The sequence below is a fragment of the Streptomyces sp. NPDC012637 genome (assembly GCF_042954805.1).
Lineage (GTDB): Bacteria > Actinomycetota > Actinomycetes > Streptomycetales > Streptomycetaceae > Streptomyces.
Window position 1 is genome coordinate 167,348 of the sequence record NZ_JBIBDS010000002.1, and the last position, 56,462, is coordinate 223,809.

Sequence of the window (56,462 nt, forward strand, 5' to 3'; positions counted from 1 at the left end):
GGGAGGGAGCCCGCGTGGCGTACACGCGTAAGAACCAGCGCGATCTGACCAGCGCCGAGCGGAAGCGCTTCGTCTCCGCCGTCCTCGAACTCAAGCGGACCGGGCAGTACGACGACTTCGTCCGCACCCACATCGACCACTACGTGGCCGACGGCGAGGGCAAGCTGCGCGTCGCGCACATGTGCCCGAGCTTCCTGCCCTGGCACCGCAAGTTCCTGCTCGAGTTCGAACGGGCACTGCGCCGGATCGACCCGTCGGTGACCGTGCCGTACTGGGACTGGACCCGGGACAACACCCCCGCGGCCTCGCTGTGGAGCGAGGACTTCATGGGCGGCAACGGGCGCCGCGGCGACTTCCAGGTCATGACCGGGCCCTTCGCGTACGCCGGCGGCCGCTGGACCGTTCGCCACGGCATGACCGAACAGGCCTTCCTGAGCCGCGACTTCGGGCGCCCGCGCGACCCGATCACGCTGCCGACCGCCGCGGACGTCGACGAGGCGCTGCGCGAGCGGACGTACGACACGGCGCCGTGGAACTCCACCAGCCGCTCGGGCTTCCGCAACCGCCTGGAGGGCTGGGCACAGGGCCAGGGCAACGACCGCTTCCGACTGCACAACCGGGTGCACCGCTGGGTCGGCGGGCTGATGCTCGGCGGCGGCTCGGTCAACGACCCGATCTTCTGGCTGCACCACGCCTACGTCGACCTCCTGTGGTCGCGCTGGCAGGCCCGCAACCCGTCCGCGGGCTACCTCCCGAAGGACCCGCCGCCGCTGGGCGATCCCCAGTACCGCAAGGTCGCCGCGCTGCACGAGCGGATGGGCCCGTGGAACGTGACGCCGGCGGAGCTGGCGGACCACAGCGCCGTCTACCGCTACGCGTGACGACGTCCCCCCGGCCCGTGGTGCGGGCCGGGGGGACGCAGGTGTGTCGTACTGCGGGAGGCGGAGGGTCAGCCGCCGTAGCCGCCGTTGTCGTGGCCGCCGTCGACGTTCGCGCACTGGTTGCCGAAGGCCGGGTTGATCAGGCCGATGACGTTGACGGTGTTGCCGCAGAGGTTGACCGGGATGTGGACCGGGACCTGCACGACGTTGCCGGAACCGACGCCGGGCGAGTGGGCGGCGACGGCCTCGGCGCCCGAGTCGGCGACGGCCATGCCGGCCCCGCTGAGGGCAACGGCACCGGTGCCGGCGAGAACAGCGGCAGCCTTCGCGATGCGAGACATCAAGAACTCCTTGAACGGGGAAAGCGACCGCGAGAATCACGGCCACACGTGTCCTTCAACGGCGAAAGCGCGCACGGGTCACGGGCATTGCGCCGAATGAGAGCGAAGAAAACGCAGAATCGGAAGAGATGGCCCGCGGATCATCCGTCCGTCCGCCGTCGGATACGACGGAACGGACCGTGAACCGCGGGCCGCGGCCATGCGACAAGCCTTCTGTTGCAACGAGCGGAGCCCCCTCGGGTGGCGGGAAGAATCGTGTCTTCACCCCGCCGGGCCGACGCTCGCGCACCAGAACCACCGGAGGACCGGAAGGCCGGCGGACCGGAGGATCGGAAGGGTCAGGGCGCGAGACCGAGCTGCGGGTCGAGGGCGCCGCTGAGCGCGGGGGTCAGGACACCGACCTCCGGGACGGCGAGCTCCGGCAGGCCGAGCCCGTTCCCCTTCGGCGCGAGCAGCGCGTTGCCGACGGTGGCCCCGGGAGTGACGGCCTTCATGTCGGAACGCGGACTGGTGACTGCGGCCGTGCCGGGCTCGCTGCCGCGCAGCACCTCCGGCAGCGGGGCCGCGATGTCGGTCTCCGAGAGGGTGCTCTCGAGCGGGATACGGGGCAGGGTGAGGTCCGGCAGCGCGCCGACGCCCTCGTGGAAGCCGGTGGGCGCGCCGGGGATCGGCGTGGGTACGCCGGAGGCGACCGTGGGAGCGTCCATCGGGAGCACCGGGTCAAGGCCCTGCAGCGGGACCACCACGGGCGCGTCGGCGGCGGCCGGGGACGCCAGGGCCGCCGAGGCGATGGCGGCGGCGAGGAGTCCCAGACCGGCGTGAGATCGCAGATTCATGTCCTGCAAACGAGTTGCGGGGCCGATTCGTGACGGGATTCCCCTGAGTGCAGCAACACGAGGCCCCCACCGGTGAGGGTGGGGGCCTGGGTTGACGCGTCGGCCGGGCGACGCGTCGGGGGCGGTGCTGCCGTCAGTCGCGGGCGCGGACCAGTCGTCCCCCGCGCAGGTACATCACCGTGCCGCCGATCAGGAGCGCGGCGCTGATCGCCGCGGCGCCCATGACGGTGGCGGAGTCACTGCCGGTGTCGGGCAGCTGCGGGTGCTCACCGGGCGTGCAGTCCGGACCGCTCTCACCCTCCTCGCACTCACCGGGCGGGTTCTCCCCAGGCGTGCAGTCCGGACCGCTCTCACCCTCCTCACACTCACCGGGCGGGTTCTCCCCAGGCGTGCAGTCAGGACCGCTCTCACCCTCCTCACACTCACCGGGCGGGTTGGTGGGCGGAGTGGTCGGCTTGTCGGGCGGGGTCGTCGGCTTGTCCGGCGGAGTCGTCGGCTTGTCCGGCGGGGTCGTCGGCTTGTCCGGCGGAGTCGTGGGGTGGTCCGGCGGGGTCGTCGGCTTGTCCGGCGGAGTCGTCGGCTTGTCCGGCGGAGTCGTGGGGTGGTCCGGCGGGGTCGTCGGCTTGTCCGGCGGAGTGGTCGGCTTGTCCGGCGGGGTCGTCGGCTTGTCCGGCGGAGTCGTCGGCTTGTCCGGCGGAGTCGTCGGCTTGTCCGGCGGAGTCGTCGGCTTGTCCGGCGGAGTCGTGGGGTGGTCCGGCGGAGTGGTCGGCTTGTCCGGCGGAGTGGTCGGCTTGTCCGGCGGAGTCGTCGGGTGGTCCGGGGGCGGGTTGTCGCCCTCGTCGTCGCCGTAGCCGTAGGGCTCGTCGTCATCGTCGCCGGCGGCGGACTTCACCGCCTGGTGGCAGATGTCGGCGACCGCCGCGGCGAACTCGCCCAGTGCCGCGTGATCCCCGCAGACGTTGCCCGCGACGGGGAGCGGCACGTGGTGCCCGGCCTCCGGGCCGGGCGAATCCCCGGTGGCGGCCATGGCGTTCGCGCTCAGAACGAATCCGCCGGTGAGCGACAGGATGCCCGTCGCCGCGGCGGTGGTGAGGATTTTTCTGCTGATGATGGATCGCATACCGCTCTTCCTCTGGGACAGGAGAACCGGCGAGGATCCCCCCTCGCTCCGTCCGGCCCGTGTTCCACGCCGTCCGAGTGCGTGGGAATGGCGCGAGCGTAGGGACGTGGACCCGGTGAAGACCCGGGGCAACACGGCACACAATCCGAAAATCATTCAATCGGACGTCGAACGGGAGCAAAGGGGCGGCCCTGGCGACGTCGCCAGGGCCGTTCATCGCAAGCGGGTCTGACCGGGCGTCAGCCGCCCAGTCCGTTCGCGCCCAGCGGCAGACCACCGAGCAGCTTGGAGCCGCTCTGGCCGGCCTGGTTCAGCTGGCCCGCGGTGTCCGTGACGGTCTGGACGGGCGATCCGTCCGTGGTGCTGCTGAGGGCATCCGTCGTCAGCCCGCCGCTCGTGAGCGAACCGAGTCCACCGTCCAGGCTGGTGGGCACCATCGACCCTGCGGCCATCGCGGGCGAGGCGACGCCCAGGGCCATCACAGAACCGGCGACGGCCGCGGCAACCTTGGTGGGCTTCATGAAGAGGATCCTTCCATCGGTTTTCAAGTCCCTTGCCGTACAGGCCTCTTGAGTGATTCCCGTACGTCGTTCCACCTTGGGTAACGAGACGTTCGCCGCCCGGAAACTCCGGGAGCCCGCTTTTCTCGACACTGCACCCGAAGGAATGGACCCGGTGTGATTGCCCGATGGAATGCGCGGGGCGGCGCACGACGGCGCGCGAACGCGGGCGTGCCCGCCCGGGGGTTCCCGGGCGGGCACGGGGTTCGCGGGCGCTTCCGCCCTGCCGTCGGCTAGCGCACCGGCAGCGGCGGCTTCACCGGAAGGGCGTCCGTGGAGACGGGCGGCTTGACCGGCACGGCATCCGTCGAGACGGGCGGCTTGACCGGCACGGCATCCGTGGAGACCGGCGGCTTCACCGGCACGGCGTCCGTCGGGAGGCCCGGCAAGGCGGGCAGGCCGGCCAGGTCCGGGGCCGGCAGGCCGCTGCCGAGCACGGTCGCCACGGCGAGGTTGACCAGCGAGGTCAGGGTCGCGGTGACCTGCGGGACGACACCGGCGACGTCGCCCGAGGTGACGGCGGCGAGCAGGCCGGCGACCGCCTTCTCGATCGAGGCGAGCGCGTCGCCGACCACGTCGGCGGGCGCCGCCGCCTTCGCACCGGCCGCCACGGGCAGCCCGGCGGGCGTGGTCACGGCCGACGTCACGGGAGACGTCGCAGGGGTCGCGGGGGTCGCGGGGGCCGCGGGGGCCGTCACGGCCGAGTCCGCAGCGGGCGGCCTGACGGCCGGAGCCTCTGCGGCCGGCGCGGTCACCGGAGTCTCGGCCGCGGGCGGGGTGACCGGAGTCTCGGCCGCGGGCGGGGTGACCGGAGTCTCGGCGGCAGGCGCGGTCACCGGGGTCTCGGCCGCGGGCGGTTCGACCGCCGGGGTCTCCGGGAGCGGGGCCGGGGCGGCTTCCTTCGCCGCGTCGACGGCGGTCTTGATCTTCGCCTTGAAGGCCTCGGCGTCGGCGGCGGGCAGCTGCCCGCCATCGGCCTTGAGCGCGGCGGTGATCAGCTCGGTCACCGGGGCGCTCACGGAGCCGAGCTCACCGAGCGCCTCCGCCTGCGCCAGCAGGGCGGCGGCGTCGGGGAGGGGTGCCCGGTCGCCGGTCTGGGCCGCCGGGCGGGAGGGGCTGAGTTCGTCGGCGAAGGCGGGTCCCGCCGTACCGAGGGTGATGGCGGCGGATATCGCCAGGGCGGTGAAGCGGCGTGAAGCGTGGGGACGCATGCGTGTTCCTTTTTCTTATGCGTCGGACAACAGCTCTGCCACCGTGCCTGCGGGTATAGCGCTGCGCAATCGGAGAACTACTGAGCGCCACGCCTCCGTTCGAGTGAATCCACCCTCCTGACCTGCCCCTCCCAGGGGCGTACGCCGTTGCACCGGACGGCGCACGGGGGTGCGTCCGAACGAGTCACCACTCGGCGAGCAGACGGCGAAGGCCGGCGCGCCGCCCCTGACGGGGCGCCGCGCCGGCCTCGGAAGGACCACGATCCGGCGTGCGAGATCAGGCGTTGATGCAGGTGTTGCCGAAGGCCGGGTTCAGCGCGCCGATGACGCTGACGGTGTTGCCGCAGACGTTGACCGGGATGTGGACCGGGACCTGCACGACGTTGCCGGACAGCACGCCGGGGGAGTGCACGGCCGCGCCGTGGGCGCCGGCGTCGGCGGCGGCGACACCGGCGGCACCGGCGACGGACGCGGCAGCACCGACGGACAGAGCGACAGCCTTGGCGATACGGGACATGGAGAACGTCTCCTCGATCGATTTTCAACTCGGACGGCGCGGACGGTTTTGCCCGGCTGCTTCAACAACGCCGCTGGATTTCATCGGTTGCTCTCCCGAACGGGTGACGTTCAACCGATCTTTGGGCCATAGGAGGGTCATTCGAGTGACTGGGCCCAGAAAGGCGCAACACGCTCAACGAGGAACGTGCCGTTTGGATACGGAAGTTAGCGTTTGTGAGCATCTAATGCTTACTATCGCCCGTCGCGGGGGTTATAACGTTCCCGAACGTTGCTTCCGGTCCCGTCGCGCGTTCATCCATTTCGCGCGGCCGACATCTCCCTCCCCTCCCCCGGTCTCCACGGGTCTTCCCTTCCTTCTCTCATCAAAGCGGAGAACCTGTATGCGGAATTCAGCGGTTCATGCCGTTCGTCGGGGTCTGGTGTGTGCCATGTCGTGCGCGGCGCTTTCCGCCGCGCTCCCGGCCGCTTCCGCCGTCGCGCCCGCGACCGCGCCCCGGCCCGTCGCGCCCCAGCCAACGGAAGCCGCCCGACTCCCCTTCACGCCGCGGTACGAGGCGACCTTGCACGGTGGGGTCGTGCGGGCCGCCAACACCTCGGCGACGGGCGCCACCGGCGCCGAGCCGGCCAACGACGGCGCCACCATCGCGTACGTCGACGTCGACAGCGATCCCAACACCTACAACTCCAGCCGGGCCGAGCTGCGTGTTCCCGCCGGGGCCCGGGTCAGCTGGGCCCGCCTGTACTGGGGCGGGAACCTGCGCGTGGGCGAGCAGAAGCCGCCCACGGACAACGGGCGCGTGCTGATCGCCGAGCCCGGCGGCCAGTACAAGGCGGTGCTCGCCGACAGCACGATCGGCCACCGCACCGCCGACGGCGCCGACGCCTTCCAGGCCTCCGCCGACGTCACCGAGCTGGTCCGATCGGCCCAGCCGGGACTCTGGACGGTCGCCCAGGTGAACGTCGCCATGGGCCGTTCGGCGGTCGGCGGCTGGGGCGGCTGGACGCTGGTCGCGGCCTACGAGAAGGCCGAGGAGCCGCTGCGCCGGATCACCGTGTGGGACGGGTTCGAGGCGCTCGGTCCGAAGAACCGGGAGGTCTCGGTCCCGCTCGCCCTGGGCGGGGACCGCGTTCCCCGGGGTGCGGACGGCCTGCTCGGAATCGTCGGCTACGACGGCGACCGGGGGACTTCCGGGGATTACCTGGCGGTGGAGACCGGCCGGGCCAAGAGCGTCACGCGCAGCGTGATCTCCGATTCCGCGAATTCCGCGGACGACGTGATGAACTCCAGCATCACGGAATCGGGAACAAGTCGGATGGAACGACTGCCCGCTCATCAGAACACCCTGGGGTACGACTCCGACGTCTTCGATCTGCGGGGGGCGCTGCGCCATGGGGCCGATCGTTTCCACATCCGCCTCGGGAGCCCGGAGGACGCCGTCTGGCTCGGCGCGCTCTTCCTCCAGGCCGACCTCGAACCGAGCCGCCGCGCCCTGGCGGACGCCCGGGACTGAACCGCGGCCGGACGTGCTGCACGCCGTGCAGCCGGGTGACGGCGGGGTCGCCAGGGTCGTCACCGATCTGGTCCGCGGCCAGCTCGCCGCGGGCCTGCGGGTGGCCGTGGCCTGTCCGCCCGGCACCGAACTCGCCGCCGCCGTACGGGCGGAGGGCGCCGACGCGTACGACTGGCGGGCCGGGCGCGATCCCGGCCCGCGGCTGGCCGGGGAGACCCGTGAGCTCGCCCGGCTGCTCCGTACCGTGCGGCCCGCCCTGGTCCACGCGCACAGCGCCAAGGCCGGGCTCTGCACCCGACTCGCCCTGCGCGGACGGATCCCGACGGTGTACCAGCCGCACGCGTGGTCCTTCGAGGCGGTCGAGGGCACGACCGCGGCGCTCGCCCGGCGCTGGGAGCGCTGGGCGGCCCGCTGGACCGACCGCGTGCTGTGCGTCAGCGAGGCCGAGCGCCGAACCGGCGAGAGTGCCGGGGTGCGCGCCGCCTGGTCGGTGATCCACAACGGTGTGGACGCCGCACGCTTCACGCCCGAGGGCGGTTCGGCCGCCCCCGGCCCGGGGCCCGCCGGTGCGACCGGCGGGCCGCTCGTCGTGTGCGTGGGCCGGCTGTGCCGGCAGAAGGGTCAGGACGTGCTGCTCGACGCCTGGCCGACGGTGCTCGCCGAGGTGCCGGACGCGCGGCTCGTGCTCGTCGGCGACGGCCCGGACGCGGCGCGGCTGCGGGCCGCCGCCGGGGCCTGGCCCTCGGTGCGGTTCACCGGGTCCGTCGCCGACCCCGCGCCCTGGTACCGGGCTGCCGACCTGGTCGTCCTGCCGTCCCGCTGGGAGGGCATGGCGCTCGCGCCGCTGGAGGCCATGGCGAGCGGCCGTCCGGTGGTCCTCGGCGACGTGGACGGGGCGCGGGAGAGCCTGCCGCCCGGTCAGGAGGCCCTGTGTCTGGTCCCGCCCGGGGACCCGGCCGCACTCGCCGCCGCGCTCGGCCGCCTTCTCGGCGCGCCCGGACTGCGGCACTCGCTGGGCCGGGAGGCCCGCGAGCACGTACTCAGCAGATTCGATGTGCGGCGCACCGGCGCGGCCGTCGCGGAGCTCTACCGCGAACTGGCCGGAGTGCGGTGCACGGAGCACAGAGAGCCGATCGCACAGTGACTACCGAAAGCACCAGCGTTCCTCCTTCGTCCGGTCCCTGGTCCTCGGCCGGCCAGTTCGCCGGTCTCACCTCCCTCGCGTCGCCGCGCGCGGGCTCCGACCGGCTCGCGCTGCCGGCCCGCCGGCCGGCCCGGACGCGGTTCGCCGTTGTGCCGCTGGTCGCGGCGGACGTGTTCGCCGTACTGCTCGCGACGGCCGTGCAGGCCGCGGCGCACCGGCGCTGGGAGCTCGCGCTGTTGGTCGCCGCTCTCGTGGTGCTGCTCGACGGCCGGGCCGGGCTGCACCGGCCGGCGGCCGTGCCCGTCGGCGTCCTGGACGAGGTGCCGGCGCTCGCCGCCCGGGCCGGCGTGGCCTGGAGCGTGACGGCCGCCGCGGTCGCCGCGTACGCTCCGGCGCTGGCGATGGGCCCGCTGCGGCTGGCCGCCGCGTACGCGACGCACGTCCTGGCCGTGGTCGTGCTGCGCGGGTTCGTGCACGGGCGCCGGCGGAAGGCGGCCCGGGCGCATCCGCGTTCGGCGCTCGTGGTGGGCGCGCCGGGCCCGGCGCGGCGGTTCGCCGCGGCGCTCGGCCAGCACCCGGAGTACGGCATCCGTCCGGTCGGGATCGTCGGTCCGCGTCAGGACGGCGAGCGGGGCCAGGACGGTGAGCGCGGTCTGCCGGTGCTGACGACCGCCGAGGAGATCCACCGGGCGGTCATCCAGAACACGGTGCGCGACGCGGTCCTGCTCACCGAGGACGAGGGCCTGGTGACGCTGTTCCAGCAGTACGGCTGCACCACCTGGCGGGTCGGCGGCGAGCCGTCCGGCGAGCCGATGGCCGACCACCTGTGGGGTTACGGCTGCCGCCGCCTGGTGCCGCTCGGCGAGCGGCGCGGGCTCACCGCGAAGCGGGCCCTGGACGTGGCGCTCGCCGCGCCCGCGCTCGCGCTGGCGCTGCCGGTGCTGCTGCTGTGCGCGCTGGCGGTGCGGATCGCGGACGGACCGGGGGTGCTGTTCCGGCAGGAGCGGGTGGGTCAGCACGGCCGCCTCTTCACCCTGCTGAAGTTCCGTACGCTCAAGCCGGCCGACGAGACGGAATCGGCGACCCGGTGGAGCGTCGCCGACGACCACCGGATGAGCGCGGCCGGGCACTTCCTGCGGAAGACCTCGCTCGACGAGCTGCCGCAGCTCTGGAACGTGCTGCGCGGCGACATGAGCCTGGTCGGGCCGCGGCCCGAACGTCCGTACTTCGTCGCGCAGTTCAGCCGGGTCCACGCCGGTTACGCGGCCCGGCACCGGATGCCGGTGGGGCTCACCGGACTCGCCCAGGTGCACGGGCTGCGCGGCGACACGTCGATCGAGGACCGCTGCCGCTTCGACAACCACTACATCGACCACTGGTCGCTCTGGCAGGACGTGTGCATCCTGCTGCGCACGGCGGCCGGGCTCGTGCGACCGACGGGAAGCTGACGATGACCACGGCGACGGGAACGGCCGTGACGGTGCCGGCCACCACCACCGCTCCGGACGTGCGGGACTGGGCGCGCCGCGCCGGGGCGCTGTCCCCGGTGCTCGCGGTGATCGCCCTGCTGCTCGTACCGGGCGGCGGCGGTGGCGCGCAGGGCGGAACGGGCGGCTCGGGCACGGTCGCCGACGCGGCGTCAGGCCTGCTCGTGCTGATCTGTCTGGTGCGGGTGGTACGGAGCGGGGCCAGGCCGCTGAGCCGGGTGGCGGCCGTCGTGTTCGGCCTGCCGGTGTTCGGCGTCTGCCTGGCCGCGATCACCTCGCACGACCCGGGAGCCAGCCTGCCGGGCGTGGCCCGCTACCTGCAGATCTTCGTGCTCGTGCCCGCGGCCGTCCTCCTGACCATCCGCGACCGGCGCGACTTCGCCGTCGTCGCCTGGGCGCTGGTGGGCCTCGCGCTGCTCGAGGGCGGGGTGGGTGTGCTGCAGTACCTCACCGGCACCGGCGCCTCGTACCAGGGCGAGGACATCCGGGCGGTCGGCACCTTCGGCGCCACCGACGTCATGGGCATGGCCACCGTCGTCTCGTACGGCCTGGTCGTCGCCACCGGCCTGGCGCTGGGCGGCCGTGCGGGCCGGACCCGCACGGCGGCCCTGGTCTGCGCGGGCCTCCTCTTCCTCCCGCTGGTGCTGTCCTTCAGCCGGGGCGCGTGGATCGCGACCGTCCTGACCTGCGGCATCCAGCTGGTCCTCTCGGGCCTGCTGCGGGCCGGGCGGGTCGCGCTGGCCGCGGCCGCGCTCGGGGTCGTCCTGGTGGGCGGCTTCGGCGTCGGCGGGGACATGGTCAAGGAACGGGTCAGCAGCATCACCCAGGTCGCCGCCGCACCCGACCAGTCGGTGACGGACCGGTACACGATGTGGGCGGCGGCCGGCCGGATGTGGAGCGGCGAGCCGCTGACGGGCGTGGGCCTCAAGGGCTTCCCGGCGTACCGGGACTCCAACGCCTCGCTGGCGCTGTCCTCCGGCAGCGACACGGCCGGCGCGGGCGCGGCCTTCGCGCGCCAGCCGCTGCTCTCCCCGCACAACATGTACCTGCTGATCCTCAGCGAGCAGGGCCTCGTCGGCCTCCTGGCCCTCGCCGGCGGCTGGGTCGCCCTCCTGGTCGCGGCCCTGCGCCGGCGCCGCCTCGGCCCGGACTGCGCCCTGGTCGCGGCGGGGCTGCTGTCCTGGCAGCTCATCGACTTCTTCTACGCGGACATCGGCGGCCCCTCGACGGTCCTGATGTCCGTCGTGTTCGGCCTGGCGGCCTGGTGGTCCCTGGCGGAGGTGGACCGTGCGTGACCCCTGGGGCACTTCCCAGGACCCGACGGACGCCGCGGACGCGGCGGACGGCGGGCGCGCGCGGGGGCCGGCGGGCGCCGAAGGAGGGGCTCACCGGCCGGGGTTCGGCCCGTCGGGCGCGGGCGCCGGACACGGCCGCGGCGCGGACGGCCTCGACACCACGCCTTCCCCGCACGGGAACCGCCCCGCCACCGGGGACGGCACGCCGACCGGAGGCGGGGCGCCGACGCGAGGCGGGGCGGGTCACACGCCGTGGGATGCGACGCCGCCCACGGCCGGGCACGAGTCCGCCGCGTGGCGCCACGCCGTGCCCGGCGACGGCCCGCGGCCGTACGGCTCCGCCGACTCCCCGGACGGGCGCGTGCCGCACGGCCCCGCCGGTGCCGCGGGCGGCAGCCCGGCGCCCTCCCCGTGGGGCCGCGCCGTGCCCGGCGACGGGCCGGAGCCGCCGCGCGCGGCCCGCAGGCGCGACAGCGGCGGGGTGCCCGCAGAGGGGCGCGGGGCCTGGGGCGTCGGGCGGGCGGAAGGCGCGGATCCGTGGGCGGATCTCGCGACCGGGGACCCGTTGTGTGATCTGCCGCCGCTCCCGACGCCGGCACCCGTGCCGGGGGGCGTCGAGGTCGGGGCGGGTGGCGTGACGGGGGATCCGTGGGCGGCGGGAAGTACGGCGGACGCGCTGTGCGGGCTGCCCGCGCACGGCGTGGCGGCGGCCGAGGCGCCGCCCGTGGAACTCGCCCGCGGGCTGCGGGCAGGCGGCGGCGCGGATCCGTGGGCGGCGGCACCGACCGACGGGCGGTGCGAGTCGCCCGCGCACGCGGGCGCCGTCCGGCGGCCCGCGGGGACGCGGGCGGTACGGCACCGGACGGCCGGTCACCGGACCGTCGTGCTCGGCACCCGGCCCATCACCAGTCACTCGGTGCCGGACGAGGCGGCCCGCCCGCCGCTGCTCGGCGGACGTCCCCTGGGCCACGGCGCGCAGCCGGTCGCGCCCGAGCGGGGCCGGCACGCCCGTCGCCGGACGAAGTGGTCGCCGTCGGGGCGGTTCCTGCTGCGGGCCGCGGCCGTCACGGCCGCGCTGACCGCCGTCGGCGCGGTGCTCGGGCTGGTCAGGGACCAGATCCTGGCCGGGTACTTCGGCGCCGGCGCGGAGACCGACGCGTTCCTCGTGGCCTGGACCGTCCCGGAGTTCGCCTCGACGCTCCTCATCGAGGACGCGATGGCGCTGATCCTGGTGCCGGCGTTCTCGCGGGCCCTCGCGCGCCGGGCCGGCACGCTGTTCGGTGACCCGGTCCGCAACCTCGTACGGGCCACCCTGCCCCGGATCGTCCTCGCCGTCGCCGCCGTCTCCGCCCTGCTCGTGGTCCTCGCGCCGCTGCTGGTCGCCGCGCTCGCGCCGGGCCTGCCCGACCCGCAGCTCGCGGTGGACTGCACCCGGCTCACGGCCACCTGCGTGCTGTCCTTCGCCCTCGCCGGCTACTGCTCGGCCGCGCTGCGCGCGCACGGCTCGTTCCTGCCGCCGGCCGCGATCTACGTCGCGTACAACGTCGGCATCATCGGCACCACACTGCTCCTGCGGGAGCCGCTCGGCGTGCGCTCGGCCGCCGCCGGAGTCGCGGTCGGCGGCGTCCTGATGGTCCTCGTCCAGGCGCCCTCGCTCCTGCGGGAGCTGCGGACCCGGCCCGTGCCGAAGGAGGAGCCCAAGGCGCTCCCGGCCGGCGACGGGCGCCTCCTCGTGATCGGGATGATCGCTCCGGTCGTCGTCTTCGCGCTGACCCGCCAGTCGCAGATCCTGATCGAGCGCTTCCTCGCCTCGCCGCTCCCGGCCGGTGCCATCTCGCATCTGAACTACGCGCAGAAGGTCGCGCAGATGCCGATGATCCTCTCCCTGATGCTGTGCACGGTCAGCTTCCCCGTCGTCGCCCGCGCGCTCGCCTCGGGCGACAAGGAGGCGGCCCGCCGGCGGGTCGAGCGGGATCTGCTGCTCGCCGCAGTCGTCGTCCTGATCGGCGCGTCGACGGTGATCGCCGCCGCGCCGCAGATCGTCGAGCTGCTCTTCCAGCGCGGCGCGTTCGACGCCGGCGACACCGCGGCGACCGCGGCCGTGATGCGGGTGTACGCGCTCGGGCTGCTCGGCCAGACCGTCGTGGGCGCCCTGGTCCGCTGCTACTTCTCCGCCGCCCGCCCGCTCTGGTACCCCGCCGCCGCGATGGGCGCCGGGCTCGCCGCGACGGCCGTGACCGGCGCGGCCGCCGCCCGCCTCTGGGGCGCCTCGGGCATCGCCGGCGCCAACGCCTTCGGCATCACCCTCACCGCCGTGATGCTGCTGCTCGGTGCCCACCGCCAGTCCGTCCCCGTCGACGTCCGCCGGCTCGGCGAGGGCCTGCTGCGGCTGGCGACGGCCGGCGCCTGGGCCACCGGCGCGGGCTGGCTGTGCTCGGTCCTGATCGGCCCGCCCGTGCTCTCCCTCACCGTCGCGGCCCTGGTCGTCCTCGGTGTCTTCCTGCTCTTCGTCGCGTGCGCCGCCAAGGCGCCCGAGATCCCGCCCCTGCCCCGCTCCCCCCGCCGAAGGACCCCCCATGCCCGCCCCCGCCGTGCTGCGTCGTCTGCTGCCGAAGCCTCCCCTGTGGGTGGCGATGTACCACTCGATCGCGGAAGCGCCCGCTGACCCGTACAAGGTGACGGTCTCCCCCGTGCGCTTCGCCCGCCAGCTGCACTGGCTCGGCGACCGCGGCCTGCGCGGCGTGTCCGTGCGCGAGCTGCTCGCGGCGACCGCCGAGGGACGGGAACGCGGCCTGGTGGGGCTGACCTTCGACGACGGGTACGCGGACTTCCTGGAGTCGGCGGTGCCGCTGCTGCGCCGGCACGGCTTCACCGCGACCGTGTACGTGCTGCCCGGGCGGCTCGGCGGCGACAACGCCTGGGACGCGGAGGGCCCGCGCAAAGCGCTGCTCGACGAGGACGGCATCCGCCGGGCCGCCGCGGCGGGCATGGAGATCGGCTCGCACGGACTGCACCACGTGTCGCTCGTGGACGCCGACGACACCACCCTGGCCGCCGAGACCCGGCACAGCCGTGAACTGATCGAGGAGATCACCGGCGATCCGGTGGAGGGCTTCTGCTATCCGTACGGGACGGTCGACGCCCGGGTCGTACGGGCGGTCCGCAAGGCGGGCTACTCCTACGGCTGCGCGATCGACCCGGGGCCGCTGTCCGGCGCGTACGCCCTGCCCCGGATCCACATCGGCGAGGACGACACGTCCTGGCGGCTGACCGCGAAGCGCGTGCTGCACCCGCTGCGGCGGCGCCGGCCCGCCGACCTGGTCCCGGCGCGGAGCGGCCCGGCGAGGTCGGTCCTGTCATGACGGCGGACATGAAGGTGCTGCACGTCATCACCGGGCTCGGCATCGGCGGCGCCGAGCAGCAGCTCCGCCTGATGCTGCGCCATCTCCCGTTGCGGAGCGCCGTGGTGACCCTGACGAACCCCGGCGCCGTCGCCGACGGCATCGAGGCGGACGGCACCCCGGTCACCCACCTCGGGATGACCGGCAACCGTGACGCCGGCGCACTGCCCCGGCTCACCCGGCTGATCCGGCAGGGCGGTTACGACCTGGTCCACACCCACCTGTACCGGGCGTGCGTGTACGGCAGGCCCGCCGCGCGGCTCGCCGGCGTGCGGTCCGTCATCGCGACCGAGCACTCCCTCGGCGAGGCGCAGATCGAGGGCCGGCCGCTGTCCGCGGGCACCCGGGCGCTGTACCTGGCGACCGAACGCCTCGGCACGTCCACGGTCGCCGTCTCCCCGAGCGTCGCCCGCCGGCTCACCCGCTGGGGCGTGGCCCCGTCCCGCATCAGCGTGGTGCCGAACGGCATCGAGACGAACCGCTTCGCCTTCGACCCGCGGGCCCGCGCCTCCGCCCGGGCGGCGCTCGGCCTGCCCCCGAACGCGTTCGTGGTCGGCGGGGTCGGGCGACTGGCCCCCGGAAAGCGCTTCGACCGCCTGGTACGGGCGGTGGCGGCGGTACCGGAGGCCCGGCTGCTGCTCGTCGGCGAGGGCGACCAGCGGGAACAGCTGCTGCGCGTCGCCGAGGAGTGCGGGGCGAAGGACCGGGTACTGCTGGCGGGCGCGTGCGAGGACCCGCCGGCCGGCCCGTCGGGCCCGACCGCCCGGGAGACCGGCGCGCACGCGGCGGGCCCGGCCGGCCCGGAGGGCTCAGCCGGCCCGGCGGACCTGGCCGGCCCGGTGGGTCCGGAGGGCCTGGGAGGCCTCCCGGCCTCGGCGGGTCCGGTGGGTCCGGAGGGCCTGGCGGGCATCCCGGCCTCGGCGCGTCCGGAGGGCCCGGTGGACCTGGCGGCCTCGGCGGCCCTCTCGGATTCGGCGGCCTCCTCCGGGCGGGCCGGCGCGACCGGCGGGCGGCCCGGTCTTCCGGCGATGCTCGCCGCCATGGACGTGTTCGTGTCCACCTCCCCGGACGAGACCTTCGGGCTCGCCGTCGTCGAGGCGCTGGCGGCCGGGCTTCCCGCGCTCTACGTGGCCTGTCCGGCGATCGACGACCTGCCGGCCGAGGCCGCGCCCGGTGCGCGGCGGATCGGTGAGTCGGTGCCCGAGCTGATCTCGGCACTGCTCGCGCTGCGGGACTCCGGTCACGGTCGGCTGGCGCCGCCGGAGGCCGTCCGCCGCTACGACATCGCGCAGAGCGCCCGGAAGTTGATGTCCCTCTACCACCAGGCCGTCCACGGCCCCACCCCCGTGAAGTGAGAGCTGCGTCATGACCACCAACCCACCACGTCACACCCTGCTCACCCCCGCCCGCTGGATGGTGCTGCCCGCCGCCGTGCTCGCCGGAGCGGTCCTCGGCGGCGGTTACGGCGCCCTGAAGTCCCCCGAATACGCGGCGACCAGCTACGTCATCGTCGTCCCCGGGGAGAAGTCCGACCCGTCGGCCGCGCTCGGCTTCGCCCAGGCGTACGGGCGGGTCGCCACGGACATCGCGGTGACCGGTGACGCCCAGGTGTGGGCGGGCGTCTCGGCCGACACGCTGCGGTCGAGCGTGCAGGCCGCGACCTCGCCCGACGCGCCGATGATCTCGATCACCGCCCGCTCGGCGAAGCCGTCGACGGCGGTGTCGATGGCCGACGGCGTGGCACGCTCGCTGGTCCTCAACAGCTCGCACGTGGCCGCGAACACCGGCGTGAAGGTGGTCCAGTTCTCGCGGGCGACCAAGCCGGTCGAGCCGGTCTCGCCGTCGGCCTCGCTGTCGGCGCTGGTCGGCGCCTGTGCCGGCGGGCTGCTCGGCGGTCTGGTGCTGCTGGTCCGGCCCAAGCGGTCCGCCAGGGCCGAGGCACGGCACTCGCGCCAGGGCGCGAACCCGGCCGGGGCCCAGACCTCGGCCCCGGCGTCGGTTCCGGGCCCGGCGGGCGCCGCGCAGCAGCCGGAACCGGAGGCGGTGTGAACGGCAGACCCCTCTACCCGGAAGTCTGCCGGGACGCGGCCTCGTTCGGGCGGCTCGGCCCGGAGTGGACGGCGCTGTACGGGCGCTGCTCGACGGCCACGCCCTTCCAGTCCCACTCGTGGCTCCACTCCTGGTGGCTGTCGTACGGCCGGCCCGGCGCCCTGCGGATCGTCCTGGTCCGGCGCGCGGACGGCACGCCCGTCGCGGCGGCGCCGCTGATGCGGACCTCGGCCGGCCCGCTGCCGGTGCTCACCCAGCTCGGCGGCGCCATCACCGACTTCACCGACGTGCTGCTGGACGACGACTGCCCGGAGGCCGCGCCCGCACTCGCCGGCGCCCTGGCCCGGGCGGCGCGCGGCGCGGTGATCGATCTGCGCGAGGTACGTCCCGGGGCGGCGGCCGAGCGCGTCTACGAGGCCTGGCGCGGGCCCCGGCGGCGGCTCGCCGACTCGCTGTGCCTCGAGCTGCCCGCCGTACCGATGGAGGCCCTGCTCGAACGCATCCCCTCCGGGAAGGCGCAGCGGGTGCGCGCGAAGCTGCGGAAGATGGACGCGCTCGGCATCGACGAGCGCATCGTGCCCGCGGCGGAGGTGCCGGTGGCCCTCGAGCGGCTCCTCAAGCTCCATCAACTGCAGTGGCAGGGCCGCGGCGTGACCGCCGAGCACACCAGCGAGCGCTTCGCGCAGCACCTGGCGCGGGCGGTGCTGCCCATGGTCGAGCGCGGCGACGCGATGGTCACCGAGTTCCGGCTCGGCGGCGACGTCGTCTGCGCGGACCTGACGCTGATGTCGCCGCGGCTGGCGGGCGGCTATCTGTACGGGGCGGACCCGGAGCTGCGCGCGCGCAAGGTGGACGTCGCGGCGATGCTGCTGCGGCACGGGGCGCGCGAGACCAGTGCGAGCGGCCGGGCCACGCTGAGCATGCTGCGCGGCACCGAGTCGTACAAGCACCACTGGCGGCCCGAGACCGTGCCCAACCAGCGGCTCATGCTCGCGGGCCGGAGCACGGCACCGCTGCTGTGGCTGCGCGCGGGCGCGGCGAACGGGCGGCGCTGGGCGGCCCGGCAGGCGCGGGAACGGGAGTGGGTCGGACGGGCGGTCGGTCGGCTGCCGGGCCGGGCCGGAACGCCGAGCGGCGGCGGAGGATGAGTTCCTCCGCCGCCGTGGGGGGCCGTCACCTACCGGTCGGACCGGTCAGAAGGGCCAGACCCCGTTCAGCGCGCCCTTCCAGTCGATCTTCAGACCGTCCTGCCAGCCGACCACCGGCGTGGCGGGCTTGGCCGGCTCGACGGGCTTGGCCGGGACGGCGGGGACGGCGGGCATCTCGGGCCTGGCGGGAGCCGCAGGAACCGCGGGAGCCGCAGGAACCGCGGGGGTTGCCGGCTGCTTCCAGGAGTCCTTCCAGGAGTTCGTCGGTACGCAGATCGGTCCGCCGATCCAGCTCTCCACCCATGAGCCGAGGTTCAGCTTCCAGCAGTCGGGCTCGGGCTTCGGTTCCGGCTTGGGCTCGGGCTTGGGCTCGGGCTTCGGCTCGGGCTTCGGTTCAGGCTTGGGCTCGGGCTTCGGCTCCGGCTTCGGCTCGGGCTTCGGCTCCGGCTTGGGCTCGGGCTTCGGCTCCGGCTTGGGCTCAGGCTTCGGCTCCGGCTTGGGCTCAGGCTTCGGCTCCGGCTTGGGCTCAGGCTTCGGCTCCGGCTTCGGCTCAGGCTTCGGCTCCGGCTTCGGCTCAGGCCTCGGCTCAGGCCTCGGCTCAGGCCTCGGCACCGGCACCGTCGGGTCCACCGGGTCCGTCGGGTCCGTCGGCTCAACCGGGTCCGTCGGATCCGTCGGCTCAACCGGGTCCGTCGGGTCCACCGGGTCCGTCGGATCCGTCGGCTCAACCGGGTCCGTCGGATCCGTCGGCTCAACCGGGTCCGTCGGGTCCGTCGGCTCGACCGGGTCCGTGGGCTCGGTCGGCTCTGTCGGCTCGGTCGGGTCGACCGGGTCCGTCGGATCCACGCCGTACAGCATCTGCCGGAACACCTGCGAGGACTCCGGGTTGGCCTCGCACTGCCAGACGCCGTGCGGGCAGTAATCGGTGATCGTGTGATACAGCGGCTTGTGCTGCTTCATCCATTCCAGCATGCGCCGCATGTACTCCGGGTTGTCCCCGTTCCGGAACAGTCCCCATTCCGGGTAGGAGATCTGCTTCCCGTGCTGGGCCGCGAAATCGACCTGCGCCTGGAGTCCGTACGGCTCGCTGACGTGCCGGTCGAAATCGGCGCCAGGCGGCTGGTCGTAGGAATCCATGCCGATGATGTCGACGACGTCGTCCCCGGGATAGCACTCGGTCCACGGAACGGCGTCCAGACCCCGGCTCGGGTTGAAGTCGAACCGGAACTTCTGCCCCGGCACGGACCGCATCACGGTCACGATCCGGGTCCAGTACTTCTTCCACGCCGTCGGGTCCGGCGCGCACCGGTGGGTGTACGTCGTGCCGTTCATCTCCCAGCCGAGGACCACGACGGTGTCGTCGGCCTTCAGGTCGACCAGGCGCTGGGCGAGCGTGCGGAAGTGGTGGTCGAAGTACCCGGCGGCACCGAGCTGGAGCTGGCGGCGGACCTCGTAGTCGGAGACGCCCGCCTCGTTCCGCTCCAGCATGGGCACGTTGAGGACGAACAGGCGGTCGGCCCGCTCGTTGCGCCAGTTCGCCCAGGCGTCGAGGAAGCCGGGTGGGCCCTCGATGTTCGACCAGCGGTCGCCCGGCAGGTAGGTGTGACCGACGCGCAGCTCGCGGCCTCCGAGCCAGCGCTCCAGCTGGGAGATCCGGGCGACCCCGAGCGGGCCCGAGTCCAGGAACGCTCCCATGGCACTGGACAGAGTCGGTCGGGGGTCCCGGGTCGTTACGAGTTCGGATTCGGATTCGGCGGCGTGAGCGGGGGCGTGGGCATGAGCGGGAGACGACAGCACGACAGAACCTGATGCAAGGAGACCGGCGGTGAACACCCCCAGCCACATCCTCGAAGTTCTCTTCTTTCGGTTGATCATGACAGCACTCCTTCTCTCTCGCGCCGCTTGATGGTCCGTCAGTCTGATCTTCCGAAAGTATTCCTAATGCACCGACCGAGAACTCCGGTCCGCTCCCATCAATAGTCCGTAAGAGGATTCTTCATCGCCCAATTGGGGCACCCGAGACGAAGGACATGCCGTGCCGAGTTTTGACACCCGCGTCCCCGCGGTCCTTGTGCGGCTCGACCCGAACCCCTTTCACCACGGCACGCTCGGCGCGGCGCGGTCCCTGGGGCGGGCGGGCATCGCGGTCCACGCGGTCGTCGAGTCGCCGGCCAGTCCGGTCGTACGCTCCCGCTACCTGCGGCGCGCCCACCAGCGCCCCGCCGAGCCGTCGCCCGCCGAACTCACGCGGCTGCTGCACCGGATCGCCGACGAGATCGAAGAGCGGGAGGAGCGGGACGACGGACGCACGCGGCCCGCCCTGGTCGTCCCGCTCGACGACATCACCGCCCTCTCCCTCGCCGAGTGCCGCCCCGAACTGGGCGGTCGTTTCGTGCTGCCCGACCAGTCGCCCGAGCAGCTCGCCCGGGTCGCCGACAAGGCCCAGCTCGCCGAGACCTGCCGGGCCCTCGCCCTCCCCCACCCCCGTACCGAACTCCCCGCCAGCACCGACGAGGCCGCCGCCATGGCCTGGTCGCTCGGCCTTCCGGTGATCGCGAAGTGGAGCCGGCCCTGGCTGCTGCCGGTCGGCGGCGGGCTGCGCAGCACCACGATCGTCGGCTCGCTCGCCGAGGTCCGCGAGCTGTACGCGCGCGCCCCGCAGGCCGGCAGCCGGCTGCTGCTCCAGGAGCTGCTGCCCGCGGGGCGGGGCCTGGACTGGTTCTTCCACGGTTACGTGGACTCCGCCGGCGGCTGCTCGACCGGGGCCACCGGGATCAAGGAGCGCTCCTGGCCCGACGGCGCCGGGCTCACGGCGGTGGGCCGCTGGACGGCCAATCCCGTGGTGGACGCGACGGCCCGGGAGCTGCTCTCGGCGCTCGGCTACCGGGGCGTCTGCGACCTGGACTTCCGGCTCGACCGGACGACCGGCGCCTACCACCTGCTCGACTTCAACCCGCGGCCCGGCGCCCAGTTCCGGCTGTTCGCGGACCGGGACGGGCTCGACGTGGTCCGGGCCATGCACCTGGACCTCACCGGCCGTCCGGTGCCCGCGTACCACCCTTCCTACGGGCGGCGCTTCGTCGTCGAGAACTACGCGACGCTCTCGTACCTGACCTCGCCGGGCCGTCGTTACGTGCCCGTCCGGCGGGGTCCCGGCGGCGACACCGGCGGCGGCGAGGCGGCCTGGTTCGCCACCGACGACCTGCGGCCGGCGCTCGCGATGCTGCGGACCTGGTTCGCCCACCTCCTGCGCAAGGGCCTGCTGACACTCCGTCGGCTGACGCGCCGGCTGACCCGCCGGCTGCTGCGCGGCGCCGGCAGGCCGCGGCCGGTGGCGGCCGTGCCCGGGCCGCAGCCCCCGGCCCGTACCTCCAACGACCGGATGACCCAACGATGAGACCGACGACCTCGAAGGCGGAACGCGCGATGTACGACCTGGTGATTGTGGGAGCGGGGCCCTACGGCCTGTCCGTCGCCGCCCACGCGGCGGCGCACGGGCTGGACCTGCGCGTCTTCGGCAGACCCATGGAGATGTGGCACGCCATGCCTTCGGCGATGTTCCTCAAGTCCGAGCCGTGGGCCTCGCACCTCTCCGACCCCGCGGGCGCGTACGGGCTCGACGCCTACGCGGCCACCCGTGGGGTCCGCGCCGAGCACGGGGTGCCGCTGCCGGTCGGCTTCTTCGCCGCGTACGGCGACTGGTTCGCCCGCCAGGCGGTGCCGGCGCTCGACGAGCGGCTCGTCACCGCCGTGGCGCCGGCCGCCGACGGCGGGTTCGCGGTGACGGCGGAGGACGGCGGGACCGTCCGCGCCCGTACGGTCGCGCTCGCGGTGGGCGTGCTGCCGTTCCTGGAGGTCCCCGGCCCGCTGCGCGGGCTGTCCCGGCGCCATGTCACCCACTCGAGCCACCACGGCGAGCTCGACGGCTTCGCCGGCCGGGACGTCACGGTGATCGGCGCCGGTCAGGCCGCCCTGGAGACCGCGGCCATCCTCACCGAGCAGGGCGCCACGGTGCGGATCCTGGCCCGCTCCGGCCGGCTGAACTGGAACACCGTGCCGCCGGCCCTCGACAGGGGCCCGTGGCGGTCGCTGCGCGCCCCGCACACCGGGCTCGGCTGCGGCTGGCAGAACAAGCTGTACGCGGACACGCCCGGTGTCTTCCGGCGGCTGCCCGCCGCGACCCGGGAGCGGGTCTTCGACTCGGCGCTCGGTCCGGCGGGCGCCTGGTGGCTGCGCGAGCGGTTCGCGAAGGTCGGGGACGTACGGCTCGGGCAGCGGGTCACGCGTGCGACGGTGACCGCGGACGAGCGGCTGCGGCTCGACGTGGCCGGCCCCGGCGGGGCGACGGACGTGGTGGAGACCGACCATGTCGTCGCCGCGACGGGATTCGTGCCGAGCCTGGACCGCGCGGACGTGCTCGCGCCGGAACTGCGCGCCGGACTGCGGCGGGTGGGCGTGGGCGGGGCGCCGGAGGTGGGCGGGCTCTTCGAGTCCTCGTGGCCGGGGCTCTTCCTCGCGGGGCTGCTCACGGCGCCTTCGTACGGGCCCTCGATGCGCTTCGTGTTCGGCGCGGGCTACACGGCCGGGCGGCTCGTGAAGGGGGTGCGGCAGCGGCTGCGGTCGGCGGCCGGGCGCGGCGGTGTGGTGGGCCGTCCGCGGTCGGGCGAGGAGCGGGTGGCCGCCGGCGCCTCCTAGGACGACGGAAGGCCGGCCCCGGGGAGCGTGGTGGACGCTCCCCGGGGCCGGCCGGGTCCTGCGGGAACCGCTTCAGGACGACAACGTCAGGCGTTGGTCCTCAGGGCGACGTCAGGCGTTGATGCAGACGTTGCCCGCGGCCGGGTTGAGCGCGCCGATGATGTTCACGCTGTTGCCGCAGACGTTGATCGGGATGTGGATCGGGACCTGCACCACGTTGCCCGACAGGACACCCGGCGAACCGACGGCGAAGCCCTCGGCGTACGAGTCGGCCATCGCGGGAGCGGCGGCACCCAGGGCCATGAGCAGACCGGCGACGGCGACCGCAGCCTTCTTGCACTTCATTTCGTCTGGATCCTTTCTGCGGCGGAAGAGAATTCACGGCTTTCGTGACGAGCGGGACAACTCGCGTCCCGCCTTCCGCTGCACGATTGACAACGACCCTGCCATGGAAAGGAAACCATCCGGCGGTGCGCCCGGCACTGTTCACCCCATTGCCGTGCCCGGAATCGTTCAACGGGGCCAGATAGGTGTCCTCATGAGCCGCTCCCACTCCCGGTCCGGCACTCCGGGAACCGCCCGACCAGCCAGCATCCACTGGCGGGCCAGCGAGGAATAGACCGGGAAGGGTTCCTGGTCGGCCTGCGGCGGATCGGGAACATAGCGGCTCTTCGGAATGAAGGCCATGCGCTCCCATTTCCCCGGATCGGGCGCCATATTCGCTCCTTCCGCTGAGGTTCCGAATCATGACACAGCCGCCGCAGGAGAGTGATTCGAACTGCCCATGTCGCGTCGCGTACCTGTGTGCGACTCTGACCGATTTAACGTTCCTGCATGAATTTCCCCCACTCCCCCCGAAGGACGCGCCACCGCCTCCGCCGGAGACGTACGCTGCTCCTGTCCACGGCCCTGGCCGCGCTCGGCACGGGTGCCCTCGCCTGGGCCCCGGCGGAACTGCCCGCGCCGAAGAAGGGCCTCAACCTGCTCGTGGTCGGCATCGACAGCCGCGAGGGCGTCACCGCCGCCGAGAAGAAGAAGTACCGGCTCGGCAGCCGCGAGTGCTCCTGCACGGACGTGATGATGCTGGTGCACGTGTCGGAGAAGAACGACCGGGTGAGCGTGGTGAGCCTGCCGCGCGACTCCCTCACCGAGTTCCACGAAGGACACGTCGACCGGCGTACGGGCGAGAAGCACAAGGCCCACCCCGCGAAGATCAACAGCGCCTGGGCGGAGGGCGGCTCGTCCTTCACGGTCGAGACCGTCGAGGCGATGACCGGCCTGCCGGTCCACCGCTACCTGGAGATCGACTTCCGGCGCTTCATGGACACCGTCGACGTCTTCGACAAGGGCGTGCCCGTCTGCACCAAGGTCCCGCTCAAGGACTCCGTCACCGGGCTCGACCTGAAGGCCGGCTCGAAGTCGGTGAAGGGCGGGGAGGCGCTGCAGTACGTCCGCTCCCGCCGCGCGGACGGCAAGATGGACTTCGGCCGCATCCAGAAGCAGCAGCTGTTCCTGGCCAACCTGCACCGCAACCTCCGGGACGGCCTGCTGAAGAGCCCGACGGGCCTGAGGGCCTTCGCCTCGACGCTGCGCGGCACCGACAAGGGCGAGCGCGCGATCTCCGTCACGGAACTCGTCGGGCTGGCCGGCCGGCTGAAGAAGCTCGGCCCGGCCGGGACCCAGTTCGCGACCGTGCCCATCGCGGGTTTCAACGCGAACATCGCGGGCGTCGGCTCGACCCTCGCCTGGGACAAGAAGTACGCCGCCGAGGTCTTCGCGGCCCTGCGCGCGGACAAGCCCCTGCCGAAGCCGCACCCGAAGCCGAGCAGCGAGATCCCGCAGGGGCTCGGCGAGTACAGGCCGACCGGGGGCGGCAGGCTGCTGTGCGCCTAGGGCGCGGCTTCCGGGTCAGGCCGGGCGTCGGGACGCCGGCGAGATCCGGAAGCCACGCCCCGGGGATCGGCTCCTGAAGACGCCTCGGGCCGCCCCCGTCGGTCAGGGGGCGAGCTTGCGGGACAGCGCGGCCGGGTCCGTCGTCGGTGCGTCGCAGACGAAGTGGCGGCAGACGTAGGCGGTGGCCATGCCGTCGACCAGCGGCCGGTCCCTCAGCAGCGGGAACTCCTCGCCGCCGGGCAGTCCGGTGGCGAGGACCGCGCCGGGCGTGCCGGCACGCAGGGCGGTGCGGCGCAGGGCGCGGAAGCCCTCGTCGTCGGGGGCGCCCACCACGGCGATCTCGCGCGGTCCGTCGAGCAGCGCCTCGGCGACGGCGAGGCCCCACCCGATGAACCGGGGCGCGCGCGGTCCGAGCGCCTTGACCACGCCGAGCGCGCGCTCCGCGGCGGTCCGGTGGGCCTCGGAGCCGGTGTGCGCCGCGTACGAGAGGAGCGCGCCGGCGGCCGCGGTCCAGCCCGAGGGCGTGGCGTTGTCGGTGGGGTCCTGGGGGCGGCGGATCAGCCGTTCGGCGTCGTGCGCGGTGTCGTAGAGCGCCCCGCCCTCGGCCGTGAACTGGTCGAGGACGACGTCGAGGAGGAAGCCGGCGAACTCCAGCCACACGCCTTCCCCGGTGACCGACGCGAGCGCGAGGAAGCCCTCGGCGACGTCCGCGTAGTCCTCCAGGACGCCCGCGTTGCCGCCCGCGTGTCCGTCCTTGGAGGTACGGGTGAGGCGGGCGCCGTCGTCGAGGTGCAGCCGGACCAGGAGGTCGGCCGTCTCGGTGGCCCGCTCGACCAGGTCGGGGCGGTCGAAGAGGGCGCCGGTCTCGGCGAGGGCGGCGACGGCGAGTCCGTTCCAGGCGGCGACGATCTTGTCGTCGCGGCCGGGGCGCGGGCGCTGCTCGCGGGCGGCGAGCAGCCGGGCCCTGATGGAGGCGATCCGGTCGGCGTCGGCGACGCCCGCGTCCTGCGGCAGCTGGAGCACGGACGAGCCGTGCTCGAAGGTGCCGTCCTCGGTGACGCCGAAGTAGCGGGCCGCGTAGCCGGCGTCGTCCTCGCCGAGGACGGCGGTGAGCTGCCCGGGCGTCCACACGTAGTAGGCGCCCTCGACGTGCTTCCCCGTGCCGTCGTCGGAGTCGGCGTCGAGCGCCGAGGCGAACCCGCCCTCGGGAGTGCGCAGTTCGCGGACCATGAAGTCGGCGGTCTCCAGGGCGACCCGGCGGGCCAGGTCGCTGCCGGTGGTCCGCCACAGGTGCGTGTACACCCGGCAGAGCAGGGCGTTGTCGTACAGCATCTTCTCGAAGTGCGGCACGACCCACTCGCGGTCCACGGCGTAGCGCGCGAAGCCGCCGCCGAGCTGGTCGTAGATCCCGCCGCGGGCCATCGCCTCGCAGCTGTCCGCGGCCATCTGGAGGGCGCCCTCGGAGCCCGTACGGGCGTGGTGGCGCAGCAGGAACTCCAGCGCCATCGACGGCGGGAACTTGGGCGCCCCGCCGAAGCCGCCGGCCTTGGCGTCGTACTCGCGGGTGAGGCCGAGCAGCGCCTGGGCGAGCTCCTCCTCGCCGGGGACGCCGTCGCCGCCGAAGGCGAGCGAGCGGGCCGAGAGGTCCCTGACGATCTTGCCGGCGACCTCTCCGACCTCGCCGCGGCGCTCGGCCCAGGCGTGCGCGACGCCGTCGAGGACGTCGGAGAAGGACGGCATGCCGTGGCGCGGCTCGGGCGGGAAGTAGGTGCCGAAGTAGAAGGGCTCGGCGTCCGGCGTGAGGAAGACGGTCATCGGCCAGCCGCCCTGGCCGGTGGCGGCCTGCACGGCCTCCATGTAGACGGCGTCGACGTCGGGCCGCTCCTCGCGGTCGACCTTGACGGCGACGAACCGCTCGTTGACCAGGGCCGCCGTGGCCTCGTCCTCGAAGGACTCGTGGGCCATCACGTGGCACCAGTGGCACGCAGAGTATCCGACCGACAACAGAACGGGTACATCACGCCGTTTTGCTTCCTCGAACGCCTCGGGTCCCCACGGCCACCAGTCGACCGGATTGTCGGCGTGCTGAAGCAGATAAGGCGAGGTCATACCAGCCAACCGGTTCATACGACCCAGCCTCTCACAACGGCTGACGCGACCGGTGAATCACCGACGAGCCCGCCTCACTTGGCCGCATTGCACTTGTGAGCCATCACGTGGTGGGCGACTCCTCGCCCCTGAGTGTCGGGCGACCCGGCATCTCGGAACAGTAGGCTGGGCGCAGCAGAACCGGACCTGACGAGGCTCCTCGAAGGAGGTACACCATGTCCGCCGAGATGGTGGCGCCCGCGTGGATGCACTCGCAGATCAGCGCGGAGCAGTACGACTCCTGGTCCGAGGAGCAGTGCGCCGGCATCGAGATCGTGGACGGGATGGTCGTCGTGAGCCCGAGCGCCTCGAAGCGGCTGGGCCGGCTGGCCCGGATCCTGGCCAATGCGCTGGACGCCGCCGCGGGCCCGGACTGGAACGCCGACACGGACTTCGACGTCCGCCTGCAGGACGTTCCGCTCACCAACCGCCGTCCGGACGTCATCGTCTACCGGGCGGAGACCATCGACCTCACGCCCACCCGCCCCGAGCACGTGCTCCTGGTCGTCGAGGTCGTGTCGCCCGGCTCGGAGACCACCGACCGGATCGTGAAGGTGGACCAGTACGCCAAGGCCGGTATCCCCTTCTACTGGCGGGTCGAGCAGGCCGCCACCGGGGTCCCGATCGTCTATACGTACGTCCTCGATCCCGCCACCAGGGCTTACAGGGACGGCGAGATGTTCACCGGCACGGTGAAGCCCACCGCACCTTTCTCCCTCACGGTCGATCTTGGGGTCATGTAAGGAACGGAGAAGCCTCCGCTTTCGACGTTCGACCGGCAGCGCCCGCATCGTGGTTCTCCGCGGGCCGATCAGGACATCTGCCCGTTTCGCCATCGCTGCCACTGTCGCGCCGGCCGGGGCTGGAACCGCGGCGCTGCAGGCAGGTGCGAGCTGACGCGTTTCGACCACCAGCCGACCCTCCATGCGGACGTCGCCGCCGACGGCGAGACAGGAAGGCACGGGGAGGCGAGGCCGATCCCCGCCGAGTCGAGCACGGAGGCTCGTGTGGTGATCCTGGCCGTCACGCCGCCGGGCCTCCTCGAACGCCTCGGCCGACCAGGGCCACCAGTCGACGGGGTTGTCGGCGTGCTGGAGGAGGCAGGGGGGAGTCTGTTCGGCGTGACCCCATCCTTGCGCACACGATGAAAGACCGCCCGTACGCCACGGGTGGACGGGACGCGGGCGGGGCACTCATACACGGGAAGCGGCCCCGCTCCTCGCACTGGCTCTGCGAGGAACGGGGCCGCTTCAGCGGGGCCGCGGAAATCAGCCGCCGACGTTGCCGTTCTGGGAGAGGACCTCGCCCAGGATGTGCGACAGCGCGTCGTCGCCCTTCTGCTGCACGGAGTTCTGGGTGCAGGTCTGGTTCGACATCGGGTTGCCGAGGACGTCCTGAACGGCGATCGGAACGCCGATGAGGGCACCGATCGGCACCTGGGCCTGGACCTTCTGGATGTCGAAGCAGTGCAGGACGCCACCGTTGACGAGACCGAAGTTCGGGCTCATGTAGCCGCCGGTGGAGTTGCTGCCGATCGACTGCTTCGACTGGTTGCCGATGATGTTGGCGCTGCCGCCGTCGTTGCCGGCCGCCATCGCCGTGGTCGCGGACATGCCGGCGACGGTGGCCGCGACAGCAGCGGTAGCAAGAACCTTCTTGATCACGAGTCTTCCTTCTTGAGCTCGATGGCCCGGAGCTCGATGGCCCGGAACTGCTCCGTTGACCGAAGCGTCCTGATCAACTGCCCGGGGAAGGATTGGTTCCGGCGCGTCACCCGGACGCGGTATTCGGCACATGAACGCCATCGGACGCGAGGTCGACGCTCTGCCGTTCGGTCAGTTCCCTTATGGAACAGGCCCCTTGGGAACACCGGGATGCGGCGCCGGTCACTCGCGCCGACGCGCGCCACGCAGGACACTGGGGACCGGACTGTTCGATGCGGAACGCGCCGGAGGCTTCCGGCGCGGGCGGAGGGGGACGCGGATGCGGGACAGCCATCGGGCCGAGGCCGAGGGGCTGTTGGCACGGGCCGTGGAGGAAGAGGCACGGCGCTCGGGAGGCCGCCTCGACGAGCAGGCGCTGCTCGCGCGCGGCCGGGCCGGCCTGGACGGCATGGCGGCGCAGGCGGCGGAGGAGTACGCGGTCTATCTGCGGGCCGTGGAGGCGGCGGAGGCGGAGCCCGCCGGGTCCGCCGGGTTCGCGGCCCCGGCCCTGGTGACGGCCGTCGCCGCGGCCGCGGCGGTCGGCGGCGACCTGGCCCTCGGTACGGCGGCGGGCACGGCGCTCGGCGCGGGCGCCGTGGTCGCGGTGGCCGGGGCTGCGACCACCGCCCTGAGGGCCGGCGCGGAACGCCGGGCGGCCGCGCACCGCAGGGCCGGGGCGGCGGGCCGGCCGGGCGGGGTGGAACAGCTGCGGCTGCAGTGGCTGACGGCCCTGGAGGTGCGCGGGGTGCGGCCGTTCCTGGAGCAGCAGCGGGTGCTGGCGCAGACGGCGGCGCAGCCCGCGCAGAAGGCGGTCGAGCGGCTGCGGGGCGCGGACCGCAGCGCGGCGGCCCGCCGGCGGGCCGTACTGGAGCAGTCCTTCGGGCACCTGCCGGACGCGGAGGGCCCGTTCGCCGGGCGGCGGGCCGAGCTGGCGCGGATCACCCGGTGGGTGCAGGCCGGGCGGGCGGCGGCGACGACCCGGCCGACGGTGGTGATGCTGCCCGGCGCGCCCGGCGCGGGCCGTACGACCCTCGCGGTGCGGGCGGCGCACGCGCTGAAGGACCAGTTCCGCGGGGCGTGCGTGGTGGACCTGCGGGGCGCGGCGACGCGTGGGCAGCAGCCGCTGACGACGCGGGAGGCGCTGCTGCACCTGCTCAACCGGCTGGGTGCGCCGCGCGAGCAGCTGCTGTTCCGGGAGCGGTCCTCGCCGGAGCAGCAGGTGCGGCGGCTCGCGGAGCTGTACCACCAGCATCTGACCGGGCTGGCCGTGACGGTGATCCTGGACGACGCGGTCGACGCGGCGCAGGTGCGGACGCTGTTGCCGGAGCGCTCGGACAGTCTGGTCCTGGTGACCTGCCGGGAGCCGCTGGACCTGGGCGCGGACGTGCCGGCCGCGGTGCACGTGCTGCCGGTGGCGGAGCTGGACGCGGCGGGCGCGGAGGAGCTCCTCGGCGCGACGGCCGGCGCGGGGCCGTACGACGCGGAGGGCTTCGAGCGGGCGCGGGAGTTGTGCGGCGGGCTGCCGCTGGCGCTGCGCACGGCGGGCGCCCTGCTCGACGGGCGCCCCGCGGAGGAGGTGGCGCGACTGCTCGCGGCGGCGGGACCGGACGCCGGCCCGGTGGAGCGGGCGCTCGCCGCCGGCTACGCGACGGGCCTGGACGAGGACGGGCGGCGGCTGCTGCGCCGGCTGGCCCTGGCCGGCCGGGCCTCGCTGGGCGCGGCGGCCGCGGCGGCGCTGCTCGGCGGGACGCCCGCGGACGGGGCGCGGCTGCTCGGGGAGCTGGCCCGGGCGGGGCTGCTCGACCATGTGCGCGGGAAGCGCTACCGGCTGCACGACGCGGTGCGCGGCTTCGCGGCGGCGCGGCTGGTCGAGGAGGAGGATCAGGCGGAGATCGCTGCGGCGCAGGAGCGGCTGATCCGCAACTACGCGGAGCTGGCGGACGCGGTGATCCGGATGGTCGACGGCAAGATGTCGACGCGCGCGGATCGCTTCGACGGGCACGGCTTCGGTTCCCTGGACGCGGCGCTGCGCTGGCTGGACGAGGAGTCCAGCTTCATCACGGCGACGCTGCGGCACGCCGAGGGCGTGGACCAGCAGACGGTGCTCGACCTGCTGGGCGCGCTGTGCGACTACTGCCTGCTGCGCGGCGACCTGTACCGGCTCGGTGAGATCAACGAGCTGACGGAGGCCGTGGGGCAGGGGCAGCTCTCGCGGTCGGTGCAGTGGCGTACGGGCATCGCGGCCCGGCAGCTGGGCGAGCTGGACAAGGCGCGGACGACGCTGACCTCGGTGGTGTCGCTGTACCAGGAGGCGCACCAGGACGCGGGCGCGGCGCTCGCGCTGTGCTCGCTCGGGATCACCCTGCACCACCAGGGCAACCTGCCGGAGGCCGCGGCGCGGCTGCGGGAGGCGCTCGCGCTCCAGGAGCCGGAGTCGCTGGCGGCCGACCGGGGCTGGACGCTGCACGCGCTGGCCGCCGTCGAGCGGGACCGGGCCGGTCTCGCGGAGGCGCTGACATTGCTCGACCGGGCCCTCGCGCTGCACCGGGAGCACGAGTCGCTGCACGGCGAGGCGTGGGCGCACTTCCAGCTGGGCCAGGTGTTCCTGCGGACGGGCGAGGTGGCGCGGGCGGAGGAGGAGCTGCGGCTCGCGCTCGACCGGTACGGCCGCACCCACGACGGGCGCGGCGAGGCGTGGGCACTGACCCAGCTGGCCCGGGCGCGGCTGGTCGCCGGGGACACGGCCGCTGCGGTGGACGGGCTGCGGCAGGCGCTCTCCCGGCACCGGGAGCAGGAGGACGCCCGGGGCGAGGCGTGGACGCTCTACTACCTGGGGCACGCGCTCGAGGAGGGGGGCGACCGGGACCAGGCGGTGCGGGCGCTGGAGCGGGCGCGGACGATGTTCTCGCGCATGCGGGACGTGTACGGCTTGGCATGCGCCCGCCACCATTCGGGCCGGGTCACCCGGGACCAGCGGGCGGCGCAGACCGGGAACCTGCGCAACTCCGGTTTCGCGCGGCAGCTCCTGATGGACGCCCGGGCCGACTTCCGCCGGATCGGCGTGGCCCACGGGGAGGCCTGGACCTGCCTGGAGCTGGCCGTGATCGACGCCGGCAACGGCCGCACGTCCCAGGCGCTGGACCTCTGCGAGGAGGCCTCACGGCTCTTCCTCTCGTACGAGGACCGGCGCGGCGCCGACTGGGCCCGCTTCCTGCGCTGCACCCTGCTGCCCGTCGGGGCTGCCGCCCGCGAGGAGCTCGCGGCCCTGGCGGAGGCCCGGCATCCGGCCCGCGACCCGCGCCTGGAGGACTACGCCGAGGCCTACTCCCTGATCCTGGACCGCCCCGCCGCGCCGGAGTCCGGCTGGCAGGCGTGGGACCTGGGGATGATTCCGGGGAGGCAGGCGCGGGAGGTGATGGGGGTGCCGTTGGCGTGAAGCGCTCCTTGTCGGCTCGGCAAGAGGGCTGGGACCCTGGGTGGTTGACGGGGAAAGGGCACGGCGGGAGGGGGCGGGTGTGACCGCACACGAATCGCCCCTGCCGGCGGACCCCGTGCCGTTCGTGCGGCAGGAGGAGTCCGCCCGGCTGAGCACGCTGTTGCTGCTTCGGCCCGGCAGCCCGCGCGTCCTGGTGCTCCACGGCCCGGCCGGGGTGGGGAAGACGACCCTCGCACTGCGGGTCGCCCGGAACCTGGCCGAGCCCCGTTCCATGAGCATTCACCGGCAGCACTGGTCGGGGTGGGCCCACGTCACCCTGGTCCGGCTGTACGGCCGGCTCGGCGCTTCCCGGCGGACCCTGGTCGAACTGATGGCACTGGAGGACGGCGCGTACCCGAACGTGCGGGACGCCGTCCGTCGCCGGCTGCGCGGACTTCCCGGCAGTGTCGTGGTGTTCGACGACGTACCGTCGCCGTACGCGGCCGAGGAGTTGCTCGGTGCGTTCGGAGGAACGGAGGCCACCGTCCTCGTCACCTCGCGCGCCGCCGAGGGATGGGACGCGCTTCGGGGTTGCCACGCCCACGCCGTGGCTCCACTGGACGCCGATACCAGCGCGCTGCTGGCGGACCGGCCACTGGGACAGGCGAGGAAGGTCCGGGGCGTCACGGGAGGCCTGCCCGCCCTGTTACGGCTCGCGTCGAGGAGGAAGGGCCGGCTCCCGCGCCACCCCGGTGGACTGGTGCTCGCGGCTGTGGACGACATCTCGCCCGCGGCCTCGCAGGCCCTGAGCTGCCTCGACCACTGGGGACTGGAGCGGTTCTCGACGGAGACCGTCGCCCGGTTCGGCGCGTCGGTCCTCGCCGAGCTCGTCTCGGCCGGGCTCGTCACCGCCGCGGGCGACGACATGTACGTCCTGCCCTCGCTCGTGCGCGACGCACTGCAGACGACGGGCCCGGCGGAGTCGCCCGCTCCCCTGGCGGAGTGGCTCTCGCGCAGGGAACGCCCCGAGCGGGCGCTCGACGCGCGGCATCGGGCACGGCGGGCCGACGAGTACCTGGATCTGGTCCGTCAGCGTGGTGAGCTCCTCGGTGACACCGAGCTCGGCAGGCTGTTCGTCACACGCCTCCGCCACGACCACGTGGTCGCGCTCAAATGGATCGCCGCCCACCAGCCGTCGAACGCCCGCGCCGGCACGGGGCTCGTGGCGACGGCGTGTGCGAGCGCGGCTCGCGAAGCAGGGCGCATGCGGCACGCCCGAAGGGAACTCGCCGAGATCCTCCCGGGAGCGGAGCACGTCCTGCTGGATCACCAGACAGGGCGTCTGGACCGCGCCCTGGACAGCATGGCCCGTGCCGAGCGGGCCGGCGGGGGCGACGGCTACCGGCTGACGACCGTCCACGCCGCCGTGTTGAACGACCAGGGGTACCCCGCCGAGGCGGCCCGGCTCCTGGTGGAAGAGGCCGGCTCAGACGACAACAGCCCCGGCATCTACGTCTGGCGCCTGATCGAGCGTGCGCGGGCGCACCTGCTCCTCGGTGAGCTGGAGGCGGCCGGCACCACGCTCGCCCTCGCCCGGCACGACATCGACGGTCTCGACCGGGACCGTGCCGCAGCGTGGATCACCCTCCAGGAGGGTCGCCTCCTGCTCCAGCAGACGCGCTTCGACCAGGCGCTCGCACGTTTCCGCGAGGCCCTGGACGGACATCGCGTCACGGAGGACGTCCGCGGCGAGGCGTGGACCCACTACTACACCGGAGTCGCCCTGACCCGGACCAGGTTGCCGGGACAGGCCCGATCCGAGATGTCCACGGCGCTCGCGCTCTTCCGCGACCTTCCCGACGACCTCGGCCAGGGGTGGGCCCTCCATCGGCTCGGGCTTCTGGCCCGGCAGGCGGGCGACTACGCCGAAGCGGTACTCCGTCTCCGCGACGCGGCCGAGGTCTTCGTGCGGATCGGGTGCCGGCACGGCAGCGCCTGGACGGAGCTGGAGTTGGCGGAGCTGAGGCCGGAGCATGCGGCGGCGCACATCTCCACCGCGACGGAGGTGTTCAGGCGTCTCCAGGACGGGGCGGGCCTGCTGTGGTGCGCCTATCTCCGCGCGGCGCTGGTGGAACGACGGCCTTCGGCCCCGGACGACGTCCTCGAGGCCCTGCGGGAGTGCGGGCTCGTCTCCCCGGCCGAAGTCGTCGTCCGCGCCCGGTACTGGACCCGGAGGAGGGATCCGGCCCTGCACCTCGCCGTCCCGCACGGCAGTCGCGACACGATCCTCCCTCTCGACGCGGCCGCCGGCGCCCGTCTTCTGGGCAAGGGCTGCCACGTACGCCTCACCCTGCTCGACGAGCCCGGCACCGTCGTGCGGCTGCGGGTCGTCCCCGCCGCCGACCACCCGTGGGCCACCGGGCAAGCCGCCCGCCCGCCGTGGCTCTCCGTCGTCGCCACGCCCCTCACCGGCTGCTCCGTGGAGCCGGCCTCCTCGCTCGTCCGGCCGTCGGCGGACCCCGAGCCGGGCGCGGAGTTCCGCTTCTCCCCCTATCGCCCCGGGCTGCACCGGATCCGGTTCACGATCGCGGAGGAGGCGACCGGGACCGTCCTGCAGCAGGTGGAGACCGAGTTCGACATCCTCGACTCCGAGGACGAGGCCCTGACGGCCGCTCCGCATCCCGCGCACGTGCGGAGGGCGTGACCGTTGCCCACCGAGCTGCCCGTGCGCATCGTTCAGGATCCGAGCCGCCACTTCACCCTGCTCCGAGACCTCGCCACACCCGGTCCCGACGTGACCGTCGCCTTCGACATCTGCGGGGGCGACAGGATCAGGGCACGGCTGTACGGGCGGGGCGTGCCCGCCTTGAAGGGGACGGAGCACAAGGCCGACCTGCAGGTGCGCCCCGTGGACGTGAGGGCCGCTGCCACCAGGCTCGCCCGGAGGTGGAAGGAGGTGTTCGTCGAGTACCGGCCGCCCACCGCGGACGGCCGCCCGGCCCTTGGGCGGCCTGAGCAGCCGTACGCGACGCTCACCGACCTGAGCACGGAGCCGTTGGACGAACTCACTTACGCCCTGGATGAGTTGGTCATCAGCGGTTGTGACCTTCTGTACGGGACGCTGCTGGGCGGGGAGGGGCGCCAGGTCGCCATGTTCCGGGAGTTCCTGTCCGGGGCGCTGGCCGGCGAGGGGCTGCGGATCCGCTTCGACTCCGACCTCTTCCTCCCCTGGACCCTGATGTGCCTGCGTCCGGAGGAACTGCCCGCCCCCACCGCCGGCCTGGCGGGGCTCTTCGAGCGGTTCCTCGGCTACCGGCACCAGATCGAGCAGACCGGAGGCTCGTACCTCTGGCAGGGCGACCGGCCCACGCCGACCGCGCTGCCGGTCGTCAGCCTCAATCACGACACCGGCATCGACCGGCACAGGAACACCCGGGCCGCCGAAGTGGCCGCGCTCCTGTCGCAGGACACCACGTTCGTGGAGCGAACCCGGCACCGCGAGCTGGCCGCCGCCCTGTCGGATCCCGCACTCCGCGACCAGCTGATGTACTTCTGGTGTCACGGCGCGTTCCACTCCGACGGGCCGGAGCCCCCCGCGCTCGCCGTGCGCCTGAGCGACGCGCGGATCGTCGACGCCCATCTCGTGCGCGAGCGCAGGCGTGACGTCGGCGAGCAGACTCCCTTCCAGCCGTTCGTGCTGCTCAACGCCTGCCACGCCGGGGTTCCGTCAGGAGAGTCCGACCGTGCCTTCCTCGGGCGGGCGCTGATCGAGCACGGCGCGCGCGGGGTCCTGGGGCCGCAGATCGAGATGCCGCAGGTGTTCGCCGCCGAGTACGCGTACGCCTTCCTCGACCGCTACCTCGGCGGGCGGGAGACGGCCGGGCAGATAGCCCACTCCCTCGCCCGCCGTTTCGCGGACACGCACCGCAATCCGCTCGGCCTGGCCTACGCGCTGCACTGCGGCATGGACGCGCGGCTCGACCGGGTGCCGACGGCCACGAACGACCAGGAGCAGGAGGCCACGGTATGAGCACGCTGGACGGCCGCACCGGAGACGTCCGCGTCGTCGACCTCGACGAGACCGGATGGCTCCTCGACGCCGGCCTGCCCGTGCCGGCGGAGCGGATCGCCGAGCACTTCGCCGAGGTCCTCACCCCGCCCGACGGGACGACGGACATCGTCGTCTACGTGCACGGCTGGAAGACCAGGCCTCGCTCGGCGCTCACCGCGGCCGGGCGGCTGGCCGGACTCGTCGGCGCGCAGTACGCGCGGTACGGCGACCTCTACCCGCGGCTGCGGGCGGGCGGTTTCGCACCCTGGACGGTGCTGGTCCGCTGGCCCTCGCAGGAGGGCTACCGCGTCACGCGGGACCGCGCGCACAGCATCGGCCGGGTGCCGGACGGGCACGCCGCCCGGGTCGTCGGGCAGCTCCTCGGCTATCTGGACGGGCTGCGCGGCGACCCCGCCGCCGCGCCCGTGCTGGCCACCCGGGGCGGGCAGGCCCTGCACCTGGTCGGGCACTCCTTCGGCTGCCGGTTCCTCTGCGAGGCCGTGCAGTGGGCCGCCGACGAGGCCGGCGGCAGGAGTCTGGGCTGGTCCCGGCCCGCGCCGCCGGGCCGGCCGTTCACGGTCGACAGCATGCTGCTGTTCCAGATGGCCGCGCCCCGCGACGCCTTCGAGACGACGTTCACGGCGCTGCCCGGAGCACCGCTGAGCGGACCGGTGGTGGCCACGTACGCGGAGCGGGACTGGGCGACCGGGTTCTGGCACCGGCTCGCCGAGAAGCGCCGTGGCATCGGGGCGCAGGGCATCGGCACGGCACCGCGGCCGGTGTCGTCGGTGCGGATGCGCGGCGTCGACGAGGCGTACCCGCACGACGTGCTCGACCACTGGTTCGTGAGCGTGGACGCGGGCGGGGTGTTCGTCGACGGGAGGGGTCCCTCAGGGGCCCACTCCGACCACCTCAGGGCGGAGTCGGCCCATCTGCTGCTCTCGCTCGCCGACCACTGCCGGCCGTGACCGGAAGCGGGTACGGCTCGGGGCGCGACGGCACCGGCTGGTGTCGTCGCGCCCCGGTCGTGCCGCTACTTCTTCGCCGGGCCCTCGGCCGCCGGGGCGGCCGTGGCGGCGGCCGGGTCCGGGGACTCGACGAAGTCGATCTTGTGCATGTGGCGGTTCATCGACTTCATCAGCATCCAGACGGCCAGCGCCAGGACGGCGAAGACGACGAAGCCGAGGACGCCGGGGGTCACCTTGTTCTCGTCCAGCTCCTTCGCGGCGAAGGGGACGAGCTCGGTCAGTGCCAGGTGTGCGCTCATGCTAGGCATTGTCCCGGATGCCCGCGAAGAGGTCGCTCTCGGGGAGGGAGGTGTCCACCAGGGACTTGCTGAGCTCGTACTCCTCCGTCGGCCAGACCTCCTTCTGGATCTCCATCGGCACCCGGAACCAGCCGCCGTCGGGGTCGATCTGGGTGCGGTGGGCGATCAGGGCCTTGTCGCGGGTCTCGAAGTACTCCGAGCACGGCACGAAGGTCGTGAGGGTGCGCTCCTTGCGCTCGAACTCGTCCCAGCGCTTGAGCCAGTCCCCGTACGGCGACTCCAGGCCCCGGTCGAGGAGGGCCTGGTGCAGGGCCTCGGTGCGCGGGCGGTTGAAGCCCTGGTTGTAGTAGAGCTTCTGCGGCTGGAAGGCCGGGCCGAACTCGGCCTCCGGGTACTTCTCGGTGTCGGTCGCGCCGTCGAAGGCCACCATCGTGATCTTGTGGGTCATGATGTGGTCGGGGTGCGGGTACCCGCCGTTCTCGTCGTAGGTCGTGATGACCTGCGGACGGAAGGCGCGGATCTTGCGGACCAGCTCGCCCGCGGCGACGTCCACGTCCTCCAGGGCGAAGCAGCCCTCGGGCAGCGGAGGCAGCGGGTCGCCCTCGGGCAGGCCCGAGTCGACGAAGCCCAGCCACTCCTGCCGGACGCCGAGGATGTCGCGGGCCTCGTCCATCTCCTTGCGGCGCACCTCGTGGATGTTCGCCTCGATGTACGGGTCGCCCTGGAGCTTCGGGTTGAGGATGGAGCCGCGCTCGCCGCCCGTGCAGGTCACGACCAGGACCTCCACCCCCTCGGACACATACTTGGCCATCGTCGCCGCGCCCTTGCTCGACTCGTCGTCGGGGTGGGCGTGAACGGCCATCAGTCGCAGCTGCTCAGTCAAGACTCGATCCTCAGTGATTCGTCGCCTAGGGAGGTCTCTATAGTGACGGAATCGGGGGTGGGAAAAATTCCGGCACCCCTGCGGCGAAAGGAACGATCATGAGCGCGGTGCGCGAGGGCCTGCCCGAGGGGCGCTACGGCCGCTCCGCGGACGAGCGCGCCGATCGCACGCTGAAGATCGTCGGGGCCGTTCTCGGCACGCTCCTCCTCGCCGTGACGGGCTGGTTCGGCTGGTACTACGTCGTCGACAGCAAGATCAGCGCCGAGCTGATCAAGTTCGACGTGGTCAGTGACAACGAGGTCCAGGTGCACCTGGAGATCCGCAAGGACGCCGACGTCCGCGGCGTCTGCACCCTGCGCTCCCGCTCCGAGGACGGCGCCGAGGTGGGCCGCAAGGACGTCGCGGTCGACGAGGCCGGCGGCCGCGTCGACGAGGTCTACTCGATCCGCACCACCGCGAGGGCCACCAGCGCCGAGCTGATCGGGTGTACGGCGCGGTAGCGGTGGGTAGGGAGCCGGGGTAGCGCCCCCGGAAGGCCACGCCGGTGACCTGGGGTGACGTAAAGCGCGCGTTTATGTCCTCCCGCTTTTCGCCACTCATTGTTAGGCTCGTGGTTTCGCCCGTTCGGAAGGCGCATGCTGAAAAAGCGGCCTTCCGTGCAGGGCGAGCTTTGTATTCCCAGTACCTACGAGGAGCACCTGTGACCCAGACCAGCGACAACGTCACCTGGCTCACCCAGGAGGCGTACAACAAGCTCAAGGAAGAGCTTGAGTACCTGTCTGGTCCCGCGCGTACCGAGATCGCAGCCAAGATCGCCGCAGCGCGCGAGGAGGGCGACCTGCGCGAGAACGGCGGGTACCACGCGGCCAAGGAGGAGCAGGGCAAGCAGGAGCTCCGGGTCCGCCAGCTCACCCAGCTCCTGCAGAACGCCAAGGTCGGCGAGGCCCCGGAGGACACCGGTGTGGTCGGCCCGGGCATGGTCGTGACGATCGCGTTCGACGGCGACGAGAGCGACACCCTGGAGTTCCTGCTCGCGTCGCGCGAGTACGCGAGCGACACCATCGAGACGTACTCGCCGCAGTCCCCGCTCGGCGTGGGCGTCATCGGCCACTCCGTCGGTGACGAGGCCGAGTACGAGCTGCCGAACGGCAAGAAGGCCATGGTGAAGATCCTGAGCGCCAAGCCGTACACCGGCTGACGTCCTTCCGCGTTCCGCACGAAGGGCCGGACCCCGCGGAAAGGGTCCGGCCCTTCGTCATGCCCATGCAATGATTTTCGGTTGTCGGTCATGAACGGGGGACGGGGCAGATGCTGGGACCGCTGCGCGAGGGCGCGCCACGACGGATCGGGCCGTACGAGGTGCTGGCCCGGCTCGGCGCCGGTGGCATGGGCGAGGTCTATCTCGCCCGCCTGGACGGCCCCGGCGCCCCGGACGCTGCAGGCACTCCGGACGGCCCCGGCGCCCGGGCCGGCGAGTACGTCGCCGTCAAGACCGTACGGCGTGACGTCGCCGGCGACCCCGCCTTCCGCGAGCGCTTCCGCCGCGAGATCCGGGTCGCGGGCCTGGTCCGCAGCGCCCACGCCGCCGCGCCCGTCGGGGGCGACGCCGACGCCGAGGTGCCCTGGCTGGCCACCGCCTACGTGCCGGGCCCCAGCCTCTCGCAGGCCGTGCGGCGCGGCGGCCCGCTGCCCGTCGCGACCGTCCGTGCCCTCGGCGCGCGGGTCGCCCGTGCCCTCGCCGATCTGCACGGGGCCGGAGTGCTGCACCGCGACCTCAAGCCCGGCAACGTCATGCTCGCCGTCGACGGGCCGCGCCTGATCGACTTCGGCATCGCACGGGCGAGCGGCGCCACGACCATGACGGCGACCGGTCTGATGGTCGGCACGCCCTCCTTCATGTCGCCCGAGCACGTGGCCGGCGCCCGGCACGTCACCGGGGCCTCGGACGTCTTCTGCCTCGGCTCGCTGCTCTGCTACGCGGCGACCGGCGAGGACCCGTTCGGCGACGGGCCGGTGGCCGCCGTCCTCTACCGCGTCTCGCAGGCCGAGGCGGACCTCGCGCGGGTGCCCGAGGAGCTGCGCGGAGTGGTCGCCGCCTGTCTGTCCCGCGACCCGGCGGACCGGCCCACGCCCGAGGCGCTGGTGGAGCTCCTCGGCGGCGACGGCGGCCGGGCGCCCGCGTGGCCGGAGGCCGTACGGGAGCACATCGGCGAGTACGGGCGGGAGCTGGCCCGGCTCGTCGCGGCGGGCGGCCCGCTCGTCGAGGTCCCGGCGGCCCCCGTGGAGGCTCGGGGCCCGGATCCGTTGCACGCGGCGGCCACGCAGGCGGCCGGGGCCGGGGCCGGCCCCGCAGGCGGTCCCGGCGCGGCTCCGAAGCGGCGCCGCCGTGGGCTCGTGGCCGGCGTGGTGGCCCTCGCGGTCCTGGGCGGCGGCGGCGCGTACCTGCTGTGGCCGGAGCGGGCCCCGGATCCGAAGAAGCCGGTCACGGCCGGGCCGCCCGCCGCCTCCGGCCCGCGCGTCCCCGGCGTCGACGACCGCGGTCTGGCCGACGCCTCCGGGGTCGTCCCGCAGAACGCCGCCCAGCGCCCGGCCGGCTGGAAGCCGTGGCGGGCGAAGCTGTCGGCACCGGCCTTCGGCTGCTCGGGCAACGAGAAGGCACTGGTGTGCCGGACGACGGACGGCTGGTACGAGGCGCTGGACCCGGCGAACGGGAAGAAGCTGTGGGAGGCGGGCGGGCAGGACGGCGCCACGCGGAACCCCGAGGGCCGCGGCAGCTACATGACCGACCACGGCCTTCCGTGGATCGCCGGCAAGGCCACGCGCCCGACCGTCCACGACTCGGCCGTCGTCCTCGCCTGGGAAGGGAAGCTCCAGGTCCGCGACGTGCGCAGCGGCGCGGTGCGCTGGGAGAGCACCGCGGCGATCAAGGGCACCCAGAACGTGCCGACCCGGCCGATCGTCGCCGACGGCAAGGTCTTCGCCGCCACGTCGGGAAACACCTCGTCGGATTCCGTCAACGAGCCCGTCGCCATGACCGCGTTCTCCCTCGCCGACGGACGGCGGCTCTGGTCGAAGACGCTCACCAACGACGAGATCGCGTACTCCGAGCGCCGCGGCTTCGAGCCGGTCGCGTACGCCAGGGGGCAGGTGTACGCCCTCAGCGACGGCGGGCTCGTCGCCTACGACGCCGCCACGGGCGAGCTGCGCGGACAGGTCGCCCGGGAGGCCGTCGACTGCGAGACGGTGAAGGTCCTCGGCGGATCGGCGTACTGCGTCAGCACCCCGCACGTCGTCGACGCGCAGGATCAGCTGCACGTGCTGGACGCGGCCACCCTCGCCTCGAAGGGCACGGTGCCCGCCCCGGTCCGGCACCTGAGCGCGGAGGTCCTCAGCCCCAAGGCGTTCGTCGGCTTCGAGAAGGACAAGGGGCTCCAGGTGTACGACCCCGCGAGCGGCACCCGGCTCGCCTCGTACCCGCGGAAGGACCGCACGCCCGCCGGACTGTCCCAGGCCCTGTCCACGGCCCTGCTCGCGGGCGACCAGCTGGTGTACGCCGACTACTCCTCGCTCTACACCGTGCGCCTGGGTGCGGACGGCCGGCCCGGCGGCCTGAAGGTCACGCCGGTGCCGGGCGCGCCGGGACCGCGGGCCGAGGAGGACACCCGCGACCCGAACTACGGGATCGTCTACGAGCGGATGATCCGGCAGCCCGAGGTCCTGCCGGTCGGCGGAATCGCCTTCCTTGTGTACGACAAGGGCACCGTCGTCTCCGTGGAACTTCCCGGATAGTCCCGCCGGACCGTCCCGTCAGAAAGGTGTGTGACCCGTGCTGGAAGCACTGCCCGCCGGACCGCCGCGGCTCGTCGGCCCCTATCGGCTGCTCGCCCGGCTCGGCGCGGGCGGCATGGGCGAGGTCCACCTGGCCTGCCGGACGGACGAGCCGACGGCCGATCCGCACCGCATGGTCGCCGTGAAGACCGTACGGGAGGACCTGGAGGTCGACGGGGACTTCCGGACCCGGTTCCGGCGCGAGATCACGGCGGCGCGGGCGGTGCGCAGCCCGTACGCGGCGCGTCTCGTGGACGCGGACGCCGACGCGCCGGCGCCGTGGCTGGCGACCGAGTACGTGCCGGGGCCCTCGCTCGCGGAGGCGGTCGTGCGGTGCGGGAGACTGCCGGTCGCCGCCGTGCGGAAGCTGGGCGTCACGCTGGCCCGGGCGCTGGAGGCGGTGCACGCGGCGAAGGTGCTGCACCGGGACCTCAAGCCGGCGAACGTGCTGCTCGGCGCGGACGGGCCGAAGCTGATCGACTTCGGCATCGCGCAGGCCTTCGAGGCGACGGCGCTGACCTCGACGGGTCTGGTGGTCGGCTCGCCCGGTTTCATGTCGCCGGAGCACCTGACCGGCGGCCGGGCGGTCGTGCCCGCGTCGGACGTGTTCTGCCTGGGCGCGGTGCTCGCGTTCGCGGCGAGCGGCCGGGGGCCGTTCCACGACGACGAGATGGCGGCGGTCGTCTACCGGATCAGCCGGGCCGAGGCCGAACTGACCGGTGTGCCGGAGGAGTTGCGTCCGGCCGTGGAGCGGTGCCTGCGGCTCGACCCGGCGGAGCGGCCGACGGCGGCGGAGCTGGTGGGGCTGCTGGAGGGCGAGGACGCGCCGGAGGACGGGGCGCCGGAGAACGGGAACGCGCCGGAAAACGGGGCGCCGGAGAACGGGAACGCGCCCGAGGTCTTTCCGTGGCCGGGCGGGGTGCTGTCGCTGCTCGCCGAGTACGGGGACGCGGCCCGGGAGGCCGGTGAGGCCGCGGCGTCGGGCGCGGGCGTGGCGGACCTGCCGACGCTGGCGCCGGTGGTGCCGTACTCCCCCACGGCGGTGGGCGAGCGGCCGGGGGCCGGGCCGGCCGCTCGGCCTGAGGCCGGGCCGGCCGGGTCGGAGCCCCGGCGCCGCCCGTGGGCACGGATCGCCGCCGCGGCGCTCGCAGTGGCGGTCGTGGCGACGGTGGGCGTCGTGGTGCTCGACCGGGCGGGCGGACAAGGCGGTTCGGACGCGAGGGGGCCCTCCGGTTCGGCGTCGCCCTCCGCGTCGGCCTCGGGGTCTCCGGCCGGTCCGGGCGCGGCGAAGACGCTGAGCCAGGTCGTCCAGCCGTACGGCGGCGAAGGGCATCCCGGCGACTTCGGGGAGACGGGTGCGGCCAGCACGTCCAGGCCCGCGGGCTGGTCGCCGTGGATCAGCCGGTTCGACGGGGACGTCGACAGCTGCTCCCTGGCACCGAAGGTGCTGCTGTGCGTCGGGAGCGGGGGCGCGGCGCTGGGACTGAACGCCGCCGACGGCAAGACGCTGTGGTCGGTTGCCGGGCGGGAATCGCCCGAGGACTTCGGGCTGGCGTCGTCGCCCGGCTATCCGGCGGTCATCGGCGACACCGCCTACGTCCACGGCCGTGACGGGCTGACGGCGTACGGGCTCGCGGACGGCACGGTGCGCGGGAAGGTCCCGGGACCGGGTGCGGACTGGGCGCTGAAGGGCTCCGACCTGGTCGGCGACGTGCTGTACTCCGGCTACCTCAGCCGGACCGCCGAGGCCAGCGGCCTCGTCACGGCCGTGCGCCTGGACGGCAAGGGCGGCGGCGGCGAGCTGTGGAGAGCCGACCTCGACGGCATCCCGGAGCAGCTGGTCGCGTCGGGGAGCCGGGTGTTCGTGGCGAACGGGGTCGTGCCCGTGGCGCTCGACGCGAGGACCGGCAAGGAGACGGCCCGGGGCGACGGCGAAGTGCAGTGCGCCACCATGGTGGTGCACCGGGAGTCCGTGCTCTGCCACACCTCGCAGGACGGCGGCATCCCCGTGCTCGACGCCGGGACACTGCGGCCGGAGCGCACGCTCGCCGAGGACCTGACGGTCGTCACCGCCCCGGCGGTGAGCAGGGCCGGAACGGTGGCCGTCGTCCACAAGGAGACCGGAGGGCCCTTCTCGTTGGTCACGGTCGACCTGGACAGCGGGCGCGAGCTGCGCCGCACCCGCCTGGAGTCCTTCGAATACGGCGATCCGAACCTGGTCTACTTCGCGGGAGACCGGGTGCTGGTCACGGGCAAGCACCACGTGCAGTCCCTGCCCGCGACCGGCGCGGTGGGCGACCGCGACATCAAGCGGCGCGAAGCCGTGGTCCCGGACGGCATCGACGAGAAGTCGCTGACCGCGCGCGAGGGGCTGGTCGCCGGAGGGGCGGTGTTCCTGCCCTTCGACGGCCTGGTCCTCTCCGGCTACATGCCCTGACCGGCGGCTGCCGGTCAGGCCGTCGCCGACCGGTACTTGCGTACCGAGAGCGTCCGGAACACCACGATGATGATCACCGAGTAGATCAGCGAGGCCCACACCGGGTGCTGCATCGGCCAGGCGTCGGACTGGGACAGACCCGGGTCGCCGAACAGCTTGCGACAGGCCTGGACCGTGGCGCTGAACGGGTTCCAGTCGGCGACGTGCTGGAGCCAGGGGGTCATCTGGCTGGAGTCCACGAACGCGTTGGAGATGAACGTGACCGGGAAGAGCCAGATCAGGCCGCCGGAGGTGGCCGCCTCCGGGGTGCGGACGGACAGGCCGATCAGCGCGCCGATCCAGGTGAAGGCGTAGCCGAGGAGGAGCAGCAGGCCGAAGCCGGCCAGGATCCGGACGGCGTTGGTGGGTTCGGCCGTGCCGGGGCGCCAGCCCACGAGGAGCGCGACGACCGCGAGGACCAGGAGCGTCAGCGCGGTCTGCACGAGGTCGGCGAGGGTGCGGCCGGTGAGGACCGCGCCGCGGGCCATGGGCAGGGAGCGGAAGCGGTCGATGAGGCCCTTGTGCATGTCGTCGGCGATGCCCGCGCCCGCGCCGGCCGTGGCGAAGGTGACGGTCTGGGCGAAGATGCCGGCCATCAGGAAGTTCTTGTAGACGTTCGGGTCGGTGGTGTCGCCGATCTTCATCGAGCCGCCGAAGACGTACGTGAAGAGGATCACGAACATCACGGGCTGGATGAGGCCGAAGATCACCATCTCCGGGATGCGGGTCATTCGGATCAGATTGCGCTTGGTGACGACCAGCGAGTCGCTGATCGACTGGGCGACGGCGCCGCGCCTCGCCGGCTTCGCCAAGGTGTCGGGCACCGCGGTCACTTGACGGCCTCCTTCCTGCTCTCCGTCTGCTCGCCCGGTTCCGTTCCGCCCGGTTCCGTTCCGCCCGGCGTCCTTCCGCCTGGCGTCTTCCCGTCCTTCGCCCTGCCCGCCTTGCCTCCGCCGCTCTCCTCCTCCGCCTGCTCGGCCACGTGGCCGGTGAGCGAGAGGAAGACGTCGTCGAGGGTGGGGCGGCGCAGGCCGATGTCGTCGATCTCGACGCCGACGGCGTCCAGGTCGCGGATGACCTCGGCGAGGATCTTGGCGCCGCCGGTGACCGGGACGGTCAGCTTGCGGGTGTGGTCCTCGACGCTGATGTCGCCGCGACCGATGCCCGCCAGGCCGTAGCGGGCGAGGATCTCGCGGGCGGACGGGATCATCTCCCGCTCGTGGACGACGACCTCGACGCGCTCGCCGCCGGTCTGGGCCTTGAGCTGGTCGGAGGTGCCGCGCGCGATGACCTTGCCGTGGTCGACGACACAGATGTCGTGGGCCAGGTGGTCGGCCTCCTCCAGGTACTGCGTGGTGAGGAGCAGGGTGGTGCCGCCGGCGACGAGTTCCTGGATGACCTCCCACAGGGCCTGGCGGTTGCGGGGGTCGAGGCCGGTGGTGGGCTCGTCCATGAACATCACGGGCGGGGAGACGACCAGGGCGGCCGCCAGGTCGAGGCGGCGGCGCATGCCGCCGGAGTAGGTCTTGGCGGTCCGGTCGGCGGCGTCGGCGAGGTTGAACCGCTCCAGGAGCTCGTCGGCCCGGGCCTTCGCGGCCCTCGCGTTCATGTGGTAGAGCTGCCCGACCATCTGGAGGTTCTCGCGTCCCGTCAGGTACTCGTCGACGGCGGCGAACTGGCCGGAGAGGCCGATGGAGCGCCGCACCTCGTTGGGGTGCTTGAGCACGTCTATCCCGGCGACGACGGCCCGGCCGCTGTCGGGTCTCAGGAGTGTGGTGAGGACGCGCACGGTGGTCGTCTTGCCCGCGCCGTTCGGGCCGAGCAGGCCCAGGACGGTGCCCTCGGGGACGTCGAGGTCCACGCCGTCCAGAGCTCGTACGTCGCCGAAGGTCTTCACCAGACCTTCGGCGTGGATCGCGCCTGCCATGTGGGGTCTCCCAGCAGATTCGGCGGGATTTGAGCAATTCTGTCCAAGTCTAGGTATGCCGGACCGAGAGCGCCCGGCAGTCCCGTGACCCACACCACAAGCTAACGCGATACATCGCGACACACAACCGGTTTTCGACAGGCGACACCCGACCGGATCGCCCGCGCGGCCCGGCTCGGCATCGGGCCCGGCTCGGCCCCAGGCCCGGCCCGAGCCGGCCCCAAGGCGGCCCGGCTCGGCCCGACCCGGGCCCGGGTCGCCCGCGCGCCCCGGCTCAACCCTGGGCGGCCCGGCTCAGCCGAGGATCGTGTACCCCGCCTCCCGCAGCGACGCCGCGACCTCCTCGCAGTGCTCCGGCCCCTTCGTCTCCAGGTGCAGCTCCACCTCCGCCTCCGTGAGGCCGAGCCGCGGATCGGTCCGCACGTGGCTCACGTCCAGGACGTTCGCGTCCACCACCGTCAGCACGGCGAGCAGCGTCGCCAGGGCGCCCGGGCGGTCGGTCACCTTCAGGCGCAGGCTCAGATAGCGGCCGCCGGCCGCCATGCCGTGCCGCAGGATCCGCTGCATCAGGAGCGGGTCGACGTTCCCGCCGGACAGCACCGCGACCACCGGCCCGCCGCCCCGGAACGCCCCGGGGTCGGCCAGCAGCGCCGCCACCGGGCTCGCCCCGGCCGGCTCCACCACCAGCTTGGCCCGCTCCAGGCACAGCAGCAGCGCCGACGACAGCGCGTCCTCCGAGACGGTGCGGACCTCGTCCACGTACTCCTGGACCAGGGCGAACGGCACGTCGCCCGGGCGCCCGACCTTGATGCCGTCGGCCATCGTCACCGGCGACTCGACCGCCACCGGGTGGCCCGCCGCGAGCGAGGGCGGATAGGCCGCCGCGCCCTCCGCCTGCACGCCGACGATCCGCACGTCGGGCCGTACCGACTTCACCGCGAGGCCGATGCCCGCCACCAGACCGCCGCCGCCGACGCCCACGACGATCGTCCGCACCTCCGGGCACTGCTCCAGGATCTCCAGGCCCACCGTGCCCTGCCCCGCGATGATGTCCGGGTGGTCGAAGGGATGGATGAAGACCGCGCCGGTCTCCCGCGCGTACTCCTCCGCCGCCGCCAGCGTCTCGTCCACCACGTGACCGTGCAGCCGCACCTCCGCCCCGTACTCGCGGGTCGCCGCCACCTTCGGCAGCGGGGCTCCCACCGGCATGAAGACCGTCGCGTGCACGCCGAGCAGCGCCGAGGCCAGCGCCACGCCCTGCGCGTGGTTGCCCGCCGAGGCGGCGACCACCCCGGCCGCCCGCTGCTCGGGCCGCAGCCCCGCGATCCGCACGTACGCGCCGCGCAGCTTGAACGAGCCGGTGCGCTGGAGGTTCTCGCACTTGAGGTGCACCGGCGAGCCGACCAGCGAGGACAGGTGACGGCTGCCCTCCATCGGGGTCGCCCGGGCCACCCCGGCGAGCATCTTCTGCGCCCCGCGCACGTCGTCGAGCATCAGCCGATGCAAGGGGTCTGGCCTACGGAAGCTCATGACAGCAAGTCTCGCAGCATATCCGGATCGTGCAGCGCCGGTACGGACCCCGGAAACGCCGCGTACTCTGTCCCCCACCAACCGACCACCGCACGAGAGAGCCACCACAGCCATGCCCACGTCTCAGGACATGACGACTGAGCTCGACCCCGGTCTCCTCGACGCCCTCCAGCACCAGGTGGCCGTCTTCGCCCGGCGGGCCGAGCAGACCCGGCTCGGCGGCACCGGGCAGCTGCGCAACTCCATGGACCGCGCCGCATACCTGCTGCTCAACCGGCTCGACCAGGAAGGCCCGATGGGCGTCAAGGCGCTCGCCGCGGGCATGGGCATCGACTCGTCCACGGTCACCCGCCAGGTGGCGCCGCTCGTCGACACCGGCCTCGTCAAGCGCACCTCGCACCCCGAGGACGGCAGGGCCGTCGTGCTCCAGCTCTCCCCGCGCGGCCAGGCCCGCCTGGAGGAGGTCCGGGCCTCGCGGCGGCAGCTGATGGCGGAGGTCACCGAGGGCTGGACGCCCGCCGAGCGGGAGTCCTTCTGCTCGCTCCTCACCCGCTTCAACTCCGCCCTCTCGGCACGCCAGTCGGGCCTGCCGGCCACGCCCGAAGACACCGCGCCGAAGTCGTGACCTCGCGCCCCGACCACGGGGCTTGACCACGGCCGCGCGCTGCCCTCAACTGAGGACGTGCGAGAGACCGGAAACGGCCGCAGCGGCGAAGAAGCCCACCGCACCCGGGAGTTCACCGCGTTCACGGCGGGGGCCTCGGGCCGGCTGCTGCACGTCGCGACGCTGCTCACCACCGAGCCCGCGCACCGCAACCCGCTCGCCCAGGACCTGCTGACCGCCTCCCTCGCGCACACCTACGCCCAGTGGGACCGGCTGCGCGGCGAGGACCCGTACGAGGTCACCCGCTCCGACCTCGCCGCCCGCTTCGCCCGCACCGCCTGGCGGTACCACCGCGGCCGGGGCGGAGTGCTCTCCTCCCTCACTCCGCAGGAACGTCTCGTCGTCGTGCTCCGGCTGTACGAGGACGTCGCCGAGGAGCAGACCGCCGCGCTGCTCGGGGTGCCCGAGGACCGGATCCGGGCGGTCTGCGCCCGGGCCGTGAGCGCGCTTCGGGCGGCGGCCTCGTGAGCCGCCACGAACGCAAGGAGGACGCGGTCCGCCGGATGATGGAGGCCGGCCACCCGCACGTCCCCGGCGACCTCACCGCCCGGGCCGTCGCCCGCGGCACCCGGCTGCGGCGCCGGGACCGGGCGCTGCGCCGGATCTGGTGGACGCTGCTCGCCGCGACCGCCGTCGCCTTCGTGGTCTGGGCGTCGGTGGCCCGCCCCTGGGAGGTCCCGCCGGCCGGCACGACCCCGCCGCTGGAGGGCTGGTAGGACCGGGCCCGGCCCGTGGATCCGGCGCGCGGCTCGTACGTGACGCGGCTCGTGCGCGCGCGGGCCGGGTCCCGTGGAGGGACCCGGCCCGCGTGCCGGACGACGGAGGGGCGGCGGCTAGCCGAGCGCCTCGCGCAGGTCCGCGAGCAGGTCGTCGACGTTCTCGATGCCGACCGAGAGGCGGACCAGGTCCGCCGGGACCTCCAGGGCCGAGCCCGCGACGCTCGCGTGCGTCATCCGGCCCGGGTGCTCGATCAGCGACTCGACGCCGCCCAGGGACTCGCCCAGGGTGAACAGCTTGGCGCGGTTGCAGACCTCGACGGCCGCCTCCTCGCCGCCCTGCACGCGGAACGAGATCATGCCGCCGAAGGCGCGCATCTGCTTGGCCGCGACCTCGTGGCCCGGGTGCTCCGGCAGGCCCGGGTAGAGGACCTGGGTGACCTTCGGGTGCTGGGTCAGCATCTCGACGATCTTGCCGGCGTTCTCGCTGTGCCGGTCCATGCGGACGGCGAGCGTCTTGATGCCGCGCAGCACGATCCACGAGTCGAACGGACCGGCGACCGCGCCCATCGCGTTCTGGTGGTAGGCCAGTTCCTCGCCGAGCTCCGCGTCGGCCGCCACCAGGGCGCCGCCGACGACGTCGGAGTGGCCGCCCATGTACTTGGTGAGCGAGTGCACGACGACGTCCGCGCCCAGCGACAGCGGCTGCTGGAGGTACGGGGAGGCGAAGGTGTTGTCGACGACCAGCTTCACACCGGCCTGCCGGGCGACGCCCGCGACGGCCTCGATGTCGGTGATGCCGAGCAGCGGGTTCGAGGGCGTCTCGACCCAGATCAGCTTCGTACGGTCGTTGATCGCGCCGCGCACCGACTCGACGTCGGAGGTGTTCGCCACGGAGAAGTCGACGCCCCAGCGCTGGACGACCTTCGCGAAGAGGCGGAAGGTGCCGCCGTAGGCGTCGTTGGGGATGACGACGTGGTCGCCGGGGACGAGCAGGGTGCGCAGAAGGCAGTCCTCGGCGGCGAGGCCGGAGGCGAAGGCGAGGCCGCGGCGGCCGCCTTCCAGGGCCGCGAGGTTCTCCTCCAGCGCGGTCCGGGTCGGGTTGGCGCTGCGGCTGTACTCGTAGCCGCCGCGCAGCCCGCCCACACCGTCCTGCTTGTAGGTGGACACCTGGTAGATGGGCGGGACGACCGCGCCGGTCAGCGGGTCGGCGGTGTTGCCCGCGTGGATGGCGCGGGTCTCGAAGCTCTGGTGGGAGTGCTGGTCGCTCATGAGGCAGGAGCGTAGTCCCGCGCCCGCGCCGCCGCCCGGTGTCTCAGCAGGTGTGCCGGAGCGTCCTGGACAATGGACGCATGGAGATTCTGTGGTTCCTGATCGCGCTGGGCATGCTCTTCGGCGTCCTGGCTCCCTTCGTGTGGCGCGGCAGGCGTGGTGCCATCCGCACCGTGACGCCCGGCTCGCCCGACGCGGCGGACCCCGAGGCGTACGGGTTCCTGCGCCAGGAGGAGCAGGACGTGCGGCTGCCGGGGCCGGACCGCGATCTCCTCGACGTGCTCGACGTGGTGCAGGCGACGCAGGACTGGCGGGCCGCGTCGCAGCTGTTGAAGGGCACCGAGAAGGAGGGCGAGACCCGCTGGCAGCGCGTCCAGGCCTTCGCGGGCGCGGCCTCCCTCGAACTGGCCGAGCGGCCCGGCGTCGGCGGCGCGTGGCTGCGCTCCTGGCGGGCCGAGGCGCCCAAGGACCCGGGCGGCGCGCAGGTGTACGCGGAGTTCCTGGTGCAGCAGGCGTGGCGCACCTCGACGGCGGGGACGCAGGACTTCCGGGTCATCCTGGAGGAGGCGAGGGCGGCCTGCGAGCAGGCCGCGCTGCTCGCGCCGGGCGACCCCGTCCCGTACATCTCGCAGCTGGCCGTGGCCCGTGGACTGGGTTACGCCCACGAGGAGTTCGACCTGGTCTGGGCGAAGGTCATCGACCGGGCGCCGGAGCACATGGGCGCGCATCTGGCGGCGCTGCACTACTGGTGCGAGAAGTGGCACGGCTCGCGCGAGGAGGCGGACCACTTCGCGACGACGGCCGCGGCGCGCGCGCCGCGCGGTTCGCTGCTCGCGGCACTGCCGCTGTTCGCGGTCTTCGAGAACCGGCCCGAGTTCGTCGTCGGTGTGGACTTCCACCGCACGGCGGTGGTGACGAAGGCCGTGGAAGGCGCCATGTACGCGGTGCACTCGGCCCGGGCCGACGACCCGATGCTGGCGCACGTACGGCACCTGCTCGTGGAGTTCCTGCTGGGCGCGGAGCGTTGGAGCGAGGCCATGCAGCTCCTGGTGAAGGTGGACGGTTTCGTGGGCGCGCTGCCCTGGACGCTGGACGCGGACCCGGCGGCGGCGTACACGCTGCGGCGGAACCTGGTGGTGGCGGCGTACGAGGCGAACGGCGGTAGCCCGGCGACGCTGCCGCGGTAAGCGGTACGGGGGCGGTACGCGGGCTGCTGCGGGGCGCGGTACGACGAGGGCCGCGCGGGCCGGTCCGGTGAGGGCCGGGCGGGGGCGGGCTCGCGCCCGTCCGGGCCGGGGTGGGTCCTGGCGTGCGCGGCCGGGCGGGGGCGGGCTCGCGCCCGTCCGGGCGGGGGTGGGTCCTGGCGTGCGCGGCCGGGCGGGGGCGGGCTCGCGCCCGTCCGGGCGGGGGTGGGTCCTGGCGTGCGCGGCCGACGGATGACGGCCCCTGTGGCGGCCCGTGGGTCGGGCTCCCCCGGGGCGGGAGGAATCGGCTGGACGTCCTACCCGCGGGTAGGCGATACTCCGCTCTCCCCCCACATGCTCGTCGTTTCCGCTTTTCCCGTGGGGGGACTCTGCCCGATGGGCGCGACTCTGCGTGCCGTGCGCGCGTTCGTACTGCTTTCCGGTTTCCATCTGCTCGGCCTCGGGCTGCTCGCGCTGCTCGGCGCCGTGGACTGGGCCTCGTGGCTGTGGGCGCCCGCGGCGGTCCGGTTCAAGGTCTTCGTGGTCACCGTGGTCCTGGCGATCCCCGTCGTCCGGGGCATGTTCATGCTGCGGACCCCGCGTGACGACGAGCCCGGCGGGGTCCTCGTCGGCGAGGCGGACGAGCCCCGGCTGTGGGCGACCGTGCGCGGGCTGGCCGCACGGGTCGGCACCCGGGCCCCGGACGAGATCCGGCTGACCCCCGACGTGAACGCCGCCGTCAGCGAGGACGCCCGCCTCCTCGGTCTGGTGGGCGGCCGCCGCCGGCTGTTCCTGGGACTGCCGCTGATGGCCGGCCTCGACGAGGCCGGGCTCCGCGCGGTCCTCGCCCACGAGCTGGGCCACTACGGCAACTCGGACACCCGTCTCGCCGCGCTCACCGTGCGCGGGCGCGCGCAGGTCGGCCGCATGATCGCGACGTTCCACGCCAAGGCCGACGCCAAGGTCGCGCAGGAGCGGGCGCGTCAGGAGAGGAAGTCCGAGAAGCGGGTCGCCAAGGGCCGGTCGGCCAAGCGGATCGACACCACCGGCACCGGTGTCACCTACCGCACGATGGCGAAGATCTACTCGGCGTACGGGCGGCTCTACATGCGGGCCACCCGGTCCGGCGCACGCCGCCAGGAACTCGCCGCCGACCTGGCCGCCGTCCGCATCGCGGGCCGCGACGCCACGGCGCGGGCGCTGCGCGAGACCCACGCGATCCACACGGCACACGACTTCTACCTCTCCTCGTACGCGACCCTCGGCACCGAGTTCGGGCTGCTGCCCGCCCGTGGTGAGGTGTTCGGCGGCGTACGGCACCTGCTCGCCGCCCGCGCCGACGAACTGGCCGGGCTGCGCGAGGACCTGCCGCAGGAGCCCGCCTCGCCGTACGACTCGCACCCGCCGATGGCCGAACGGGTCGCCCGGATCGAGGCGCTGCCGGACGACGGCCGGTCCGCCGAGGGCGCCGGGCCCGCGCTCGGACTGCTGGCCGATCCGGAGCGCGCGCTGGTGGCGGTCGAGGACGTGTCCCTGACGCCCGAGGCGCGGCGGATGCGGCGCCTGGAGTGGGCCGAGCTGGTCCACGAGTCCATGAGCGCCCGGGTCGCCCAGGGCACGGAGGAGCTGCGCGCTGCTGCCGGCGGGGCGGCGGTCACGCTCCCCCGGCTGCTCGACGCGATCGACGCGGGCTCGCTGTGGGAGATCGCCGGCCGTCTGCCGAAGTCCGAGGAGGCCGCGGCGGCAAGCGGCCGCGTGGCCCGCGAGTTCGCCCGCCCCGCGGTGCGCCGCGGCCTGTCCGCGATGGTGACCGACGAACTGCTGCGCTCCGGCCGCGCCCGCTGGGAGCTCTCCTGGAGCGGCCCCGCGACCCTGACCCTGCCCGACGACACGGCGGACCGGCTCCCCGAGGCCCTGGACGCGGCCACGGCCGACCGTCCGGACACCGGGCCGCTGCGCGCGCTGCTGACGCCGGCCTCCCCCGCCGCCGCCCGCTGATCGTCCCCGTACCCCTTCTCCTGAGGAACACCCACTGATGCCTCGTCTCATACCGATGATCGTGATCGCGGTGGCGATCTACTTCTGGCTCAAGTCCCGCAAGGACCGGAAGGCGGCCCCGGAGCAGGTGGCCACCGGTCGGGCGGCCACCGCACCGCAGGTGCCGGCCCGCTCGGCCGCGCTCGGCTTCCTGCCGGCCGACCGCCTGGACACCGAGCGGAGCCGGCCCCTCGACCCGGACCTCGCCGCGGCGCTCGACGCCGCGCGTACGGGTGACTGGAAGCCCGCCGCGGCGCTGCTGTCGGCCACCACCGCCGGTCCCGACTGGGAGACGCGGACGTTCCAGGTCGCCCGGCTCGGCTCGCTGGCCGCCGACGACGACGAGTGGCTGGCGGCGTGGGAGGCCGCGGAGCCCGAAAGCCCGGACGCCGCCGTCGTACGGGCCGGCAGCTCCGTCAGCCTGGCCGGGAAGCTGCGCGGCAGCGCGACGGCCAGGAACACCACGCGGGAGCAGTTCGACGGCTTCCACCGCATGATGAGCCGGGCCCGGGACGAGATCGCCCGGGCCGCCGAACTCAACCCCGCCGACCCCACGCCGTTCATCGACGAGATCTGGGTCGCGCTCGCGCTGCGCTACTCGCACGACGACATGCGCGCCCTCTGGGAGCGCATCACGGCCCGCACCCCGCACCACTACTCGGCGCACTACGCGGCGACGCAGTACTGGTGCCAGAAGTGGCGCGGCTCGGTGGAACTGGCGCGCGAGTTCACCGACGGCGTGGTCGCCACCGCGCCCCGAGGCAGCCTGCTGACGGCGTTCCCGCTGATCAGCTGGTACGAGCACGAGTCCTTCGGCCACACCGACCGGGGCTACCGCACGCCCGAGGTGTCGGCCATGGTCGACGCCCTGGCCGCGGACGTGGCCGCGGCGCCCGCCGATCACCTGCGGCTGAACGAGGTCCGGCTGCTGCTCGCCTGGTACCTGGTGGAGCTGCGCCGCTACCCGGAGGCCCTGGAGCAGTTCCGGCTGGTGGACGGCCACATCGGGGCGTTCCCGTGGAACTACTACGGGGACCCGGCGAAGGCGTACGTGAAGGCACGCGAACTGACCGTCCGCAAGGCGGGCTGAGACACGGGCCTGCGGCCCCTGCCCGGACCGGGCGCGTGCCCGGGCCACGGGAGGGGCGCGTGCCCGGGCCACGGACCGGGCGCGGGCTCGGGCCGCGGGAGGGGCGCGGCGGGGCTGCGAAGGCGGGCGCGGCGGGGCTGCGAGGGCGGGAATCCCTTGCGGTCCCGCCGCGTTGTGCTTGTCGCCCACCGTCGAGGAGAGATGCAGCATGTTCCTGTCCCGAACCCCCGTCCTCCCCACTCCCGACCAGGCCCTGGGCGGGCGTCCCGAGCCCGCCTTCCAGGTCCCGGAGCGCCACACCGTCCTCGGCACGCCGCTGCTCGGCCCCTACCCGGAGGGCCTGGAGGTCGCGGACTTCGCCCTCGGCTGTTTCTGGGGCGCCGAGCGCAAGTTCTGGCAGACCGAGGGCGTGTACACGACGCTCGTCGGCTACCAGGGCGGCTACACGCCGAACCCGCTGTACGAGGAGGTCTGCTCGGGCCTCACGGGCCACACCGAGGTCGTCCGCGTGGTCTTCGACCCGTCCAAGGTCTCGTACGAGCGGCTGCTCAAGCTGTTCTGGGAGTCGCACGACCCGACCCAGGGCTTCCGCCAGGGCAACGACGTCGGCACCCAGTACCGCTCGGCCGTCTACACCCACTCCGCCGAGCAGGCCGCGACCGCCGAAGCCTCCCGCGAGGCCTACCAGCAGGTCCTGACCGGCTCCGGCTACGGCGAGATCACCACCACGGTCCTCCCGGCCGAGGACCGCACCTTCTACCCGGCCGAGGCCTACCACCAGCAGTACCTGGACAAGAACCCGGCGGGCTACTGCGGCATCGGCGGCACGGGCGTGTCCTGCCCGATCGGGGTCGCGAAGGCGGAGTGAGCCCCGCCCGTACCCGGATCCTTCCCCGGTCTCCCGTTCCGGCGATCACCCGTTCGCCGGCGGGTCATCCGTTCCGGCGGGTCATCCGTTCCGGCCGTCGCCGCAGGTCGCCAGTGAGCACCAGCGGCGGCGGCCGGACTCGTCCAGGAAGAGCCAGCCGCAGTCGGCGCTCGGGCAGGCACGGAGAGTGAGGCGGCGCGGGTCGGCGAGGAGGTCGGCGGCGGCGCGGGCGACCGCGAGCAGCGGGAGGTCGAGGCCCGCCGAAGGAGTCAGCCGCCAGTGCGCCAGGCCGTCGGGGCCGAGGGTGAGCACGGCGGAACGGGCCGCCCGCCGTGCCGCGTCGGCGACCGTGCGGAAGGCGCGGGCGTCGGCGGGGTCGGTGAGGCAGGCGTAGAGCGCGGCGCGGAAGTCCCTGGCCTCGGCGAGGGCCGTGGCGGCGGCCTCGGGGCGGTCGGCGGCCTCCTCGAGGAGCCGGTCCACGAGGGAGTCCTCCGCGAGGTCGTGGTGCCCTGCCCAGGCGGCGAGCGCCGGGTAGCCGCGCAGCCAGTCGGAGCCCGGCACGGCCGGGTCGCGGCGCCAGCCCGCGTACGTGTTGCAGAACTCCAGGGCCGGGTGCCCGCCGGTGGTCCACGGCAGCCACTGGTCGCGGACCCGGACCGCGTACAGCGGCGCCGGCGGGCGGTCCAGACGCGGGTCGCCGGTCAGGATGCGGTCGTGGAGGGTGGTCAGGACGGGGCCGGGATCGATGCCCAGCTCGGTGTCGAGACAGCGGCGGGTGGTCTCGTAGAGCTCCAGCGCCTCGGACTGCCGCCCGGCCCGGTAGAGGGCCGTCATCAGGGCCGCCACCAGGCGTTCCCTGCCGGGGTGCCCGGTGGCGAGCGGGCCGAGATCGGCGAGCACCCGGGTGTGCAGGCCCATGGTCAGCTGGGTCTCGGCGCGCTGTTCGAGCGCCGAGAGCCGCAGCTCGGCGAGCCGGCCGCCGAGCCGCTCGCGCAGCGCGTCGTCGACGGTGCCGTCGAGCAGCGGGCCGCGCCACAGGGTGAGCGCCGCGTCGTGGCAGCGCACCTGTTCGCCGGGGTCGCCGGCGGTCGCCGCCCGCCCGACGAGGTCGAGGAACTCCCGTACGTCCACCCGGTGCCGGCCGCCGTCCAGTTCGATCGCGTAGCCCTCGTGGCGGGTGGCCACGGTCACGCCGTACGGCTTGAGCGCGGCCCGCACCCGGCCGACGTAGGTGTGCACGGTCGAGCGCGCGGAGGCGGGCGGGGCGCCGTTCCACAGCAGGTCGGCGAGGCGGGCCGGGGACACCACCCGC

Annotated in this window: 48 protein-coding genes and 1 pseudogene (2 of these 49 running past the window's edge); 30 read left to right on the forward strand and 19 right to left on the reverse strand. The window is 73.8% G+C overall.

All coding sequences use genetic code 11. The features are described 5' to 3' along the window. Positions 1-31 carry the final stretch of a tyrosinase family oxidase copper chaperone gene (locus ACFY8W_RS08845; protein WP_391102169.1) on the forward strand. It extends 341 nt beyond the left edge of the window, so the window shows 31 of its 372 coding nt (coding positions 342-372); its start codon lies beyond the left edge, outside the window; it ends in the stop codon at positions 29-31. After that, complete coding sequence (locus tag ACFY8W_RS08850) at positions 15-881, forward strand: tyrosinase family protein (RefSeq protein WP_391102171.1); 867 nt, start codon at positions 15-17, stop codon at positions 879-881. Before ACFY8W_RS08845 ends, ACFY8W_RS08850 begins: the two co-directional genes overlap by 17 nt. A gap of 68 nt (positions 882-949) precedes the next feature. Here the strand turns inward: ACFY8W_RS08850 and ACFY8W_RS08855 are convergent, their stop codons facing one another. From ACFY8W_RS08855 to ACFY8W_RS08880, 6 genes are all read right to left on the reverse strand, one after another. Then, positions 950-1,222 carry a chaplin family protein gene (locus ACFY8W_RS08855; protein WP_391102173.1) on the reverse strand — a complete coding sequence of 91 codons (273 nt, stop codon included), beginning with the start codon at positions 1,220-1,222 and terminating at the stop codon, positions 950-952. Positions 1,223-1,560: 338 nt separating this feature from the next. Then, positions 1,561-2,058: a hypothetical protein gene (locus ACFY8W_RS08860; protein WP_391102174.1), complete on the reverse strand. Its 498-nt coding sequence runs from the start codon at positions 2,056-2,058 to the stop codon at positions 1,561-1,563. A gap of 133 nt (positions 2,059-2,191) precedes the next feature. Then, positions 2,192-3,178: an LPXTG cell wall anchor domain-containing protein gene (locus ACFY8W_RS08865; protein WP_391102176.1), complete on the reverse strand. Its 987-nt coding sequence runs from the start codon at positions 3,176-3,178 to the stop codon at positions 2,192-2,194. A 239-nt stretch (positions 3,179-3,417) separates the two neighbouring features. Beyond that, positions 3,418-3,699, reverse strand: coding sequence for a hypothetical protein (locus ACFY8W_RS08870; RefSeq protein ID WP_391102178.1), 282 nt, complete (start codon positions 3,697-3,699; stop codon positions 3,418-3,420). Positions 3,700-3,971: 272 nt separating this feature from the next. Next, entirely contained in the window at positions 3,972-4,949 is a 978-nt protein-coding gene (locus ACFY8W_RS08875) for a hypothetical protein (protein ID WP_391102180.1), read from the reverse strand. Positions 4,950-5,226: 277 nt separating this feature from the next. Beyond that, positions 5,227-5,466, reverse strand: a complete 240-nt coding sequence (locus tag ACFY8W_RS08880; RefSeq protein ID WP_391102182.1) for a chaplin family protein — start codon at positions 5,464-5,466, stop codon at positions 5,227-5,229. A 382-nt stretch (positions 5,467-5,848) separates the two neighbouring features. On the opposite strand from ACFY8W_RS08880, the gene ACFY8W_RS08885 reads away from it, so the two are divergent. From ACFY8W_RS08885 to ACFY8W_RS08925, 9 genes are all read left to right on the forward strand, one after another. Continuing rightward, on the forward strand, positions 5,849-6,979 hold the full coding sequence (locus ACFY8W_RS08885) for a DUF3344 domain-containing protein (protein WP_391102184.1): 1,131 nt from the start codon (positions 5,849-5,851) through the stop codon (positions 6,977-6,979). A 25-nt stretch (positions 6,980-7,004) separates the two neighbouring features. Continuing rightward, entirely contained in the window at positions 7,005-8,123 is a 1,119-nt protein-coding gene (locus tag ACFY8W_RS08890; RefSeq protein ID WP_391102186.1) for a glycosyltransferase, read from the forward strand. Further along, positions 8,120-9,571 (forward strand): sugar transferase, encoded by a 1,452-nt coding sequence (locus ACFY8W_RS08895; RefSeq protein WP_391102187.1) that lies wholly within the window; start codon positions 8,120-8,122, stop codon positions 9,569-9,571. The genes ACFY8W_RS08890 and ACFY8W_RS08895 overlap by 4 nt, the downstream gene beginning before the upstream one ends. A 2-nt stretch (positions 9,572-9,573) precedes the next feature. Next, entirely contained in the window at positions 9,574-10,905 is a 1,332-nt protein-coding gene (locus ACFY8W_RS08900; RefSeq protein WP_391102189.1) for an O-antigen ligase family protein, read from the forward strand. A gap of 943 nt (positions 10,906-11,848) precedes the next feature. Further along, the gene (gene murJ, locus ACFY8W_RS08905) at positions 11,849-13,570 is read left to right on the forward strand and encodes a lipid II flippase MurJ (protein ID WP_391103823.1); all 1,722 of its coding nucleotides are present in this window, start codon (positions 11,849-11,851) and stop codon (positions 13,568-13,570) included. Next, the gene (locus ACFY8W_RS08910; RefSeq protein WP_391102192.1) at positions 13,482-14,267 is read left to right on the forward strand and encodes a polysaccharide deacetylase family protein; all 786 of its coding nucleotides are present in this window, start codon (positions 13,482-13,484) and stop codon (positions 14,265-14,267) included. The genes murJ and ACFY8W_RS08910 overlap by 89 nt, the downstream gene beginning before the upstream one ends. An 8-nt stretch (positions 14,268-14,275) precedes the next feature. Next, entirely contained in the window at positions 14,276-15,661 is a 1,386-nt protein-coding gene (locus ACFY8W_RS08915) for a glycosyltransferase (RefSeq protein ID WP_391103825.1), read from the forward strand. Between the two features lie 10 nt (positions 15,662-15,671). Continuing rightward, entirely contained in the window at positions 15,672-16,355 is a 684-nt protein-coding gene (locus ACFY8W_RS08920) for a lipopolysaccharide biosynthesis protein (RefSeq protein WP_391102195.1), read from the forward strand. Further along, positions 16,352-17,503, forward strand: a complete 1,152-nt coding sequence (locus tag ACFY8W_RS08925) for a GNAT family N-acetyltransferase (protein ID WP_391102197.1) — start codon at positions 16,352-16,354, stop codon at positions 17,501-17,503. The genes ACFY8W_RS08920 and ACFY8W_RS08925 overlap by 4 nt, the downstream gene beginning before the upstream one ends. Before the next feature lie 45 nt (positions 17,504-17,548). Here ACFY8W_RS08925 and ACFY8W_RS08930 read toward each other — a convergent pair whose 3' ends face one another. Continuing rightward, a complete protein-coding gene (locus ACFY8W_RS08930) occupies positions 17,549-19,198 on the reverse strand; it encodes a glycosyl hydrolase (protein WP_391102199.1) in 1,650 nt (549 codons plus the stop codon). 340 nt (positions 19,199-19,538) lie between these two features. Here ACFY8W_RS08930 and ACFY8W_RS08935 point away from each other — a divergent pair, with 340 nt between their 5' ends. Both ACFY8W_RS08935 and ACFY8W_RS08940 read left to right on the forward strand, forming a co-directional pair. Further along, on the forward strand, positions 19,539-20,900 hold the full coding sequence (locus ACFY8W_RS08935) for an ATP-grasp domain-containing protein (RefSeq protein ID WP_391102201.1): 1,362 nt from the start codon (positions 19,539-19,541) through the stop codon (positions 20,898-20,900). A gap of 29 nt (positions 20,901-20,929) precedes the next feature. Beyond that, complete coding sequence (locus ACFY8W_RS08940) at positions 20,930-22,198, forward strand: FAD-dependent oxidoreductase (protein WP_391103827.1); 1,269 nt, start codon at positions 20,930-20,932, stop codon at positions 22,196-22,198. Between the two features lie 111 nt (positions 22,199-22,309). On the opposite strand, the gene ACFY8W_RS08945 is transcribed toward ACFY8W_RS08940, so the two are convergent. Next, entirely contained in the window at positions 22,310-22,543 is a 234-nt protein-coding gene (locus tag ACFY8W_RS08945) for a chaplin (protein ID WP_384411677.1), read from the reverse strand. 168 nt (positions 22,544-22,711) lie between these two features. Further along, on the reverse strand, positions 22,712-22,915 hold the full coding sequence (locus ACFY8W_RS08950) for a hypothetical protein (RefSeq protein ID WP_391102204.1): 204 nt from the start codon (positions 22,913-22,915) through the stop codon (positions 22,712-22,714). A gap of 117 nt (positions 22,916-23,032) precedes the next feature. On the opposite strand from ACFY8W_RS08950, the gene ACFY8W_RS08955 reads away from it, so the two are divergent. Further along, positions 23,033-24,091, forward strand: a complete 1,059-nt coding sequence (locus tag ACFY8W_RS08955) for an LCP family protein (RefSeq protein WP_391102207.1) — start codon at positions 23,033-23,035, stop codon at positions 24,089-24,091. A gap of 102 nt (positions 24,092-24,193) precedes the next feature. Here ACFY8W_RS08955 and ACFY8W_RS08960 read toward each other — a convergent pair whose 3' ends face one another. After that, the gene (locus tag ACFY8W_RS08960; protein ID WP_391102210.1) at positions 24,194-26,218 is read right to left on the reverse strand and encodes a DUF255 domain-containing protein; all 2,025 of its coding nucleotides are present in this window, start codon (positions 26,216-26,218) and stop codon (positions 24,194-24,196) included. A gap of 197 nt (positions 26,219-26,415) precedes the next feature. Here ACFY8W_RS08960 and ACFY8W_RS08965 point away from each other — a divergent pair, with 197 nt between their 5' ends. Continuing rightward, positions 26,416-26,982: a Uma2 family endonuclease gene (locus ACFY8W_RS08965; RefSeq protein WP_391102212.1), complete on the forward strand. Its 567-nt coding sequence runs from the start codon at positions 26,416-26,418 to the stop codon at positions 26,980-26,982. A 279-nt stretch (positions 26,983-27,261) separates the two neighbouring features. On the opposite strand, the pseudogene ACFY8W_RS08970 reads toward ACFY8W_RS08965, so the two are convergent. Further along, a pseudogene (locus ACFY8W_RS08970) lies at positions 27,262-27,360 on the reverse strand (DUF255 domain-containing protein); the annotation flags it as partial. Positions 27,361-27,507: 147 nt separating this feature from the next. Continuing rightward, positions 27,508-27,903: a rodlin gene (locus ACFY8W_RS08975; RefSeq protein ID WP_391102214.1), complete on the reverse strand. Its 396-nt coding sequence runs from the start codon at positions 27,901-27,903 to the stop codon at positions 27,508-27,510. A gap of 319 nt (positions 27,904-28,222) precedes the next feature. On the opposite strand from ACFY8W_RS08975, the gene ACFY8W_RS08980 reads away from it, so the two are divergent. The 4 genes from ACFY8W_RS08980 to ACFY8W_RS08995 all read left to right on the forward strand — a co-directional run bounded on the left by ACFY8W_RS08980 (position 28,223) and on the right by ACFY8W_RS08995 (position 36,376). Beyond that, entirely contained in the window at positions 28,223-31,378 is a 3,156-nt protein-coding gene (locus tag ACFY8W_RS08980) for a tetratricopeptide repeat protein (RefSeq protein WP_391102216.1), read from the forward strand. Positions 31,379-31,457: 79 nt separating this feature from the next. Further along, entirely contained in the window at positions 31,458-34,061 is a 2,604-nt protein-coding gene (locus ACFY8W_RS08985; RefSeq protein WP_391102218.1) for an AAA family ATPase, read from the forward strand. A gap of 21 nt (positions 34,062-34,082) precedes the next feature. Beyond that, positions 34,083-35,387: a CHAT domain-containing protein gene (locus tag ACFY8W_RS08990; protein WP_391102220.1), complete on the forward strand. Its 1,305-nt coding sequence runs from the start codon at positions 34,083-34,085 to the stop codon at positions 35,385-35,387. Then, positions 35,384-36,376, forward strand: coding sequence for a hypothetical protein (locus ACFY8W_RS08995; RefSeq protein WP_391102223.1), 993 nt, complete (start codon positions 35,384-35,386; stop codon positions 36,374-36,376). Before ACFY8W_RS08990 ends, ACFY8W_RS08995 begins: the two co-directional genes overlap by 4 nt. Before the next feature lie 65 nt (positions 36,377-36,441). Here ACFY8W_RS08995 and ACFY8W_RS09000 read toward each other — a convergent pair whose 3' ends face one another. Then, complete coding sequence (locus ACFY8W_RS09000) at positions 36,442-36,684, reverse strand: hypothetical protein (RefSeq protein ID WP_391102225.1); 243 nt, start codon at positions 36,682-36,684, stop codon at positions 36,442-36,444. Beyond that, on the reverse strand, positions 36,677-37,558 hold the full coding sequence (gene mca, locus ACFY8W_RS09005; protein WP_391102227.1) for a mycothiol conjugate amidase Mca: 882 nt from the start codon (positions 37,556-37,558) through the stop codon (positions 36,677-36,679). The genes ACFY8W_RS09000 and mca overlap by 8 nt, the downstream gene beginning before the upstream one ends. Positions 37,559-37,656: 98 nt before the next feature. On the opposite strand from mca, the gene ACFY8W_RS09010 reads away from it, so the two are divergent. The 4 genes from ACFY8W_RS09010 (at position 37,657) to ACFY8W_RS09025 (ending at position 43,823) form a co-directional block, all read left to right on the forward strand. Next, positions 37,657-38,058 (forward strand): DUF4307 domain-containing protein, encoded by a 402-nt coding sequence (locus ACFY8W_RS09010; RefSeq protein WP_391102229.1) that lies wholly within the window; start codon positions 37,657-37,659, stop codon positions 38,056-38,058. Positions 38,059-38,258: 200 nt separating this feature from the next. Further along, positions 38,259-38,756 carry a transcription elongation factor GreA gene (greA, locus tag ACFY8W_RS09015; RefSeq protein ID WP_391102232.1) on the forward strand — a complete coding sequence of 166 codons (498 nt, stop codon included), beginning with the start codon at positions 38,259-38,261 and terminating at the stop codon, positions 38,754-38,756. Positions 38,757-38,866: 110 nt separating this feature from the next. Continuing rightward, the gene (locus tag ACFY8W_RS09020) at positions 38,867-41,347 is read left to right on the forward strand and encodes a protein kinase (protein ID WP_391102234.1); all 2,481 of its coding nucleotides are present in this window, start codon (positions 38,867-38,869) and stop codon (positions 41,345-41,347) included. Positions 41,348-41,384: 37 nt separating this feature from the next. Next, positions 41,385-43,823, forward strand: coding sequence for a protein kinase (locus tag ACFY8W_RS09025; RefSeq protein ID WP_391102237.1), 2,439 nt, complete (start codon positions 41,385-41,387; stop codon positions 43,821-43,823). A 14-nt stretch (positions 43,824-43,837) separates the two neighbouring features. Here ACFY8W_RS09025 and ACFY8W_RS09030 read toward each other — a convergent pair whose 3' ends face one another. The 3 genes from ACFY8W_RS09030 to ilvA form a co-directional block, all read right to left on the reverse strand. Then, positions 43,838-44,695 (reverse strand): ABC transporter permease, encoded by an 858-nt coding sequence (locus ACFY8W_RS09030; protein ID WP_391102239.1) that lies wholly within the window; start codon positions 44,693-44,695, stop codon positions 43,838-43,840. Continuing rightward, positions 44,692-45,789, reverse strand: a complete 1,098-nt coding sequence (locus ACFY8W_RS09035) for an ATP-binding cassette domain-containing protein (protein ID WP_391102241.1) — start codon at positions 45,787-45,789, stop codon at positions 44,692-44,694. Before ACFY8W_RS09035 ends, ACFY8W_RS09030 begins: the two co-directional genes overlap by 4 nt. A 294-nt stretch (positions 45,790-46,083) precedes the next feature. Then, positions 46,084-47,319, reverse strand: coding sequence for a threonine ammonia-lyase (ilvA, locus tag ACFY8W_RS09040; protein WP_391102244.1), 1,236 nt, complete (start codon positions 47,317-47,319; stop codon positions 46,084-46,086). 112 nt (positions 47,320-47,431) lie between these two features. Here ilvA and ACFY8W_RS09045 point away from each other — a divergent pair, with 112 nt between their 5' ends. From ACFY8W_RS09045 to ACFY8W_RS09055, 3 genes are read left to right on the forward strand one after another with little or no spacing between them, the layout of a single operon-like run. Then, positions 47,432-47,944 carry a MarR family transcriptional regulator gene (locus ACFY8W_RS09045; RefSeq protein WP_391102246.1) on the forward strand — a complete coding sequence of 171 codons (513 nt, stop codon included), beginning with the start codon at positions 47,432-47,434 and terminating at the stop codon, positions 47,942-47,944. Positions 47,945-48,001: 57 nt separating this feature from the next. Then, complete coding sequence (locus ACFY8W_RS09050; protein ID WP_391102248.1) at positions 48,002-48,451, forward strand: sigma factor-like helix-turn-helix DNA-binding protein; 450 nt, start codon at positions 48,002-48,004, stop codon at positions 48,449-48,451. Next, positions 48,448-48,699 carry a hypothetical protein gene (locus tag ACFY8W_RS09055; RefSeq protein WP_391102251.1) on the forward strand — a complete coding sequence of 84 codons (252 nt, stop codon included), beginning with the start codon at positions 48,448-48,450 and terminating at the stop codon, positions 48,697-48,699. The genes ACFY8W_RS09050 and ACFY8W_RS09055 overlap by 4 nt, the downstream gene beginning before the upstream one ends. Before the next feature lie 117 nt (positions 48,700-48,816). Here ACFY8W_RS09055 and ACFY8W_RS09060 read toward each other — a convergent pair whose 3' ends face one another. Continuing rightward, on the reverse strand, positions 48,817-49,971 hold the full coding sequence (locus ACFY8W_RS09060; RefSeq protein WP_391102254.1) for a cystathionine gamma-synthase: 1,155 nt from the start codon (positions 49,969-49,971) through the stop codon (positions 48,817-48,819). Between the two features lie 80 nt (positions 49,972-50,051). Here ACFY8W_RS09060 and ACFY8W_RS09065 point away from each other — a divergent pair, with 80 nt between their 5' ends. The 4 genes from ACFY8W_RS09065 to msrA all read left to right on the forward strand — a co-directional run bounded on the left by ACFY8W_RS09065 (position 50,052) and on the right by msrA (position 55,150). Next, positions 50,052-51,158, forward strand: coding sequence for a hypothetical protein (locus ACFY8W_RS09065; protein ID WP_391102257.1), 1,107 nt, complete (start codon positions 50,052-50,054; stop codon positions 51,156-51,158). Positions 51,159-51,551: 393 nt separating this feature from the next. Then, the gene (locus ACFY8W_RS09070) at positions 51,552-53,153 is read left to right on the forward strand and encodes a M48 family metalloprotease (RefSeq protein WP_391102259.1); all 1,602 of its coding nucleotides are present in this window, start codon (positions 51,552-51,554) and stop codon (positions 53,151-53,153) included. 37 nt (positions 53,154-53,190) lie between these two features. Further along, positions 53,191-54,282 carry a hypothetical protein gene (locus tag ACFY8W_RS09075; protein WP_391102261.1) on the forward strand — a complete coding sequence of 364 codons (1,092 nt, stop codon included), beginning with the start codon at positions 53,191-53,193 and terminating at the stop codon, positions 54,280-54,282. A 208-nt stretch (positions 54,283-54,490) separates the two neighbouring features. Continuing rightward, positions 54,491-55,150, forward strand: a complete 660-nt coding sequence (gene msrA / locus ACFY8W_RS09080; protein ID WP_391102263.1) for a peptide-methionine (S)-S-oxide reductase MsrA — start codon at positions 54,491-54,493, stop codon at positions 55,148-55,150. An 81-nt stretch (positions 55,151-55,231) separates the two neighbouring features. Here msrA and ACFY8W_RS09085 read toward each other — a convergent pair whose 3' ends face one another. Further along, positions 55,232-56,462 carry the 3' portion of a BTAD domain-containing putative transcriptional regulator gene (locus tag ACFY8W_RS09085; RefSeq protein WP_391102265.1) on the reverse strand. 113 nt of this gene lie beyond the right edge of the window, so only the last 1,231 of its 1,344 coding nucleotides appear in the window; the start codon falls outside the window, past its right edge; the stop codon is at positions 55,232-55,234.

Bases quoted from the DNA above. Each gene is read 5' to 3' on its own strand.
- ACFY8W_RS08855 (WP_391102173.1), bottom strand. From the start codon at position 1,222: ATGTCTCGCATCGCGAAGGCTGCCGCTGTTCTCGCCGGCACCGGTGCC.
- ACFY8W_RS08860 (WP_391102174.1), bottom strand. From the start codon at position 2,058: ATGAATCTGCGATCTCACGCCGGTCTGGGACTCCTCGCCGCCGCCATC.
- ACFY8W_RS08865 (WP_391102176.1), bottom strand. From the start codon at position 3,178: ATGCGATCCATCATCAGCAGAAAAATCCTCACCACCGCCGCGGCGACG.
- ACFY8W_RS08870 (WP_391102178.1), bottom strand. From the start codon at position 3,699: ATGAAGCCCACCAAGGTTGCCGCGGCCGTCGCCGGTTCTGTGATGGCC.
- ACFY8W_RS08875 (WP_391102180.1), bottom strand. From the start codon at position 4,949: ATGCGTCCCCACGCTTCACGCCGCTTCACCGCCCTGGCGATATCCGCC.
- ACFY8W_RS08880 (WP_391102182.1), bottom strand. From the start codon at position 5,466: ATGTCCCGTATCGCCAAGGCTGTCGCTCTGTCCGTCGGTGCTGCCGCG.
- ACFY8W_RS08885 (WP_391102184.1), top strand. From the start codon at position 5,849: ATGCGGAATTCAGCGGTTCATGCCGTTCGTCGGGGTCTGGTGTGTGCC.
- ACFY8W_RS08900 (WP_391102189.1), top strand. From the start codon at position 9,574: ATGACCACGGCGACGGGAACGGCCGTGACGGTGCCGGCCACCACCACC.
- ACFY8W_RS08910 (WP_391102192.1), top strand. From the start codon at position 13,482: ATGCCCGCCCCCGCCGTGCTGCGTCGTCTGCTGCCGAAGCCTCCCCTG.
- ACFY8W_RS08915 (WP_391103825.1), top strand. From the start codon at position 14,276: ATGAAGGTGCTGCACGTCATCACCGGGCTCGGCATCGGCGGCGCCGAG.
- ACFY8W_RS08920 (WP_391102195.1), top strand. From the start codon at position 15,672: ATGACCACCAACCCACCACGTCACACCCTGCTCACCCCCGCCCGCTGG.
- ACFY8W_RS08930 (WP_391102199.1), bottom strand. From the start codon at position 19,198: ATGGGAGCGTTCCTGGACTCGGGCCCGCTCGGGGTCGCCCGGATCTCC.
- ACFY8W_RS08940 (WP_391103827.1), top strand. From the start codon at position 20,930: ATGTACGACCTGGTGATTGTGGGAGCGGGGCCCTACGGCCTGTCCGTC.
- ACFY8W_RS08945 (WP_384411677.1), bottom strand. From the start codon at position 22,543: ATGAAGTGCAAGAAGGCTGCGGTCGCCGTCGCCGGTCTGCTCATGGCC.
- ACFY8W_RS08950 (WP_391102204.1), bottom strand. From the start codon at position 22,915: ATGGCGCCCGATCCGGGGAAATGGGAGCGCATGGCCTTCATTCCGAAG.
- ACFY8W_RS08955 (WP_391102207.1), top strand. From the start codon at position 23,033: ATGAATTTCCCCCACTCCCCCCGAAGGACGCGCCACCGCCTCCGCCGG.
- ACFY8W_RS08960 (WP_391102210.1), bottom strand. From the start codon at position 26,218: ATGAACCGGTTGGCTGGTATGACCTCGCCTTATCTGCTTCAGCACGCC.
- ACFY8W_RS08965 (WP_391102212.1), top strand. From the start codon at position 26,416: ATGTCCGCCGAGATGGTGGCGCCCGCGTGGATGCACTCGCAGATCAGC.
- ACFY8W_RS08980 (WP_391102216.1), top strand. From the start codon at position 28,223: ATGCGGGACAGCCATCGGGCCGAGGCCGAGGGGCTGTTGGCACGGGCC.
- ACFY8W_RS08995 (WP_391102223.1), top strand. From the start codon at position 35,384: ATGAGCACGCTGGACGGCCGCACCGGAGACGTCCGCGTCGTCGACCTC.
- ACFY8W_RS09000 (WP_391102225.1), bottom strand. From the start codon at position 36,684: ATGCCTAGCATGAGCGCACACCTGGCACTGACCGAGCTCGTCCCCTTC.
- ACFY8W_RS09010 (WP_391102229.1), top strand. From the start codon at position 37,657: ATGAGCGCGGTGCGCGAGGGCCTGCCCGAGGGGCGCTACGGCCGCTCC.
- ACFY8W_RS09020 (WP_391102234.1), top strand. From the start codon at position 38,867: ATGCTGGGACCGCTGCGCGAGGGCGCGCCACGACGGATCGGGCCGTAC.
- ACFY8W_RS09035 (WP_391102241.1), bottom strand. From the start codon at position 45,789: ATGGCAGGCGCGATCCACGCCGAAGGTCTGGTGAAGACCTTCGGCGAC.
- ilvA (WP_391102244.1), bottom strand. From the start codon at position 47,319: ATGAGCTTCCGTAGGCCAGACCCCTTGCATCGGCTGATGCTCGACGAC.
- ACFY8W_RS09045 (WP_391102246.1), top strand. From the start codon at position 47,432: ATGCCCACGTCTCAGGACATGACGACTGAGCTCGACCCCGGTCTCCTC.
- ACFY8W_RS09060 (WP_391102254.1), bottom strand. From the start codon at position 49,971: ATGAGCGACCAGCACTCCCACCAGAGCTTCGAGACCCGCGCCATCCAC.
- ACFY8W_RS09065 (WP_391102257.1), top strand. From the start codon at position 50,052: ATGGAGATTCTGTGGTTCCTGATCGCGCTGGGCATGCTCTTCGGCGTC.
- ACFY8W_RS09070 (WP_391102259.1), top strand. From the start codon at position 51,552: ATGGGCGCGACTCTGCGTGCCGTGCGCGCGTTCGTACTGCTTTCCGGT.
- ACFY8W_RS09075 (WP_391102261.1), top strand. From the start codon at position 53,191: ATGCCTCGTCTCATACCGATGATCGTGATCGCGGTGGCGATCTACTTC.
- msrA (WP_391102263.1), top strand. From the start codon at position 54,491: ATGTTCCTGTCCCGAACCCCCGTCCTCCCCACTCCCGACCAGGCCCTG.